The organism is Okeania sp. (genome assembly GCF_035285525.1).
GTDB lineage: Bacteria > Cyanobacteriota > Cyanobacteriia > Cyanobacteriales > Microcoleaceae > Trichodesmium.
Window position 1 is genome coordinate 1 of the sequence record NZ_JAYKGW010000071.1, and the last position, 57,671, is coordinate 57,671.

Consider the following 57,671-nt stretch of genomic DNA (forward strand, 5'->3'; position numbering starts at 1 on the left):
TTCTGGGTCAATTGATTGCAGTAATGTGGCCACTAATTTTGATGATGATATTTTTGGCGTCATGGGTAATATTTTACCATACTAGCTGCACTTTTTCTCTTCTTACCCCAATTTATTGAGCGGATACAATATTTAGTCGATCAAGTAATATGAATAATTTCCAACCTTGGGCTTTCCTGTTAGGCAGAATATTCCTCTGGTATCCTTTGTCTAAACCCAAGCATGTTTTTAAGTCATATTACTTCTTCCTTCTTACTTCTTCCTTCTTCCTTCCTAACTTAATCTACTAAAAAAATATGAAAACACAATGGGAAAATTTTATCCAAAATCTTGGTGAATGGCACGGTTCATTTACTAAAATTTCTGCCACAGGAGAAATACTAAAAGACACACCTAGTATTCTGATTTTAGAAAGTCTTGATGACCAGAATAAAACAGTACGTTTAACACTAAGTCGTTATAACTCTTTCACCAAAACTCCGGAGTCAAAAGTTGATGAATTAGTAACAGAATATCAGACTCTAGGTAGAAATCTTTTATTTTTTGAAAGTGGCGCTTTTTCTAAAGGAACAATACAAATAGCACCTTTTTCAATTAATGGTGCTGAGTTTGGTTTAGTTACTAAAAATCGTCGTCTACGTTTAGTCGAATTATTTAACAAAGATGGTGATTTTGATTCATTAACATTAATTCGAGAAAAACAAGCTGGAATAGACACTCCTGAAAATCCTCCTTTAACAGTAGATGCTTTATTAGGAAAATGGCAGGGAGAAGCTATTACTATGTATCCCGATCTGCGAGAACCGAATATTTATCCAACTCAAATGGAATTAAATATTGATAATACAGGTCGATTAGTTCAGGAAATTAATTTTGGTAATACTAATCCAAAAACTTTCACTTCTAGCGCTAAAATTGAAGGTTCAATTTTACACTTTGACCAAAGTTCTCAACCCGTAAAAGTCTTGTTACTTCCTGGTGGTGCATCTGCTACTTTTCCTGTCAAAATTGAGTTGAGAAAATCTTTATTTTTTGAACTTGGTTGGTTAGTTGAACCGGAACTTCGTCAACGAATTATTCGTAGTTATAATGACAAAGGAGAATGGGAAAGTTCAACCTTAGTTACTGAGCATAAAATTAGATAGATAATTTCTATAGCGCTGCACGCAGGGAACAGGGAACACAGAAGGTGGGAACAGGGAGACTGAATGGCCGATAATATAAGGTTTTAGCTATTGGACAGCTCCTGCAATTTGTAAATATACCAGCGCTCATTGCTATATTTTTTCAACTACTTCCTCTGTAACTCTCCTAAATCCTTACTCTTAACTACTCCCTACTCCCTAATTCATAGTTTGTAGAGGGTTTGAAGACCAAACCCCTAGGATATTGAATCATATTAATACTATTGGATTTGATATTACAACCTATTTAGGATTGCTATAGGTCTTTTTTTGAGGTAGGAAATAGGTAGTAGGAAGTAGTTAAAAATCAAGATGAATAGACAATTGTAGAAGAGAGAATTGTTGATAATAACCCCCCTTGATTTTTTTACCATTTTCACCTTTAAATACTCACTTTTTTTGCCTAAAAACCCTATTTTTTTTTTATTGATAAATCATTTTAAATTTAATCAGCAAATCTAACTAATTTAACGAAGTTTAAAATTATTTTTCATAATTTAACTATGATAAAAAAAATTATTATCACCGCTAACTTCACTTACTATAACAACTACATTTGATACATTTAATTTATCAGGTTAAAACATCTATAAAAGTTATAAACATTATGAATGCGAGCAAAATAAGGAGAAATAAAAATGAAGAAAAGTCATCTGATTACCACTTTAATTTTAGGATGTGTGTTAGCTATTACAGGAATTGAACAAGCTAATAGTCAGACATCACGATTGCCCTACTGTTCCGCTGCTTCTAACCAAGGAGGTGCTTGGTGGACTTGGACTCAATCTAGTATTCCAGAATCTTGCTATACTGCTTACTCTAAGTTAATTGGTTGGAACCAAAAAATTGATTGGCATTATAAAGGATATTACCGCTCTAATGGTTTAAATAAAGGAAAAATTTTGTGTAATCAAGGTAAGAGCGAAAAAAAGGTGATTGGTACTGGAAAAGACATCTTTGAAAATGGAATTAATATGGGTAATCAATTAGGATGGAAAGGATGTGTAATTATTGTTGAATAATAACTACATTAGCTGTGTCGGTCTAGTAATAGAATTAGGACAAGGAAACCTGGTTTATAGGAAAAAACCGGGTTTCTGAGTTCAGTAAAGAAGCAGCTATTATTTATCTATAGGAATACTAAAAATGTCATTATCTATCAGAATAATTCTGATAATTACTACAACACTATATCAAGCGATCGCTGTCCAGATTGAAAATCAAAAACAACCCCCTGGTCAACTATTTGATATTGGCGGTTATCGTCTACATTTGTACACTGTAGGAGAAGGTAATCCCACAATTATTTTAGACCATAGTTTAGGTGGAATAGAAGGGTATTTCCTAGTAGAAAAACTGGCAAAATTTGGGCGAGTATGTATTTATGATCGAGCTGGATATGGATGGAGTGAGCATAGTCCTCATCCTAGAACTAGCAGTCAAATTGTAGAAGAATTAGATACCCTACTTACTCAAGCTGAAATTAAACCACCTTACATCTTAGTAGGAAATTCCTTTGGTAGTTATAATGTTAGATTATATGCTCATTATTTCCCTGAAAAAATTATGGGAATGGTACTCACAGATGGACTCCATGAGACAGGAATGCTGAAAATGCCTATTCAATTACAAGCTTTGAAACTATTCTTTATGTCGGGCTTTGTTATGTCTACTTTCGGCTCAATATTAGGAATTATTCAGCTATTAAGAAAATGTGGAATATTTGAATTGATTAAACCTGAATTACGAGATTTTTCTCAAGAGTCTAGAAATTTAGTAAAACGTTCTTTTTGTCGTTCTAAACACTGGATTACAATGTGTCGAGAAATGCTAAATCTAAATAATAGTGGAAATCAGGTTACTATTGCTAATCAATTTGGTTCAATGCCAATAGTTAGTATCAAAGCTAATTCTTTTTTTCAACCTTCTTGGTGGAGTTTTTTAACTCCTCTAAAAGCAGCTAACAACTTACGGGAGCAAATGCACAAAAATTTCTCTAATCTATCAACAAATTTTGTTCAACTTCAAGCTGATAAAAGTGGTCATTTTGTCTGGATAGACCAACCTGATGTAATTGTTGATGCTGTAAAAATTGTATTAGATAAATTATGTAATGAAGTCAGAAGTTAGAAGTTATTTTTGTAACGGGAATCTCTGAAGTCCGCAGTTAAATTATTACTTTGTGGTTATGATAAAATTAGAAAAAATATTTAACTGATAACTTACCTACTCGCTCTTAAATTAAAGTGCATCTACGACTTAATGCCAATTTCAAAAGTGCTTTATATTTTTTATCCGTGATACTATAAGCTCCAAATCTTTCCAGATGGGGATTATTCATCTGAGCATCAAAAAAAACAAACTCTCGTTCTCGGAGTCGCTCCACCAACTTTACCATCGCTACCTTCGAGCCTTCTGGAATATTGTAAAACATTGACTCCCCAATAAAACCCCCACCAATCACAATACCTAAAATTCCACCAGCAAGATCATCTCCTTGCCAAGTCTCAAAACTATAAGCATATCCTACTTCATATAAAGCTTTATAAATTTGCTTCAGTTCCTGAGATATCCAAGTTGTTTCTCGATCTGCACAACCCTCAACCACAGCTTCAAAAGCTCGATTAATAGCAACGGTAAAACGATTTTGATTAATTACACGACGCAACGACCGTGGATAACGAAATCTTTCATCTAAAGGAATCAATGCCCGCTTACGACTACCGTACCACCCCAAACTATTTTTCCCATCATTGGCCATGAGAAAGTAGCCTTGAGCATATCCTTGTATGATTGACTTAATATCATATTCTGTCATGGGACTACCACTAACAATTTTTAATATAAACTTTAGAATTATGGCTAAACCAATCCAAGCAATTACTTTACCAACAGCACAAAATCCCCAAGAAGAGGGCCAATGGTTGCAAGCTTCTCTACATAAATGGCTTAATCAAGAGTTTCTTCCCGAAAGAGTGAATGAAGATATTGCCAATAGGGCAGCCCAAATTTTTGTTCGCCATCGCATGGAAGGAGAAAATGATTTAGGCTCATTAGTAATTGCCATTGTTACAGAAATGCAGGCTTTTGACTTTTCCCAGAGCTTTTATGGAGAGTTTGCGATCGCCAATGCGGTTAGTGACTTACTATTAGATAGTCTGGGAATAGAGCGTTGTTGTGGACAATAGATATCTCTGGAAAAGAGGGAGTAGGGAGTAGAGAGTAGAAATAAAAAAGAGAAAGAATTGATGATTTTTGTGGTGTGGCTAATGTTACTTTAAATAGGACTTACACCGGAGAAACCCGGTTTCTAGGAGAAATCGTTGTTTTGAACAGTAATAATCTACGATCAACCGGGTTTCTGAGTTCGCCTGGCTTTAGTCCTGTTTAATTATTAGTAAGTAGTTTCTTTCTACCCTTCCCACACTTCTAACCCTTCTCCCCCACTGCCTACTCCCCAACTCCCCACATTTCTCCTCTACCAGCTAGACTTCACAACTCCTGGCAATAAACCTTCATGGGCCATTTCTCGGATAACATTACGAGATAGTCCAAAATCCCGATAATACCCTCTAGGCCGTCCAGTTAACCAACAACGATTCCTCACACGGTTAGGAGCGCTATTACGAGGTAATCTCTGAAGTTTACGATGGAGTTCTATTTTCTCCTCTAAATCTTCTGCCTCCATGAATTGCTGTTTTAGTTCTTCACGTTTTTCAGCATATTTTTCTACTAATCTTTTGCGTTTTTTCTCACGCTCGATCATGCTTTTTTTAGCCATGATTAATTATTTTATTCCTCCAAAGTAGATAAATATAGCAGTTCTTTAAATCAATCAGGTACTGTTTTATATCCCCTCTCTCTGCCCCCTTTGTCAGGAGGGGAAGCCTTGAAAACCCATCTTTCTCAGTGGAAAGCCTTCAAAGTCTCCCTGAGAAAGGGATACTATAAATACACTTCATAACTGTGGGAATTGCTATAGTTGGTATCTTTAATTTTAAGTTATTTGACCAATCTCATAGGATACCACAAATCTCAATATAAATCAAACTTTTATCAACTATAGGAATTACACAAAACCGGGTTAATCGACGAAATTTCCTGGTTTAAACAATAATATTAGGTCAATAAACCCAGTTTCTTGGTCGCGCGTGCGTAAGTCCTGAATCATTTATTGATAATTAAATATAGTTTTCATTATCAATTATCCATTATCCATTAATAAATTTGCTACAGAAGGACATAAATCACTCAATAGACATTTATCACAAGCAGGATTTTTAGCTTTACAGATTGCCCGACCATGATAAATTAATCTAATAGACCAATTTTCCCAATCAGGCTGAGGTATCAATTGCATTAAATCTTGCTCAATTTTAATTGGGTCAGAATGTTGGGTTAAACCCAACCTTTGACTCAACCTTTTAACGTGGGTATCTACCGTCACCCCAACAATAATTCCGTAGGCATGAGCTAAGACAACATTAGCTGTTTTTCTTGCTACTCCAGGTAATTTCACAAGTTCTTCCATTTGCTTGGGAACTTGAGAATTGAACTTATCAATAATCATTTGGCAAGCAGCTTTTATATTTTTAGCTTTATTGCGGTAAAATCCTGTGGAACGGACTAAATTTTCTAGTTCTTCAATATCTACATTTGCCAGCGCTAAAGCATTCGGGAATTTTGCAAATAGAGCGGGTGTTACTTTATTGACTCGTTCATCAGTACATTGAGCAGAAAGAATAGTAGCTACAAGTAATTGAACGGGGGTTTCATAAGTCAGAGTACAAGTAGCATCTGGATAGAGATACTTCAGACGCAGAAGTAACTCTCGCGATCGCTGTCGCGTCAGTGAAAATTTACGAGTTATCACCATTTTTAAGAAAGAAGAAAGAAGAAGGAAGAAGGAACACTTAGGGGCGGGTTTATGTACACCTTAGAGTAACCATGAAAATTTCTGCTCAAACCTGCCCCTACCCCATGCACCATTTTTTGTAGGGGCGGGTTTCATTATTAAGTTAACGAGTCTTCACCGATAACTAGGCTAAACCCGCCCCCTATAATACCACGCACTCTCTAACGGGGCGGGTTTATGTACACCTTAGAGTAACCATGGAAATTTCTGCTCAAACCTGCCCCTACCCTATGCACCATTTTTTGTAGGGGCGGGTTACGGTTCCCGAAAAATCATAACGAAAGTTAAGGAGTATTCACCGATAAGTAGGTTAAACTCTCCCCCATAATACCACTCACCCTCTAACGGGGCAGGTTGATAATAATTAACAATTAATAATTAATAATTACCTCTAGTTACAACTAAGAGATAGTAGACAAGGAGTGGAAATTTGATTTCATTACTCATTATTCATTAATTTCTAACCCGCCCCGCACCATTTAAGGTGTGTCGGTCTACTACAGTTATTTCAGTTATCAGTAAAAATTACTTTTGACTGTTGAATGCATGACTTTTGACTTGAAGTTTCCCAACTTATCTCTGAAAAATAGAACGCACCCCTTCCAAATTAGCGGTATCCCGAATAATCAGGAACACCCCTAAACCTAATAACAATACCAAACCTGTCTGCATGACATTTTCTTGAACCCGAAGTGGTAATGGTTTACCCCTAACACCCTCGATCGCTAAAAATGCTAACTGACCACCATCTAAAGCGGGCAATGGCAAAATATTAATCACTGCCAAATTAATACTAATTAATGCAGCAAACCTAAATAGTTCAGTCACATTATTCTCAGCAATTTTTGCTCCCATGTCTACAATAGCTACAGGTCCTGCTAATTTCCCTGCGGTCTGACCGAAATTAGTAATAAGCTGCCAAAAACCCTGAAGTGTTAAGAAAACAATTTTTTGAAATTCTTCAGCACCAATACTCAAAGCTTCAAATATATTACTAGGACGATTTATGACTACTTCTCCATTGGAAATTAATTGCACACCGATGCGACCTTTGCCATCATCTCCTAATTCTGGTGTTACTTCCAGAAATAAATTTCTCCCATCACGCTGAATTTTCATGCTCAAAGTTTTATTAGCATTATTTTGAATGGTTGTGACTAAAGTGCTAATAGCTTCTTGGTTAGCGCCTAATTGTTTGTTTCCCACCGACAAAATAATATCATTGGCTTTAATACCTGCTTCAGCAGCAGCAGAACTAACATTTGTCGCAACTTCTGGAACTTTGATACCAGGAGCGTAGTTAAAATCTGCTACACCAACAATACCTACTTGAGCAACTAACAAAAAATAAGCAAAGATGAGGTTCGCAATGACTCCAGCACTGAGAACGATCGCTCGGTCTAGAATGGGGCGGTTCCGTAATAGATCTGGATCGTTTTTAGGAATTGTGCTATCTGGGTCATCATCAGGAAAACCGACAAAACCCCCCAAGGGAAAACCTCGAAGTGCATATTCAGTTTGTGGCCCTTGGTATTTCCAAATTATCGGGCCAAAGCCGATGGAAAAACGGTTCACATGGATATTTTGGAGTCGAGCTGCCATAAAGTGGCCTAACTCGTGAACTACAATCAACATACCTAAAACTGCGATCGCTAAAAATACGGACATAAGTTGTTCCTATTAAATTTCCTATTATAAACAGTCAAATTTCTATTATAAATCAATTTTTATCAAATATAGCAATTCTATTTGATTCGTGTTAGGTATGGAGGGAATAGGGAACAGGGAACAGGGAACAGGTTTAGGCGCATCATTGAGCAAAAAAATTACTCCCCTACTCCCCTACTCCTTTTTTGACCTAACAATAATGAACCTGGCATTGCTTTTTTAATCCAATCTGTAATTAAGATTTGTTCGCGATCGCATGACTCAACTACTTCACCATTTAAGTTCCGAAATACTATTTCTGTTGGAATTTCTATTTCTTCCCCAGTGGGTACAATAATTTTCTCTATTTGAGCAATGGTAAAAGGTCGCAAACTTTGAAATACAACATAATTTCCACTTTCTCCAGCTAAAACCTCAGCTAAACCTATTTCTTGTCGATATGCAGCTAACTTATGTTTAGACTTCATTCGAGAAAATATAGAGGTAGTGCGGTTAGCATTGAAAAAAGGTGATCGTGTTGGTCTCGCCCAGTTTTTCCGCAAAGAAACAGGGTCAGTTAAAATTTGAGAACAAATTTTGTCAATATCTACTGCCACATCACCATCTTTTCCCAAATGTCGTAAGTCTAAACAGACTGTATCTAAACCAGCCCTTTGTAAACCTTCCAGTTTATCCAAAATAAATTGATCTTTATCCAAAAACATAAATGTTCCGTGCGCTGTTTCCCAAGTTGGGAAAGGTCGGTTATTGCTATCCTCCGATGACACAGTAGTTTGCAAAGGAAATTTTGCTTCTGAATCAGAGTCTAATAAATGTGGAGACAATAGGGAACGTGGGGAATAAAACAACAAAATTTGCCCTACTCCCAAAACTTCGCAAGCAACAGGAAGTGTTTGACAATATTCAATTAATTTTTGTTCTGGCAGTTCGATAGATAAAATCAAACGTTCCAAAGAATCAGCAAAAATCTCACACCAACCCCGCAACCCTTCTATATTGTGATTACCTGTTTCTACAATTAACTGTAGTGGTATATGAGGATGATGAATTTTCAACCACCAAGCTGCTCCTGGGTCAGCAACTCGCACTGCTGCAAATTTGCTCATATCCCACTGAGTCAGTTGTTCACAAATTTGGTTCATAACTTGTTCTGGCATCAAAATATCCCACACTAAGACTGGACGCAAACCATATTCTGTGGCGGTTGATGCTAATGAGTGTGTTTGTGGTGGCGAGAGTTGTCCTTGTTTGGCAAGGAGAGTTGGTTGTACTAAAACTTCTTGTAAGTTAGGAGCGCTGACGCACCTGTTTAAATCATTGATGGATGAGACAAAAGTGTTAAATTGCATTATATCCTAACTACTGCGTAAGTCCTGATTTTATCTCTTTACCAAGACTTACGCAGGGGAACCCAGAAAGTCGGTTTTTTTTTGCGTAAGTCCCGATCTATATATTATATAGATTTTCTCCTCTTTCTGAAATTGTACCTCCGTAAAATAAATTGGTTGGTCAATATCTTGAGGTAAAAATACCCCATCTATTCTAAAGGCGGTCTGTTTTAATTCTACCGAATCAAAAGGATAATCATTGAGTTTTTTTTGGTACTTCTCCCCACAAAGAAAAGAAGGTTTCGGGTAAGTCTTGGAAAATTCGAGCAAATATATGGTCGGTTTTCATTTGATCTAAGGATTAATTATTAACCTCTATTTCTTCATTTCTTCATCAAGATGCAAGGGGTTTTATAATGATAACAACTGAGCTTGTTGAATCCATTTTTGCACTAAATCTACTGTCGGACAAAGGTCACGACGTTGCATAGTTGATACCTGTAATTTTAGTATTTGTTGGTGTAATCTATGAACAGGTATTTGAGATAATTGAGAAACTGAAGCAATACCACCATGAAGCAGAAGTCCACAGTATTCATAACCAACGGTAGGAATTCTCGCTAAGTCTGCTAATGCTACCCATTTTTTGATATATTGAGGATGAATTTTTAATTTACTTGCTAATATTAATTTTTGTTGGGAAGTATGGGTAATTTCCAAAATTTTTCTAGTAGAAGTAATGCCATATTTTGTTAGTAATTCTTGATGTTCTTTGCTTAAACCAGGCAATTTATCAATAGACCAGTTTTGAGATTTTATTGATGAAATTTTTGTAATTTTTTTCATGGTTTTATTTAGTAATAAGTGGTAACACAACCTTCCAGGTTGTTACAGCCTCGAAGGCTGTGTTACAAATTACTATGTAACATAACCTTCCAGGTTGTTACAGCCTCGAAGGCTTACAAATCACTATGTAACACAACCTTCCAGGTTGTTACAGCCTTGAAAGCTGTGTTACAAATTACTTAACACAACCTTCCAGGTTGTTACAGCTACCGAAGGCCGTATTATAAATTAATATGTAACACAAGCATCTTGCTTGTTACAGCCTAGACTGCGATATTACAAATTATTATGTAACACAAACATTCTACTTGTTAAATCCTAGAAGGATGTGTTACAAGCACTATGTAACACAAGTATCCTGATTATTACAGCCTCGAAGGCTGTGTTTCAATTGATAGAAACAAGGTTCCTGATTATTACAGCCTCGAAGGCTGTGTTTCAATTGATAGAAACAAGGTTCCTGATTATTACAGCCTCGAAAGCTGTGTTACAATGGATAGAAACAAGTATCCTGCTTATTACAGCCTCGAAGGCTGTGTTTCAATTGATAGAAACAAGGTTCCTGATTATTACAGCCTCGAAAGCTGTATTACAATGGATAGAAACAAGGTTCCTGATTATTACAGCCTCGAAGGCTGTGTTTCAATTGATAGAAACAAGGTTCCTGATTATTACAGCCTCGAAAGCTGTATTACAATGGATAGAAACAAGGTTCCTGCTTATTACAGCCTCGAAAGCTGTGTTTCAATTGATAGAAACAAGGTTCCTGATTATTACAGCCTCGAAAGCTGTGTTACAATGGATAGAAACAAGGTTCCTGCTTATTACAGCCTCGAAAGCTGTGTTACAATGGATAGAAACAAGTATCCTGCTTATTACAGCCTCGAAAGCTGTGTTACAATGGATAGAAATTAATCTTCATCTGCACTATCCAAAATTATTAATTATTAATTATTAATTATCTTTGCTACTTTAACGTAAAATTCCTATCTTTTTCAGTCGCTCATCTAATTGTCTCAAAAACTTTAAATCTATCTTTGGTAAATACCCCTTATTGTCTTTTTCTAAAAAACTAAAAGCTTGTCTAAACTCATTACCACTTGCCTGAATAGGTACATCAAAATGACAGGAAATAACTTGCTGAAAATTCCAACTTGCCACCTTTTCAACCCACTCCATGACCTGGTGGGGATCGCGATTTAAAATCAGAGTTTGCAGTATAGGCGCTACTAACAACCGACCATCCTGGCGTAATTCTGTAAAAGCACGCTGCCAGTCTGAGTTCCATCGCCACGGTAAGAGACCAAAATATGCACGCTTTGAGCGATCGCTTGCTTTCCCAACATTCTTAAACATTTCCCCAGTCGGAACTACATCTAAAGCATCCACCTGAAAATATAATGCAAACAAACATATTTTTTGCCACCCTATACACCTATTTCCTGGAGTATCTTCTACCACATCAAACACATTATCTTTGGCATGAAATAATAATGGATAAGGGTCTAAATTTAAAATCTCCGGCGGTTCAGCAGGAAGAGATAACACAGTGTCAACCGCCAGTAAAGTTTTGGATACACTATGCCAAAATGCCACTTCCGCAAAAGGTCGAAAACCAATATCAAGAGGTCCCAAGGTTGCGTAGTCAAATTCCGCTGCAAAAGGTGCATCGCCACTATTCACAGGAAGTAAGTAAGTACGGTTTCTGGGCAAACCCAACCAACTCAAGGGTAAATTTAGAGGAAAACTCCATTGGTTGGGGGTGACAAAAACTTCCGCTGTGGGAAATTTTCTGGCAAATGGTCCTACATATACTTTATGTTCTAAACCAGAAATAGTTGGTAAAATAATGTAGCGAACTTCTCCATATTTTTCTACCAATTCATTCACCAGGCGAACACATTCCCACGTTGGTGCTATGGGAGCGTAGACAAATAAACCCCCTCCTATCATTCTCACTACTGTCATTCTAATTGGTACAGTAACATAAAAGATACCCTGGAGTTGGTCAAAAGTCCAGATTGTATCTTTAACTATTTCTTTTCTTAATGTCCGCCGTTGACCATAAGGATATAGGGGTAAAATTGGCCATAGTGGCCATGACCAATCCCTAGAATTAAAATTTGGTTGTTGTTTTTGTTTCCCTGAAAGCACCTTTAATGCAGTTATTGACTACAATTATTAATTTATCAGAAAGTTGCCAGAAGACCCCACCATAATTTTAAATTTGGTCTTGCAGAGTAAGGTTGGGAGAATTTCAAAATATGAAGTATTGACTTAATTACAATTACACATACTACATATTCCTCAAAAACTTGGAAGAGTTTTGGTTATTTCACAAGTCATTTTCTAATGATTATTTTTCACTAACTGTTCCTGAAATTTTTAAATCATTTAAGGTGGCATTCCAGAAAACCAAATTAAGTTTAGTTAAATTAGATGGTAATTTAAAAGTAACATTACCATCTCTTGCATTGATAAATTTATTCCCCAAATTACGAGTAATACTATTAGAATTTTCTTCCGGTTCTAAAGGTCGATCATTTGCTTCAAGACGAAACATTTTATCATTATCAAAAGTAGAATTTCCTGAACCTTCGATAGTTAAAGTTAAATTTTTTCCAGCAAAAGGAAGTATATTTCCGCCTATTTCTCCCGTAACGTAACCGGCTGCTTTTGGAAAAGTGCCATTGAGAATAATATATTGTTCCTCTTGATTTTTTGTGACTTTTATCCTCATTTCTGACTCATTTTCTATCTGATTATCGTATTTATACCAACCTCCTGCTGCAATCAGAAAAGGATTTACTTTATTCACAGGCGTAGGTTTAAATTTAGATTCGTTAAGTTCGGAATTATAATTTTCATTTTTACCTTCATCAAGATTTCTTTGAAATTGTATGCCACCCCAAAAAACAGACGACAGCAATATTAATGCAACAATAATAGGATGACTTCCCATTACATATAATAAGCGTTTAAAAAAAGTTTTTAAGCTTTGAAAAAAATTTGTGTTAGGATGGCTTGGTTGATTACTCATAACAAATACCTCAACTTTTAACTACTAACTAATAATTCTCGCTTGCTGATTAAATCTCAAAGCATTGACAAATAGGTTTTAGCTTTTTTGGATATTTTAAAAAGTGCTAGATTTTCGATATCTAGAGGTAAAAAAGGTTAGCATTTTGGGTAAGACAAGGGCAGAAGAATCTTGATCGGCAGTTTCTGACTCACTCCTCTTCCCAGTTTTTTCAGACTCTGCTTTTTCCAGCTAACCCTAATTCATTACCTCTATTATACTTATCAATAACTTTCACTGCTATTTAACGATACAATTCTTTTAAATTGGCAACTCGACTGTAAAAGTTGTCCAACCATTACTGCTAGTAGCAATCATATTACCATTTAACTGTTCTACTAATTTTTTGACTAGAGCCAGACCTAAACCTGTTCCCCCTTGTTTCCAAGGGTCTGCATTAGGAACTCGATAAAATTTATCAAATATTTTAGGTAATTCTGATTCGGGAATTTCTGATGGGTTACTAACTATAAATTGAATAAAATAAGGAATTTCTGAGGAATTTTTTTTATGGTTATATTCAATTGCAAACATGATTTCTCCACCATCTTTAGTATACTTACAAGCATTATTTAGAAGTTCTGCTAAAATCCTGCCCAAATTATTAGGATTAGAACGAATTATCGGCAATTCTTCAGGATATTTATTGTTGAGAATTTGTTGCCTTTCTTTCACCCTGGAGTTAAAAGGTTCTATGATATTAGGCAACCAATTTGTTAATTCTATTACCTCTAAATTAATAGATTCTCTACCTGCTTCTAAACGTTGTAAATCTAATAAATCGCTGATTAATTCAATTTCTCTTTTACACTCTGTATCTAAAATTTTTAAATATTGTTGAACCTTTTCTGGAATCGGATATACTTTCAACATATGAATAGCCATTTTCATATTTGATAGAGGTGTTCTTAATTCATGGGAAACAGTGCTTAAAAAATCATCTTTGAGAATATTAAGTTGTTCTAATTCTTGCACTTTTTGTTCTAATTGCGCAGTGCGCTCTTTTACTTGTTTTTCTAAGTCCGTATTGAGAGTTTGTACTTGTTGATAAAGTTGAGCTTGTTGAATAGCGATCGCTAACTGAGTAGCTAATTGTTGCAATAAATCAATTTCCGATGGTTGCCACTCTCGAATCCCTGAATATTCTTGGGTACACATAATTCCCCATAATTGCCGACCTTGAGACATGGGTACTATCAAGAAAGATTTTACCTGCTTTTGTTGCAAACTCGTAATTTGTTCTGTAGTTAAATCTGATTGCTCAATATCTGCAACTGCTTGAATCTGATTTTTCTTGATTTTTAAATTTGACATTAAGCACTCATATAAAGTTTGCTCCTCCATCCAAGAATTGCAATTATCATCTACTGACTCAGCAACTATCTTAGTTAATTTGGAAGATTTTACTTGAAATAAAACTACTCGATCTGCCTTCAAAAATTGCTGCACTTCTGTAACTGCTGCATTAATTATTTCATTGATATTCAGAGACTGATGAATCCTCAGAGCAATTTGAGCCAGGAGGCGATCGCGTTCCAACTGTGCCTGTATTTCTGCGGTTCGTGCTTGAACTTCTTTTTCTAATTCTGCATTTCGAGTCCGTAATAACTCAAATTTTTCTGCTTGTAATTGACTCACATCAGCTCGTAATTTTCTAACCAAACTAAACATAACTGTTGGGTCTAATACTTGCAATAAACTTGTCTGATTCACTGTTCCTATTAACTCTCCTTGCTTACCAGATACTATCAAAAGTTGCACCTGTTCCTGCAACATTTTTCTATGAGCATCCCATAAAGAATTGTTTGCTTTCAGACAATTTATTTGAGTTTTCATTACTGTATTTACAGGTATTTTTGCGAAATCTAAATTCAGAAAATATGCTTGGGCAATCTCTTTATTAGAAATTATGCCAATTGGTTTTTCGATACTTTGGGTTTTAACTTTTTTATTCTGTGTAACAATGACACTATTCACTTTATTTTCTACCATTAATTGACTTACTTTCAACAATGATGCTGTTCCTGAAATTGTCACTGTCATATTATCATTTTTGACTTCATTTACTCGTCTTAACCTCAGAATATTAGAAGGTTGCAATACTTGACAAATTTTTTCTGGTGTCATCACACCAACTATTTTACCTTGATTATTTAGCACTGGTAGATGGCTAATTCTATGTTTTCGGAATAAAGACAAAGCTGTAAATAAATCTTGTTCGTCTGATTCTCGCAGAGTAATAACATTAGATGTCATTACATCCCTAATCAGTAAATCTTCTGATAAATTTTGGAGATTCTTAATTTTATCGTTAGCTATTAATTTAACAATATCAGTAGCAGTAAATATTCCTAATAAGGAAGATTGTGCACTATCTTTTTGTTCTGGTTCTATAGGGATATTTTGAACTATTAAAACACTTGTATCTTTTTGGTGGTTTGATATTTTTGATTCCTCAACCTGTTCATTTTCAGAGATATTTACATTAGGTAAAGCACTACTATTATTTGACTGACTCATTAATTTGAGAACATCTACCAGAGGAGTTTCTGGACTCACAGTTAAAGGATGACGGTCAATAGCTTGTTGTAGAGGTGATGAATAACTAAATTGAGCAACCATAATCATATTTCCTCATTTTGCTAGATTAGAAAGAAGGGAGAAGTCAAAGGAAAGAAGAGAAAAACACCCTGAAAGAGAGAAAGCTTTTTGATTACCGATTATTTATATTGAAATTGTGCTATACGGATGTTTTTTGTTAGCCATAATCCTAATTCCAGGTGTGACAGGCTAGGTCATGTTTAGCAAGTATTATTTTTTGCTAATTATTCCAGTGCAGTTCAGTTTTAAATCTTAGTAACATAAAACAAACAATTAGAAATTATCAATACGTTATAGCAGATTATGGGCAACGATATCTTCCCATCTCCCCATCTCCCCATCCCCTACTTAATTTTATAAATCCGGTTAGGAGTTCTATATATATCATAGTACTTTTCCGTAAGTCCTGTAAACCTGATTTTGGCTAAACATTATGTTCGGAGAATAAGAATCTGATCAAAAAACTTTCTCCTTTCTCACCTTTTTTTCCTTCTGTCTTCTAGTTTTTGCCTTTCTTCCTCCTAAATCTTAGTAGAACTTACCCATAGACCATAGATATAGCGCTCAAAACTATAGTCCTATAGTTTTTTAAGTCTATATTATATAGTACCTTTGCTTAAGTTCAACTGGACATGATATAACATCCTAATGATAGAATTATCTATTGTATTATTAAGTAATAATACCATTATTGAAGAAAATCTATGAACTTAGGGATTAAATTAAAGCACCAATATCTTCGTTTTTTCACTTTAGCCATACTATTGTTTGTAACTGCTTGTAAAGGTGGAGAAATAAAAACAGAATCTACTGAGACTCCCTCCGCAGTAGCAACTCCAGAAGAAGAAGAAGCGAGAAATTATATTCTAGTTGATGGTTCCAGTACCATTTTTCCTATCTCAGACACAATAGCTCAAAGTTTTATGGAGGATAATCCTAATATTCAGGTAATTGTAGGAATATCTAGTTCTGGTGCTGGACTGAAAAAGTTTTGTATTGGGGATATAGATATAGGAAATGCTTCCCGTGCTATGAAAAAGTCTGAGATCGATCTTTGTCAGAAAAACGAAATAGAGTTTGTGGAAATTCCCATTGCCTTTGATGCTATTGCCGTCCTTGGCCACATTTATAATGAATGGTCAGACTGTCTAACTCTAGAAGAACTAAAAAAAATCTGGCAGCCTAATGATGATGCTGCTGAAAATATCACTCAATGGAAACAAATTCGTGAAGACTTTCCTGAACAACCCCTGAATCTTTATGCTCCCAACACTGACTCTGGTACTTATGATTACTTTACTGATGCTGTTCTGGGAACACCAGGTAAAAGCCGAAAGGACTTCAAGAGTAGTGATGATGATAATATCATTATTCAGGACATCGAATCTGACCAAGGTAGTTTGGGTTTCCTGAGTTTTGCCTACTACCAACAAAATAAGGATTTTTTGAAGTTAATTGCTATTGATAATGGTAGTGGTCAATGTATCGAACCAAGTCAGGAGATAGTCGCCAACGGTAATTATAGTCCTCTATCTCGTCCATTATTTTTATATGTAAATAAAAATTCCCTAGAAAAAATGCCTGCTGTTAAAGCTCTTGTTGATTACCAAATGGATGCGACTAATAAAAAGGTAATTTCTGAAGCAGGTTATGTTCCTATTTCAGGTGCATTAGAAGTCAAGTTAAAAGAGCGCGTTCAAGAATTGACTACTGGCTCAGTTTTTGAAGGAGAATCTGCCGTTGGCGTTAAGCTCATTGATAAATATTTTTCTGAAAAAGAAAGAAAGAAGATGGGTGATAGTTAAAAAAACAGGACTTACCCATGAACCCTGTTGGTAGGGTGCGTTAGCGGTAGCGTAACGCACCGATACTCCATATCTAGTGCCTTTCCGTAAGTCCTAGTCAAAAGTCAAGGATTTTTTGGGGATTGATCAACTAAATTTCCTGGTTTAAACAACAATATCATAATAAACCGGGTTGATTGGTTGCTTGGCGTCAGTCCTGATCTAATTAGGGTTTGTTGAATAAATATAAAAGTGTTTGCTGGTAAAGATTTCACCATTTGCAGAAAAAGGCTAAAATTTTTACCTATCAAAGTATTGATATTAGGACTTACCCATGAACGCTATCTGTAGTAAGGTGCGTTTTGCGTTCCGCAAAGCTCCGCTTTATATGTCGGCTCAAGCGCCGAAACGCTACGCGACATGTAAAGCACACAACGCACAACGCACCAATACCCTATATCTACTGCCTTTGCGTAAGTCCTGGATATATAAAAATTATCAAATTTTTAGGTCGGGAAAAAGTACCAGGTTTTTGGTTGACTTTGGCAGAAAAATTAAGGGATAATTATTCCTACTGTCTTCTGTAAATTCCTGTAGGGACGCCCTTATGCAACGTTCCTACATCTCCTGACTCCTCCCCCCACCTATCAGACTTTTTCAGTAAGCCCTAATTATCCATTATTAATCCACCCTTTCATTTTCCCAGGATTTAATAATCCATAAGGATCTACTTTTTGTTTAAATTCTAATTGTTCAATATCTGTAGTTTTCATGCCTCCATCTTCCAAAATATAGGTATGAGGATTAAAAATATTTACTCCATTTTTTTCGTGATCTTCAATAATTTCATTCAGTCGTTCTTCTGAAGAATAACGGACGATTTGTAATCCCACCGGTGTAGTTGTACCATTCATTCGGACAAATTCTAAGTGCATAATTACTTCATCACCAAAATACCGATACATTTTTTCTACAAGTGCTAAATTTCTATCAGTTGGAAAACCACTTTGTAAATAAGTTAAGTTTGTATCTACACTCCGAGCGTGTAAGGTTGTATGATTCCAAGTAAACTCATATATTGGTGTACTTTTACTTGCCTCTTGAGCAGTTTTTTCATAACAAATTTCACCATTAAATTCTTTAACTAAATCTTGAAAAGATGCCAAACTATATTCAGATATCATCAAAAAAGCACAATGTTTTCCTTCAATAATTGAACTTTTTAAACCAACAAAAAAACTAGGTATCGGCCAAGCAAAAATTGTTATTAATTTTTTGACAATTCCATCACTATCTCCCAATGCTTGAGCAAATTTAGCACAGGTCATAAAATCATCAAAAGCTACTATTAATTCTGCCCAAGGATAAGTAGGAGCTAAAGGTATTTCTAATTGAGTAATAATCCCATTAGTTCCATAAGCATGATTAACTTTTTGTACCTCATCACCCCGCAATTCTAAAACTCTTGGTTCGTCTTCCATTGTCACAACTCGGACAGCAGAAACATTACCACGATCTCTCAATCCACCATAATTAATTGAGCCTATTCCACTACTACCACCACCGATAAATCCGCCAATTGTTGCAGTGCGATAAGTTGAGGGAAACATTCTGATTTCCCAACCAATTTCTCTGGCTTTTTTATCTAAGTTTACTAATTTTACTCCTGGTTCCACGCAAGATAAACCAGGTTTAATCCAGTTAATATTATTCATTTTTGTAGTGTCGAGAACTACTCCTCCTGCTAAAGGAATACATTGCCCATAATTACCAGTTCCCGCACCTCTAATTGTTAAAGGTGCTTGATATTTAACGCAGGTTTGAGCTATTTGTAAAACTTCTGCTTCGTTGCTGGGGCGAACAATTAAATTAGCTTTTTTATCTTTTAATTTAGATTCTAAAATAGGGCTAAAATGATAATAGTCTAAAGAGAGTTTAATGACTTGATTTGGCTCGGTAATAATTTCGATATTTGTGAGTTCTGATGTTAGAGCATCCCAATTTATTTCTTTGGTATTAGTTGTTGTCATTGGTATTTTGAGTAAAAAGTTATTTTAACATTTTTTTATTCAATCAGATTCTATATGATAACCAAAAAACTTGCTAGGGACGTTGCATAAGGGCGTCCCTACTGTGGCGAAATGAAAATCGCTGTAATATCCAAAAAGTAAAACAAAAAAAACAGGCAGATATAACTACCTGTTTTTTTCATTTATTAAAGGCGATCGCTAATTAACTTCATATTGTTTTCTACCACCAGCAAAGTAACCCAAAAGTTCTGAACAATTGCTTGATTTAACAATTATTCATAAATTAACCAGGACTTTAATCTACAACTTTCTTGAATAATCTTTTATATTAGCATAGTAATGGTAGAAAAAAAGAATAGCTGGAGCAGGAGCAAGATGCTGTCACTGCTATAATCCCTAACCAACAAAATTTATAAGCCAAATCAATTACATATAGAGTCTTGCTCAGTTACTCTACCGCTAACACACCCTGCTGGACTGTTTCACCTAAAATAGTGCATTAGGGAGTAGTGGAGTAGGGGAGAAAAGATTTTTGTTCTTGTTTCGTACCTCAACCCAACCTACATCTATTGCATCATTTAAGATGAAATAGTTCACTACCAATAGCGTTTATGCGTAAGTCTTACTCTTTTCTCTCTCAACTGGATCAGGACTTACCCACCCGCGACCAATAAAGGGGGTTTATTACTGCGATCTTGTTGTTCAAACCAGGAAATTTTTTTGATAAACCCCATTTCTGCGTAAGTCCTTTTCATAATTGATTTTGTTTTTGATGATGGGAAATTTCTCAATACTAATTAGCGATCGCATGGCTTCCCTATAACTTAAAAAATACTAAATAAATTTAATTAATAGTTTTAGTCCCTAATTCTAGCATTCATTAAAAATAGGGCAATTCCTATCTATATCCCTCTTTTTTTACTCTATTCTGTTGGACATTAAAAAACCATTTATTCTTAAGAAAAAATAAAAAAAACAATTTGTACAAAACAAATTAATAATCAAGAAAGATTTTCAAGTCAATAATTTAATCAAAACTGGGGAACTAACAGAAACTTTAATTTAGCTAAGAGAAGTTCAAGTAGCGATCGCGTGGTGCAGTTACAGACAAACTAAGAGGTCTTGTAATTTTCTATCAAAACCAAATGCCAACTAATCAAATCAAACACCTTAACTTTTCTAGTGGGTACATAGACGCTAAGTATGTGGAGAATGTGGAAAATTATCATATTCAAAACCGTACTATTGTGGTCAACCCCGAAGATTCAGAAGCTTTCCTAGATGAAACTAATCGCAGCATTATTCCAGCTTTTTCATCGACTATCCTCAGTGATACAGTCGTAAAAGAAGCAAAATCCTTAATTTTCCTGGAGGTTGTAGAAACCAAAAACATTGGTAAGATTATTTTTGAGAGTGGGTGGGATATATTAGGAAACTTAATTGACTTTCCTAAAGATGTACCCCTCTGGAAATCTCCTCAAGATGAAGCAGCCATCATAAAAGTCGATCCATATTTTATGGCAAGACAATCAACAACACCTAATCAGCAAGAAAAATTTGCTCTCAAGGTCAACCTCTGGTATGCTCCTTCCCATACTGATTGTGCAATCAATAATGAACATGACTTTTTAGAGATTCATACCCAAGTCTTTGGACAAGGACGAATGCAAAAATTCAAAGCCGAAAATTTTGATACTCTCTATGAAGATTTGATTATGGCAGAGGGATATACTCAGATTGTTCCTTTCTGTCAAGTAAATGAAAATCAGAAATATACTTATCCGTGGCATCAGTATTGCTCTGACACAGATTGCATCTGGATGGCAATAGAATATCACCCGAAAAAAAATTCTAACTACGGAGAATAGCTAAATTATGTCTAGCGAAATTTATAAGTGCGATCGCGCTTATAAATTTCTCAAAGTAGAAGAATAGAGTTGTTGGGAAATAACTTAGGTTAGGGAAAATGAAAACTTAAACCTAGGAATTTTGGGAGCGTGACTTTGCTATTTATGCTACCATCAGGTACAAGTTCCATAACCCAGTTGCTGTTAACATTAATTTATCATCAAAATCATTCTTGTGATTACAGTAAATCTGATTGACAGCACCATAACGTTTGACGCCCGCACAGGCGTTTTCGCATATCACCCTAGATTGACTTAATTTTCGATTTTCGTGATGCTGCTGTTCAGTTAATTCTCGGCCTTTTGGTTTTTTATGGGGTACCTGAATAAAGGTTGAGAGCAAGGATTGAAATGCTTTATGATTTAAGGAATGTTAATGCTATGAGTAACCTATCTTGTTTTAAAGCCCGTTTAATATTTAGCATTCAAGTTGGTCAATTTTTTCTTAACTTATTTTACCTTATTTCCCAACAACTCTATTGTCTTTGATGGGATACCAGAGCAAGTCACCAGCGACAAATGCATTAGACATCTCCTCCAAATGAGGGAACAGGGAAAACTAGATATGTGGGAACAGGAAGAAATAATTGATAATTTATGGATAAGAATTGATTTAATTTTTTATTTTTGGAGATGTCTATTAGGAACTTCAGCAAATAAAATTTCCAGGTTTTCTTTTATAGTGACGATCCAGCAAAACTGTTTTGTATTATCTGCCATTGGTTGACCATCGCTATCTGGGTGAATAATTTCTGGTTTTGTATCAGTAGTTAATTCTTTTACCATATTATATTATTTCTAATTCAAAATAATCAGTGGACTGTAGGTTGGGTTGAGGCGCGAAACCCAACAACAAATATAGACATCTGTTGGATTCAAGATACGCTTAACCCAACCTACATTTGTCATCTAATTCACAATAATCAGGTAAAGTTGTATTAATAACTCTGCCATTTATTAATACTACTCTATCATATTGAGACTGTAATCAAAGTTCGCTAAAATTCCTACCTTTAAATAGAATTAAATCCCTAGGAATCTGAGAATTGTAGGTTGGGTTTCGTACCTCAACCCAAAAACTATAAATATAACCATCTGTTGGGTTCGCTATCGCTTTTTCCTACCGAATGCTACACAAACATGTTCGTAGCAAAACCCAACCTACATCTTATCATCTAATTCATAATTGTAGGTTGGGTTTCGTGCCTCAACCCAACAACCACAAATATAAGCATCTGTTGGCTTCGCTATCGCTTTTCATGTTGCGTAGCAAAACCCAACCTACATCTATCATCTAATTCACAATAATCAGGTAAAGTTGTATCAATAACTCGACCATTTCTTAATACTATTCTATCATGTTGAGACCGTGATAAAAGTTCACTAAAATTCCTACCTTTAAACAGAATTAAATCGGCAGGTAATCCAACTCTAATTCTACCAATATTAGGCAAACCAATTAAATCCCCAGGAGTTTTCGTCACAGCACCAGGCCAATCTCCATAAGGCATATCTAAATGAGCAATTCTCACTGACATATTAAACACTTCTAAAACATCATGGTCGCCAAATCCAAAAAACGGGTCGCGACAATTATCACTAGCGATCGCTACAGAAATCCCCTGTTTTTTCAACTCATGTAATAAAGTCACACCCCGCCATCTTGGAGTATAATTATCTTGCCGATTTTGGAGATAAAGATTACACATTGGTAGACTGACAATACTAATACCAGATTCCTGAACTAATTTCAGAGTTTCTGTTACTTTGTCCGGAGTTTGTACAGCCAAACTACAACAATGTCCGCAGATAATTTTGCCAGTAAATTGATGATTAATTGCCTGCTCTGCAACCTTATGTAAAACCCTAGAATTAGGGTCTCCATTTTCATCAATATGTAAGTCTAAATCTAATTGACGTTCTTTTGCCAAACTAAATAATTTATCTAACTGATTATCCACATCTGAACTCATAAAAGGAACAGCTCCTAATATGCCACCAATATCAGCTATTTTATCAGCTAATTTTTCTCCAGCTTGAGTCAGAAAATAATCTCCAGTCACCAAAGAAACAGGTTGTAATATTAATCTATCTTCCCACTCTTTTTGTAATGTTTGAAATACCTGCAAACTAATATTTTCCTGTTCTCCAAAACAGTCAATATGAGTTCTAATAGCTTTTGTTCCATGAGCATAACTACATTTGAGACCAAACTCCATTCGACGGTAAACATCTTCAGCATTCCAATATTTTTCCGCATCCCTAGCGCCCGCATCCAAAGCGCCATTAAAACTACCATCTGGGTTAGGCGATCGCTCCCAAATATGTCCTTTATCTAGATGGGTGTGCATATCTACAAAACATGGCCACACCATTCCACCTTTGAGGTCAATAGTAGGAATATCTTCAGTTGTCAGAGAAGGCAAATCTGCTGAGGAATGGATAATTTGGGTGATGATTCCCTGTTTAATTTCTATATTTATTAATGACAAACTTTCCTTAGTTTGACTTGGTATTTCGGAGTCAGTTTCTATCAGACAGACAGGTACATGAGCATTTTTTAACCAATAGTTAGAAGTATTAGAGATGACTGAAAATTGTTGATTATTCATAATTATAGATATATAGCCATAAGAGGGGGCAGGTTTATTAGACGATAACTGACATCATTGGGGGCGGGTTTAGTTAACTTAATAGGTACTCGTTAACTAACTTATGAAACCCGCTCCTACAGTTGATGAAAAATAGTGTAGGGGCGGGTTTGACCAGAGATTTTTATGGTTCACCTCAAATTTATATAAACCCGCCCCATTAGACGATACCTGACATCATTGGGGGCGGGTTTAAGGGGCGGGTTTGACCAGAGATTTTCATGGTTCACCTCAAATTTATGTAAACCCGCCCCGTTATAGGTACTCGTTAACTTTCCTGATGATTTTTCGGGAACTGTAACCCGCTCCTACAGTTGATGAAAAATAGTGTAGGGGCGGGTTTGACCAGAGATTTTCATGGTTCACCTCAAATTTATATAAACCCGCCCCGTTAGACGATACCTGACATCATTGGGGGCGGGTTTAGTTGACTTAATAGGTACTCCTTAACTAACTTATGAAACCCGCCCCTACTAAAATTAAAAAATCTAAAGATTAATTATTTCTATCTCCTCTAAATCATCAGCAAGTGTAAATCCAAATACACGAGAATAAAAATAAAATTCTCCATCCAAAGCGCGTTTAATATTTTCCGAACGGCGAAAACCATGTTGTTCTCCTGGAAAAGCAACATAAGCTACTGGTAATCCTTTTTCTTGCAAAACTTCTACCATTTTTTCAGCTTGATTTGGGGGAACAATTTGATCTTCTAAACCTTGGAAAAAAATTACCGGGCAAGACAAACTTTCTTTAAAATTAATCGGCGATCGCTGTTGATAAATTTCTTTTTCTTCAGGATAAAGTCCGATTAATCCATCTAAATAACGAGATTCAAATTTATGAGTATCTGTTGCTAAAGCCTCCAAATCGCTAACTCCATAATAACTTGCTCCAGCTTTAAATACATCCTTAAAAGTTAAAGCACATAAAGTTGTATAACCTCCCGCACTACCACCAGAAATAGTCATCCGATTACCATCTACTAATCCCTGTTCAGCTAAATATTGAGCGCCATTTACACAATCATCAACATCAACAATACCCCAATTATTTTTGAGTCTTTGCTGATACTCTCTTCCATAGCCAGTGCTACCTCCATAATTAACATCAAGTAAAGCAAAACCCCGACTCGTCCAATATTGAATTTTTAAATTTAAACTACTAGAAGTTGCTGCCGTCGGACCTCCATGACTCTTCACTAAAAGAGGTGGTTTTTCTCCTACAGGTGCAGTGTAATCTTTATTAGTTGGCGGGTAAAAGAAACCATAAGCAGTCTGACCATTTTCTGTGGGAAATTCTATAGTTTGAGGAATAGATAAATAACCAGAATCAATTTCTAAATCTGTAGAACGTTTTAAAACATTAATATCACCTGTAGACAGATTTATTTTAATAACTGAACTAGGTTCCGTAGGAGAACTTCCCAGAAAACAAATTTGGTTTTCTTTTGCTTTTAAACAACTAATAGAAGTATAAGGCATTTCTATTTCCTGTAAATGTTTTTTCGTAGTATTAAGAGTTGCTAAATGCCAAATTCCATTCTGAGAAAAAGTGCAGAGAATTTTGTTAGCTGCGGTGAAACCATAAGTAGACATTCCAAACACCCATTGTGGCATTCCAAACTCAGCATCCAAAGGATACAATGGGTCTACATTTTCCGCCTTAGTAACTCCAGGCACCCGATAAAGATTCCACCATTTAGAGCGATCGCTGACAAAACATAACATTCCATTTGGAGACCACTGGGGTTGAAAAATTGATTCTGCTTTCCCTCCAGCAACCAACTTCATTTCACCCAATGAACCATCCGTATTCACCTGAGCTACCCACAACTCCGTACCATCCCAAGGCATATTTGGATGATTCCAACTAATCCAGCAAAGTTGGGAACCATCGTGACTGAGAGTCAGTGAAGCATAAAAATCATAACCCTCTGCTAATATCTGGATATCCTCTCCATTTTTGAAATTGATGCTAACTATCCTATTAACAGGTTCCCCACCTCCAGTATGATCTTCCTGAATACAAATCAAGCGATCGCGCAATTTATCTATTACACCATCAGCATAACGTAGATTTGCCTCCGGAGTTAAAGGTAGGGGTTCCGTACCTGGTGTTTGACTGTAGAGACGTTGATCTGCAAAATTAGAAAAATATATTGTACCATTCGCTACCAAAAAAGCTGCACCGCCGTATTCATGGACACGGGTGCGTACATTAAAAGGAGGAGGGGTAATGTCAGTAGTCTGTCCATCGGGAGTGTGACGGACAATTACATTTCGTCCACCTTCCGAAGGTCGTCCTTCAATCCAGTAGACATCATCACCATCAATGGTAATACTACTGAGTCCAATTGTTCCGGCCACAATTAAATCGGTAGTTATAGGGGATTTCCAAGAACCTAATGGTGCTATTTGTGTCATAATTTTAGATTGATAGATAGAATAATGTTTACTATTTAATTTTGTTATTGTCAATTCCGAAATTCTGAATATTCTGTTTGATATTTTTAATATAAACTATAAAAAAAGATTGTAGTTAATTAATGAATAATGAATCATTAAGTAGTAGGTTGGATTTCGTTCTGATACCCAACAAAAATATTTCTCCCGTAAAGACGTTGCATGGGTACGGACGTTATCAAGGAAAAGCTTGAAACTTCTAGGAATTAATGATCAATTATCAATTGCTAAAATGAATAATGAATAATTAAGTAGTAGGTTGGGTTGAGGAACGAAGCAAAGGCAAAAATCTTTCTCAAGACGTTCCATGGGTATGGACGTTATCAAGGAAAAGCTTTAAACTTGTAGGAATTAATGATCAATTATCAATTGCTAAAATGAATAATGAATAATTAAGTAGTAGGTTGGGTTTCGTTCTGATACCCAACAAAAATCTTTCTCAAGACGTTCCATGGGTATGGACGTTATCAAGGAGGAATTAAGGAATTAATTATCAATTACTAAAAAGAGAAAAATTATGTCAATTATCAAATTAGTCGATGACCTACCCACAGATGGGATTACAGTTTCTGCATTACGCGCCTTAGATTTCGTAGTTCCCGGTGAATGGAATAATTTAGTAGGTTTTAAAAAGACGGTTCGTGAAATTACTGGGGAATCAGAATCTGAAAAAATCCAACACATTAGCGAACGTGCTTTGTGGATATATAACGACCAATCTCAAGGATATCAGGATGCTATCTGGGTTTACCAAAGTCTAGACAAAGCTGATGTTGCTTTAGGTGCAGCAGCAATGGCAAATAAAGTTGGTGAAAAAATCTCTTTCTTGGGTTTCTTCAATAAGTTGACTCCATCAGCAGATACAACTCAAGCATTAGATTTATCCATCAAAATAGTAGCAGAGTTAGTTGCTTTCTGTAAATTGAACGGAATGCCAACTATGGATAGTTTAGGGGATTTTTCCGCAGCGTTAGCAGAAGAATATAGTGGTCCAGCTTTAATGCGCATGGTTGCCTTAGTCTGTTTCGATGGATTGATTCCCCTCGGACCTGATTTTCTCGATCGCGTCGGCGATATTATTGGGGGAATGAGTTCTGCTGGTTTGGCACGAAATCCATTATTTCAAAAGGTAAATGATTTGATTCCTGGTGATGGTACTCAGGGTAAACTTGATTTTATTGGTAATAGTTTTGATTCAGTTCGGGGGTGGATGAGCGATTTAGTTTCATCACGAGGATTAGATCCTGAAATGATTACTAATAGTTTGCAAAATTTTGTAGATATTGCTGACGATAAGTTAGATTATTTAGCAGCATTTATTGATATGACGACTAATTATTTTGAACATACTGGGATTCAAACTGTAGCTCGTCGTCTAATTTTGCAAGCAGCAGAAGAAGTTTAAAGGAAATTATGAATTTAGGTTGGGTTGTGCTGGATATTTTCATGTTTGGGAGCAAAACTCAACCTAAAATATGAAGTTACGCGATCGCGTAACTTTTGTATTCTAATGAGTCTATTAATTCGTCACTTGATGGTAGGTCGAGTAATTGATTTTAGTTTACCATAATAATTTGATTGTGACATTTGAACTGTTTAATTTTAGCAAATGAATGATATAGTAGGAAATAGCTAACTTAAAAACAAAAAAACTATGATTACTATTAATTTAAAACCAGAAATTGAAGCTCAGATTCGAGAAAAAGCTAAATTATTAGACTTATCAATTGAACAATATATTGAAAATTTAATATAAATAACAGGTAAGCATTCAGCCGTCAGCTATCAGCTATCAGAAGAGTGATTTTAATCTTTGATAAAAGCTTTATTAATTGAGCCAAAAAAATCTTACTAAAAAAGTCATTCCACTTGATATTAGAGTCTATATTCGTTGAAATAATCTCCTTAAAAACAGGATTTCTTTGCTGTTAACGAAGTTCCGACCCAGGAGACTGGCTGAGGTGCTAATAGCTGAATGCTTACAATAACAGCTTTTAGATTTTATAGTAAATTGGTATGGGGGAAATTTCAGTAAAGTAAGCAAACATCAACCTAATTAGGAGTTTAATTTATGAATTATATTGACAAGACTACACAAATATATCGGACAAATGAAATGACTAATCTTTATGAAACTGATTTTGTGGAGTGGACTGTTCAACAAGTTCAAGCATTAAATAATCGTAATCTAAAAGCACTTGATTGGAATAATTTAAAGGAGGAAATAGAAGACTTGGGAAAAGAACAAATTCATGCTGTTAGTAGTTTTATCAAAAGGTTAATTGAATACAAACTTAAACTAGACTATTCCTCCGATATTTATCCTCGCAACCACTGGTAAATTGAAGTTAATAATTTTCAAGATGAAATTGAGAGAAGACTAACTAAAACTTTGTTAAATAAGGTGGATATAAATAAAGAATATGAAAGAGCTAAAAGATTAGTTTTCAGTGAATCTAAAATTAGACCTTCCTGATAAATGTCCTTATAGTTTTGCTGATTTAATGGAAAGATTACTATAAAATTGACCCAAATTTCTACAAACTTCGATTCTGTGCATAATTTATATTTTTTGGGTTAGTTCATTTTTTTTGTCTGAGGTACGACATAATATTTACCTGATTTTCAAAGTTTTCTGCAAACTGCCATTCTGTGCATAATTTATATGTTTGGATTAGTTCATTTGTTTGTCCGAGATATGACATAATATTTACCTGATTTTCAAGGCTTTCAATTTGAATTAATTATGCAAGATTTATGAATAATTTATGCAGGCTAACCCAGAAACCTGGTTTCTGATGGATGTTTATTCTTGAAAACAATCATTTCTCCTATAAACCGGGTTTTTTTGTCTAATTATTGTTATTATAAAAATTGTTAAAACTAATTTCTGATTGCTATAATAAAAAAATTTAATAAATAACTACACAGGAGTTATGCAAAGTAACTAAGAAACCGGGTTTATTGCCACGATATTGTTGTTCAAACCAAGATATTTCATCAACCCGATTTCTGCGTAAGTTCTACTAAAAGTAACTAAGAAACCGGGTTTATTGCCACGATATTGTTGTTCAAACCAAGATATTTCATAAACCCGGTTTCTGTGTAAGTCCTATTAGATTAATGTTAGTTAGATAAGGGTGTATGGATGGAAAAAAGCGACTTAACGCTGGAAGATTTACAGAATGCTAATAATTTAGAGGGAATAGGAAATGTTTTTCGGAAACTTGGCTACAACACAACTGTAGAACTACTTAAGTCTAGAAGAGTTGGAGTTACCAACTAAAAGTTTTGAAGCTGTGATAGATGCTTATATTATTGCAGATATAGGTAGTGGAAATTTACAAATATTGTTATTTCAGTTAACAGCTCAAGAGTTGAGTTCTGAGAATACAGCTAAGAGTAAAATGAAGGCGATCGCTGAAAGTTTATGTCAACGTCCTTCTAAATTTTTATGACTGGCAACTAAAGATTATCAACAACTTTTATTAGGCAGTCCTCAGCAAACTTTAGATGATAATTAGAAGCTAAAAGTTAATATCAAGTTTTGTTATATAGACTTTACTAATCCTAATTTTCAGCAACTAAAGACATTCAAAAAAATTGCACTTTTTCACCAAGAAACGAAAACTCTTCATCAAAATCAGTACCAAGCTTTAGATGATATTAAGCTTTTTCAACCAACAGGTAAAAATAATAAAAAGGAAGTCGTGAAAGAATTAGGCAAATTCAGGCAAAAGCTCTGAGGAAACTGATCTATAAAAATTTTGAAAGCTTTTTTGTAAATTATCTTTGCTCTAAAGAAGTTAATATTAATCCGGAAAAACATTTGATATTTGAACATCTTTATCTTCAAGCTATTAAAAAAAGTGTTAATTTTAATGTTCAACCTGTACCCAATAATAATCTTGAAAAAATCAACTCAAAAAGAGGTTTAGATGATACTATTTTTAATGTTTTAGAAAGAGCAGTATAGAATTTACTTAAAGATTTTAAACGGCAGCAAACTAGCAGTAAATTTAGACCTAAACTAAATAAATTATAGCAGAAAATTTACTTGTTTTTGGAACAGCAAACTAAGGATGTATTAGACTTAGAATATCGAGAGACTATCGAACGGGTTCTGGAAGTAATTGCTACAGAAAATCTGCGGAGTATTGAAAGAGAAATTAAGCAAATATGGCAGCAATATATTGATATTAATAGTTTCGTCTCTGACTTACATGAAATTTTTGTTGATGCAGAACTTTATTATCAACTTGAAGAGGAGAAAAAATCAAACCCATTAGACATGATAAAAGCTGAAGATATTCAATGAATTTGTTATCAGTTGTTTAAACCTTTTCACGGAATTAAAAAGCAAGATTTTATCACCTCCAAACTTTAACCCTATATTCAGCAATTAATAATTAATAATTACCCCTTCTTTAAAGAAGGGGATTGACTAATCATGAAGATTTATCCCCAATCCTTGGGTAGGCTTCCATGTGTGAATTCTTGAATGAATAATTATTGACTATCAACTCTTAATTATTAATTATTAACTATTAGACATCTCCAAAAATAAAAAATTAAATCAATTATCGGACAGAAATCATCTATTCTTTTCCCCTACTCCCTACTCCCTCTTTTCTGAAGAAACCGGGTTTCTAGGGTGTGTCATCAATTAGATGTTAGAAGCTTGATCAACAAAAGTAGTGGACTGACAAAGCTCAAACTGTTCATTACATCATTGGGGGGGTGGGTTTATCTAACTCACTTTGAAAATTGTTCATTGCACGGACGTTGCATGCAACGTCCCTACAGAGGAACCCGCCCCTACCGACCGCACAATTTCAGGTATGCGCTCGCTGTATCTGAACCTACCCAACTGCGATCGCCATTTTTACATAACAGAGAATAGCTTTTTTGTCAACTTATTTAATTGATGACACGCCCTAAGATAAATCGTTATTTTTATAACAGATATCTAGAAAAAAACCGGTTTCTGGGTTTGTCTGCGTAAGTCCAGTTAATGTCACAAAGATTTATCACGGTTAGCATTAGTTCGCCAAATCTATTGTAAAATCACGGAATTAGTCAATCAAATTTCACAAAATCTCATTGAGAATGGAACCAAATCATAAATCAACAGTAATAATCACAGGTGCATCCTCCGGGGTGGGTTTATATGCTGCGAAAGCTCTAGCTAAAACAGGTCAATGGTATGTGGTGATGGCCTGTCGAGACTTGGTAAAAGCTGAAAAAGCTGCCCAAGAAGTGGGAATGGCACAAGAGAGTTACACTGTTATGGAGCTAGACTTGGCCAGTCTAGAGAAGGTTAAAAGGTTTGTCAATACTTTCAGAGAAAGTCGTCGCTCTTTGGATGCTTTAGTCTGCAATGCTGCGGTATATTTGCCATTGTTAAAAGAACCGATGCGGAGTGCAGATGGTTATGAATTAAGTGTGGCTACAAATCATCTTGGACATTTTCTGCTCTGTAACCTCATGTTAGAGGATTTGAAACAGTCTCCTGCTCAGGATAAAAGATTAGTGATTTTAGGAACTGTAACAGCTAATCCGAAAGAGTTGGGAGGAAAAATTCCCATTCCAGCACCTCCAGATTTAGGAGATTTGCAGGGTTTTGAACAAGGTTTTAAAGCTCCTATTTCTATGATTAATGGTAAGAAATTTAAGTCTGGTAAAGCTTATAAAGATAGCAAACTTTGTAATGTTTTGACCATGCGAGAGTTGCATCGACGTTATCACGAATCTACAGGAATTATTTTTAGTTCTCTGTATCCTGGATGTGTGGCAGATACACCTTTATTTAGAAATCATTTTCCTTTATTCCAGAAAATTTTTCCCCTATTTCAAAAGAACATTACTGGAGGATATGTTTCTCAAGATTTGGCAGGGGAAAGGGTTGCTGCTCTGGTTAAAGATTCTGAATATAAAGAGTCGGGAATGTATTGGAGTTGGGGAAATCGCCAAAAGAAAGATCGTAAGTCTTTTGTGCAAGAGGTTTCTGATGAAGCAAGTGATAATGATAAGGCAATTAAACTTTGGGAACTAAGTTCAAAGTTAGTAGGGTTGAGTTAATTAGTTTTTTTGAGAATACTCTCACATAGATAGCACTTACCCATCAACCCTATTAAATGGTGCAATAGGAAATGGGGTGATGGGTTGATGGGGTTATGGGGTTATGAAAAAAGCTAATGTAGCTATTGGTAGGGTGCGTTAGCGCTAGCGTAACGCACCAATACTATATATATAGTGCCTTGGCGTAAGTCCTGTTCATTATTCATTAATTTCCCACCCGCCCCTATGATATAACCAACCGTCCTAGAGGGCGGGTTTCTATAAATCTTGGAGTCACCATCAAAATTCTGGCTCAAACCCGCCCCTACTAATGTACTATTTTATTTAGGTGAAACAATCCAGTAGTAAACCGTTTCATCTAAAATGGTGCCATAGGAAATGGGGTTATGGGGTTATGAAAAAAGCTAATGTAGTATTTTAGATGAAACAATCCAGTAGGCTGTGTTTTCGGCGCTTGAGCCGACATGTTTGCGTAGCAGTCCCTATACGATAACGCTACGCGACATCAATGCCCTTCCATGACCTGAGTCTCCTAACGCACCAAGACTCTATATATAGTGGGTTTGTAAGTCCTAATATAATCTGGCTCTAAACAATCATCTCTATCAACAATAGGAAGCAATCTCAGAGTTTTAGGAGATTGTTTCCTTGTAAAAAAAAGTTAACTAATAGCTGCCTTCAAACTCCGACAAAATTCCCCAATCGCTTCCAACCCTTCATCCGGATTTCCCTGAGCTAACCTCTTTACCACCGCACTACCAACAATAACCCCATCACTACCCCAATTTTTTACCTGCAAAGCGTGTTCCGGTTGAGAAATACCAAAACCTACACCAATGGGTTTATCAGTCACTGCCCGCATTTGTGCTAATAAATTTTCTACCCCCGTTTGTACTTGAGTACGCATTCCCGTCACCCCAGTCACACTCACTAAATATATAAATCCTTGAGACTGACGAGCGATCGCTTCTATTCTCTCCTTTGGGCTAGTGGGAGCTACTAATAAAGTCAATTCTATGCCAATATCTTTGGCTGGTTTCAATAAAATATCCGCCTCTTCTAAAGGCAAGTCTGGTACCACCAAACCCCTAGCACCCACATCATAAATTTTTTTCAGAAAATTCTCTACCCCTCGGTATAAAATCGGGTTGTAATAAGTAAATAAAATTATCGGCGATCGCAACTTCGGACTAACTGTCTGGACTACCTCCAATACGGACTCCAAAGTAGTCCCCCGACTCAAAGAACGAGTTGCAGCAGCCTGAATTACTGGGCCATCAGCCAGAGGGTCAGAATAAGGTACGCCCAACTCTATCAAGTCAGCTCCACTATTATCTAACACCTCCAAAGCCTTGGCCGTAGTTTCCAAATCTGGGTCTCCTGCCGTAATGAAGGGAATTAAAGCACACTGGGGACTATTTTTTGAATTTCGTAGAGATTCAAAACAATGAGAAACTGAAATCATATTTATATAGATAATTTAAGTAGTAAATTAATTTCCTAGTTGAGAGAGGGAAAAGGGAATAGGGAACAGGGAACAGACAGAAAGAAAAAATTGATAATTTATTAGACAGGAAACAGGTATGGAGGGAACAGGGAACAGACAGAAAGAATTGATAATTTCTTCATTAAATTGGAGATGTCTGATAGTAATGTGTAATTAATTTTATATAAACACTTATTCTTATTTGTCTGTCCGATCGGCCTTTTCCTGTTCAATTTCAGCCTGCAACTGAGCCAACTCCTCTGGAGTCATCTCTGCCAAACGCTTTTGCAGCACTGCCTCTTCATAATCATTCAACTGCTGGTTATAGGTCATATTGCTACTCATAACCCTAAATAGATAGGTCAGTAGCCAGACAACTAAGCCACCGACCAAAACTGCTTGTGTCCAAATACCAGCATCTGTACCGTCTATTCCTACTACTTGTAATACTAAGTAAATAAGACCACCAGCAGCAAAAACACCGATAGTTATTCCAATGGCATCAATTCGTCGCATTAACCTTCAATCTGTCGCTTTCTAGGGCGAAAATTTAAAAATGGGGACAAAACCAACATACCAGGGAAGAAGAAGAACATCAAGAAGTACATAAAGACCCGTTCAATGGAGCTAGCAACATACCAACGGATATTGAGATAAGCATAAACTATGGCTGGCATTACTAGAAGGTAGGCTCCGGCCAGAGCTGCATAAATAATTAAGATTATTAGGTTCGTGTCCAAGTCCAAGTTCATAAACTAAAGATGGAGAATTTACAATAATTAATTGTATTTTGTTTGATACATTATTGTCTTAGCGAATGTTTTTCTAGTCAAGCTCTAAATTATTCCATATTTTTTCTGTCCAGGAGAAAGGTACTAATGTCCTTGTTTAAAGTCCTTAACAATTTTTTTATATTAATTTCTGGAAAATACTTGCTAAAATAACGTTGTGCTTTAACTTCCCTGGCGGGAAGTCCTGCGCTCTCACGCAGGGGAGCGTCGGGATGAAAGCCAGGGCCAGGATTCGGATACCTTCATAAGCTAAATGTTCATAACCCCTTGACAAGCTAGAAGGATTTTGTTATTGTAAAGTTTAACACAGGGGGAGGACATCACCTCTGTCTAAACAGCGGTCAGGGTTTCCCAGACTGAAGAGTCCCGCGTCGTCCCGTAAGGGCAACGTCGGGAGTATGTCAATAAAAGAATGAGCTTTTTTAGCTCATTTAATTATCTCAAATATATGGGGGTGTGGCGGAATGGTAGACGCTACGGACTTAAAATCCGTTGACCCTAAACGGTCGTGTGGGTTCAAGTCCCACCACCCCCATTTTAAAACCTTTATATAGGTTAGTTGCCAGAAAATGGGACAAATACAAGAATCAAGTAAAAGTGCAAAAAATGGAGAAAAAGTTGCTTTTTCTTGCTCTTTCAAATGATTTTAGGACTAAAGCTATAGGAATAGGAACTCAGAAACCCGGTTTCTTTTAGACATTGACAGTTGAAAACAACGATTTGCGGTAGAAACCGGGTTTCTTTGAATAAGTCCTAATAATCCTGTTACCAAAAGACTTAGGGTTTATTTTTTCTCGATGATACCAAGCGCTATAGCTTTTTTCAGCAATCGAAATAATTTTGATTTCTGAAAAAGTGCTATCGCTCATTTTTGTGAAGTCTTCGTTGGATATTTCTACAGGAAAAGCTAAATAGTCGCAGTTGCGCCATAAAAGTAGGGGAATAACTGGGGGCAAATCTTTTGGCTCTGGAAATTCTCTAAAGAAACGATATGCTACTTCTTTATCCAGCAATTTTAGATTTAAAATTCCTCGTTTATCAATTAAATTTTCTAATGCCTGTTGATAAGTAATTTCACGGTTTCTTAATAGTTGCCAAGCTGATAAAACAGAAGTTGATGTAGTCATAGTTACAATTAAAATGAATAATGGATAGTGAGTAATGAATAATGAAAACTATAGCAATTTGTACTGATGTTGTCACAATTCAAAAACTAAAAATAAACTCCTAAATTTTTACCCATTAAACATTGTATCCTTTTAGGGAAAAGGGAATAAGGAATAGGAAATAAAGTATTTTGGCAAATATCTTAGATGTAACCAACTATTCTCAAAAAGTAGCAAGATTTTTGACACAAACAAATAAAATAGGCAGGACTTACACAAAGTGAACAAGAAACCGGGTTTATTGCCATAATATTGTTGTTGAAACCACGAAATTTATTTCATAAACCCGGTTTCTGCATAGTTTCTGCGTAGAAAGTTTTTGACCATTGATTATCCGGAAATGATATAATATAATGTCCGGTTGAGTAATTAGATTTTCGTGGAAGAAAGGCAGCTATGCTGAAGGCTGAGGGCAAAAGCTTTTATACCATTTTTACCTTGATTTTATACAGGCACGGTGCCCGAAAAATCCGATGCTACCGGACATGATATAAAACCTTTATCTCTCAGTTCTTTTAGATTGAATCAGCAAGTCTTAATTATCAATTATTAATAATTAATTAACTCCTGCCATTTCCACCAATTCTACACAAACTTGATTCAAAAACTCCTGCTCAACTTTTTCTGGCAATTCTGTTTTCACCTCCTTAATTTCGGCAAATAAATCATCAGCTAATTTTTTCACTTCCTCATAATCAACATCCCCATTTCTAATAGATAACAAATATTCTGCATCACCAGCTTTTTTTCGATTCACATACAAAACCCCATCCCGTAAAATTTCAATTCCCATTCTTAACAACCGAATACAATGACTTGTATGTTTAGCATCATATCCACACTTTCTTTCCAACTCTTTTCGTTGCAAATTTCTCCCTTGATTCCAACTACAATAAGCTTCCCATTGACTAAGAGCTTGCCGATAAGCTTGAGTCAAATGTAACAAACGCACAAAATCGTTTTGTGCTCTCGTATATTCTTGCACTTTCGGTAATAATTCTTCAGGCATTTGATGTTGTTTTAGAATCGCTTTATAATCAATTTTTTCTAACAGCAAATCTCTCAATTTTTGAGCAGGTTCTAAAAATTCTATGCAGTCTCTAACCAACATATAGAGAAATTCCATAAAAGCATTAATTTCAGATTTAGTTAAAGGTCGATAACTATCTTCATCTAACCCAAAATCTTGAGGTACTGGCTTTTTTTCCGGAGGATTTAATAACCATTTTCTATGAGTTTCAACTCGTTTAATTTGAGAATAAGCATAACCTGCAAAAGACGCTCTTATTTTCTGAGAAATAAATGCTTGACGATAGGAAATTAGCTTTTTTCCTACTGGGGATAAATGCAAGTAAAAATTATCATCTAACCAAAGAAGTTCTAAGATATTCGGATTGTTGTTATGGACGAGAATAAGAAATTTTCTTAACTCATAAATTACGCAATCTTTAACATTATCTAATACCGGAAATAAACCTGTTCCTGGTTCATCCCAACCTCGGTCTTTTTGTTCAACAGATTTAAACCCTAAATAATAATCTTGAGGAGCAATAAAAATCCCTTTATAGTCACAGTCAGATGTGGGTATGGCAGTTCCGTAAGCTTGGGAACCTGTCAGAGCAAGTAATATTAATCCTGATTCTACTGTTTTTCTATCCATTCTTTTCAGTTATCAGTTATTAATACCATTGTAGAAGATGAAAGATACATTTGTGTTACAAAGATAAATTATTGCTATTACGAGTTGATTTATAAATAAAATCTAAAGAAAGTTGGAGCCTCAGTGAATATGGTGTTATTTTTTGCTACAGTTAATTCATCTTAATAACTAATAAGTTGTTTACCTGCGATCGCCAACCCTCAACATCAACCATACCCAAGTGATATGAGTAACTCGTATGGGGGAAATACTCAAGCCTCTAGTACCATTACCCAAGGGGGATATGTTGGCGTAGCATTCCGTAGGAAAAAGCGTATCTCGTAACGCACAAAAACTCTACATATAGTGACTTTGCCTAATTCCTGTATTAAAACTTTACATTTAGATTGAACCTATTGAGATACAATATGCAGCGAAATAGAGAATAATTTTCATTGTATAAGTTGTATATCATAAAACCAAATAATAGAAAAAAAATGAAACGCAGAAAACTAATTAATCACATGGCAACTGCTACAGGCGTCGCAACTTTAGCAGCTTGTACTCAAACCACGACTGAAACTACTGCTACTGATACTAATAACTTGCCCTCCGTAGAATGGAAAATGACTACCAGTTGGCCTCGCTCCCTAGATACAATTTTTGGTGGGGCACAAATGGTGTGCGATCGCGTGGCAGCGATGACTAATGGTAAATTTACTATTACTCCCTATCAAGCTGGAGAAATAGTGGGAGGTTTAGAAGTTTTGGATGCTGTCCAACAAGGAACCGTACAATGTGGCCATACCGCTAGTTACTATTATGTGGGTAAAAATGCAGCTCTCGCCTTTGGTACTTCTGTTCCCTTTGGTTTAACTGCCCAACAACAGAATGCTTGGTATTATCATGGTGGCGGATTAGAAATCATGCACAAGTTGTACTCTGACTTTAATATTATTAATTTTCCGGCTGGTAATAGTGGAGTGCAAATGGGAGGTTGGTTTAAACGAGAGATTAATACAGTTGCCGATCTAAATGGTTTAAGTATGCGCATCCCTGGTTTCGGTGGAGAAGTAATGAAAAAATTAGGAGTAAATACTCAAGTATTACCCGGTGGTGAAATTTATCTAGCTTTGGAAAGAGGTGCTATTGATGCTGCGGAGTGGGTAGGTCCTTATGATGACCAAAAATTAGGTTTACAGAAAGCTGCGAAATACTATTATTATCCTGGTTGGTGGGAACCAGGTCCGACTTTTGAAGTGCAAATTAATCTGGATGAATGGAATAAGTTACCAAAAGAATATCAGGAAATCTTGAAGAGTTCTGCATATCAAGCCAATATAAATATGTTAGCCCGATATGATGCTTTAAATGGAGTAGCATTAGCTGAACTGATAGCAGGTGGTACAGAGTTACGCCCCTACAGTCAAGAAATTTTGGAAGCAGCACAGAAAGCAGCTGTTGAATTTTATGAAGAGAAAGCTGGTGAGGATGCAAGTTTTAAAGAAGTTTATGAACAGTGGAAAAATTTCCGAGAACAAGTTTATAAATGGAATGCTATTAATGAATTGAGTTTTGCTCAGTTTACTTTCAATAATCCTCTATAGTGAAGTCATTTCAGTTATCAGTTATCGGCATTTACTGCTCAATAAACGCGCGAGTAGAGACGTTGTCTGCAAGGTCTCTACTGGGTTATCATTTTATAATGTGGTTGATTAACCTGAAAACTGTTATAACAACCCTGATAGATGTAGGTTGGGTTGAGAGACCGAAACCCAACAAATTTAGTAAACCCTGATAGATGTAGGTTGGGTTGAGAGACCAAAACCCAACAAATTTAGTAAACCCTGATAGATGTAGGTTGGGTTGAGAGACCAAAACCCAACAAATTTAGTAAACCCTGATAGATATAGGTTGGGTTGAGAGACCAAAACCCAACAAATTTAGTAAACCCTAAATATATAAATCAATGAAACGTCGCCATCTAATTAGTTATACTACTATTGCTGCTACAAGTGCAGTTGCTTTACCAGCATTGAGTCAAACTGAAACCCAAGAAATAAAATGGAGAATGACGACCAGTTGGCCGAAATCTCTAGATACTTTGTTTGGTGGATCCCAGAGGATTTGCGATCGCGTCGCAGATTTGAGCAATGGCAAATTTACTATTACTCCTTATCAAGCTGGTGAAATAGTGGGAGGTTTGGAAGTTTTAGATGCTGTTCAACAAGGTACTGTAGAATGTGGTCATACTTCCAGTTATTATTACAGAGGCAAAAATCCGGCTTTGGTATTTGCAACTTCTGTTCCCTTTGGTTTGACTGCTCAACAACAAAATGCGTGGTTATATCATGGAGGAGGTTTAGAAACTATCCAAAAAATTTATGCTGATTTTAATATAATTAACTTCCCAGCGGGTAACACAGGGGCGCAAATGGGTGGTTGGTTTAGAGAAGAAATTAGAAGTTTGGCCGATCTCAATGGTTTAAAAATGCGCATCCCTGGTATCGGAGGGGATGTGATGAGTAAGTTGGGAGTAAATGTGCAGGTGTTACCTAGTGGGGAAATTTATTTGGCTTTAGAAAGAGGTACTATTGATGCTGCTGAGTTGTCTGGTCCCTATGATGATGAGAAGTTAGGTTTCTATAAAGCTGCTAAATATTATTATTATCCTGGTTGGTGGGAACCAGGTCCGACTATAGATGCATTGGTCAATTTAGATACCTGGAATAAGTTACCACAAGAATATCAGGAAATTTTTCAGACTGCTGCTACGGAAGTTAACTTGAATATGTTGGCTCAATATGATACTTTGAATAGTGAAGCGTTGCCAAGGTTGATAGAAAAAGGTGTTCAGTTGAAGGCTTTTACTCCAGAAATAATGGAAGTTGCCCAAAAATTTACTTTGGAAATTTTGGAGGAAAATGCCAGTAAAGATCAAGGTTTTAAAGAAGTTTATGAACAGTGGCAAAAATTCCGAGAGCAAGTTTTTAATTGGAATAAAGTTAATGAGTTAAGTTTTGCTCAGTTTTCTTTTGTGTAGAGAATTTTATGCCGATTTTAGTCACAGCAATAATTTAATTTCTGAGTTTTAATATCAAATCTCCTTGCTTTGGAAAATAAGGTTTGCCATCAGTATTGCCGAAAACTCCTAGTTGGTAGAGGGTACGGTTCCCGAAAAATTGGAGACCCAACCCCTACGGAGAGCGAATTTTACTGATACTACCGAATTTGATGTAACTTCAGCTATAGTTTCCGGTTCAGTAACATACAACATGAATTATAAATTTATATAGCAATCCCAAATAGGTTAGGACATTTTATCGTAGGGGTTTGGTCTCCCAACCCAATCTAATGATGTTGAGAAATTAAACCCCTACTTTTTTTCACAAACCATTTAGGATTCTGATAAAATTAAATTTACAAATTATCAACTATGGAAACATACGCATATAATCAAACTGCTGTAATTTGGGAAAAATCTAATAACATTGAACAACCAGATTGTTCTCCGTGCGATCACATTATGGAATTGTTAGATTTTGGATGGAAAATGATGTTTACACCAGAATGGCTGGAAATTGCTAACAGTGTTCAAACAGACTAATATTACGCAAAGGCACTATATATAGATTTAGATTATTGGTGCGTTGTGCGTTCTTCGCTTTTCATGTCGCGCAGCGTTTCGGCGCTTGAGCCGACATATAAAGCGGAGCTTTGCGGAAGGCAAAACGCAACCTACGAATAGCGTTCGTGCGTAAGCCCTATAATTGATACATTAGGGAATAAGACTCTGTACGGGTAGGTTAAGGTTGATATCATGCACCGTCTAACGGGGCAGGTTTATGTAAATCTGAGAGTAAGCATGGAAATTTCTGGAGAAACCCGTCCCCCATGATATCATGCACCGTCTAACGGGGCGGGTTTATGTAAATCTGAGAGTAAGCATGGAAATTTCTGGAGAAACCCGTCCCTACCCCATGCACTATTTTAAGAGCGGTTGATATTAGTTAGGAAATTTTCTTTCTTTAACTTCCACACTATATTCCTGAACTGCTTGAGTAATACTCTCTCGTAAATTAACATAAGATTTGGCAAAAGGTGGCTGCCTATCAGAAATTCCTAAAATATCATTAATCACTAATATCTGACCATCACAATAAGCACCAGCACCAATACCAATAGTGGGAATAGAAACTTTTTCCGTAATTTCTTTTGCTAAATCTACTCCAATATGTTCTAAAATAATCGCAAAAGCACCTGCTTGTTCTAAAGCTACAGCTCCTGCTAAAATACGCGCACTAGCATCAGGGGTTTTACCTTGTTGACGATAACCACCAAATTGATGTACTGACTGGGGAGTGAGACCGATATGTCCCATAACCGGAATGCCTACGGATGTTAGTTTATCGACAGTTTGAGCGATCGCTTCATTGCCACCTTCTAATTTTACAGCTTGAGCACCTGTTTCTTTAAGTATTTTCCCTGCTGAATGTATAGCTTGTTGAGTGCTTTCTTGATAAGTTAAAAATGGCAAGTCTACCACAAGCAAAGCTTGCTTTACACCACGTCGCACTGCTTTAGCATGATGAATCATTTCTTCCAGAGTTACTGGTAAAGTTGTTTCATAACCTAATGTTACCATTCCCAGAGAATCTCCAACTAAGATTAAATCTACTCCAGCATTGTCTAAAATTTGAGCGATTGTGTAATCATAAGCTGTCAGAGCTACTATGGGGCGACCTTTTTGTTTCCATTGAATTAATTGTCTAGTTGTAATTGCCATTTTTAGTTGTGGGAAAGTCTTTTCAGTTATCAGTTATCAGTTATCAGTACCTCACAACTTTTGCCAGAGGTTAGAAATACTGAATCAATTTTTTTTCATCCCCTTAAAAGGGGAAACTTGAGACCTTATTTATTGGTCAAAAGTAAGAATTTAATCAAGAATATCTCTGATTTTTTCTAATAGACATCTCCTGTGGGAAAGTCAAAAGTCAAAATTCCAAAGTAAGAATTTAATCAAGAATATCTCTGATTTTTTCTAAAATACATCTCCAATAATCAAAAATAAAATTAATTATCCCACATAAATTATCAATTATTCCTGCTATTTCCTACTCCATTTATTTTCAAAATCTAGCCTTTTCCTAGCCAAGCAAAAGCTCGAATTCCCCAGTCAAAATTCCCAAGTAAGAATTTCACTGGGAAAGTCAAAATTCCAAAATTCAGAATTTAATATCGCATATAAATCATCAATTGTTTCACCTTATTCCCTAATCTATTTATTTTCAAAATTTAGCCTTTTCCTAGCCAAGTAAAAGCTCGAATTAATTCAGCTTTACCATTTTCCTTATAGCATTTGCCATGAGACAAAATAATTTTTTCAGTTTCCCATTTTAACATTTTTTGTAAACAGGAACTAGCTGTATCTTTTCTTCCCCAAAATGTCATTTGTAAATCCAGTGGTGCTTTACCATTTGGAGCATTACAACCAGCTAATTTTATTAATAAATGAAGTTTTTTACTAATTTTATTAAGTTCAAAATTTTCAATTAAATCTGCCAGAATAACTGTGGAACTTTGGCGATGAAAAAATACTACTTCATCCATAAATCTACTACCTCGGAAAACTAATTGCTCGATATCTTCTGACCAGTCAATGGGGGCTTCATCATCAAGAAAAGCATCAAAATTTACTTCAATTTTTTGTTTTGCTGCACGTTCTACAACTCCTGGAGAACCCCAGGCAATAGCTTCGGGATAAGCTTTTGCCCAACTGTTAATATGAGCATAATGGATTTTGTTAGGTGAAATTAAGTGACGCACCGAACCCAAAGCATCAATTTTAGCTTTTAATTCTGGAACTAATTCTATGGGAGAATGACACCATAACTTATTATTTTTTAATCGGACAATAGTCATGCGTGTAGGAAATGGAATAAATGTTCCATACATTGCCATTCTCACAATCGGACCATCAACAATCCAAATATTTTCATCTATTGGTTTAAGAACATTCAGTGGTTCATATAATTCAATCATATTTTGGCTAATAGAAACTTGACAGTCTAATTCAATTTTAAAGCACTAACAGGCACTTCATTCCAAGATTCAACAGTTCGTAATCTAGCTTTCCATCCCTCTTCTTTTTGAGTATCAGTTAAATTATTTTTAAAAGATTCATGGCATTCTTGGGCTTGTTGTTCGTTGCAACAGGCAATACAGGAGTAGATAATACCGGATGGATCTATCTGTTCATTTACCCAAATTTTCATAGTTAATAACCTCAGTATGTATTTTAGGACTTAGGAAAAGAAACCCAGTTAATATGATAAACCTTTTATTTGAACAATAGACATTTATGAAACAACCAGGTTTCTTGGTTCTCGTATGGATAATGGTACTTTGTAATTTTTGTGGTTACATAGCACTACGCAAATATTGCTATATTTGCATAGCACTATAATAATATATTTGTGCCCTAATTTATGAGGCCAATAATTGGTTGGAAATTGAAAATTCCAGAAAAAAGGCAAATATAGTCCCACAAATCTCAAGTTAATTAATGCTCAAAAATATCTTTATATTGCCATAAATCTAATCCCACAAATACGGGTAAACATTCAAAACACTTTTGTGCTAATTCCCATCTTTCTTCTCGTTTCAATATATTAGTTAATTTCTCCCGAACACTCAATAAATATCGCACATCATTAGCAGCATAACTTAATTGTTTCTCAGTTAAATTTTCTGCATTTCCCCAATCAGAACTTTGGGCAGATTTATCTAATTCTACTTTTTCTAAATCCATTACCAAGTCTTTTAAACCATGTTTATTTGTATAAGTTCGTGCTAGTTTACTAGCAATTTTGGTACAGAAAATTGGAGAAACTTGAATATCTAAATAATGCTGTAACATTGTTATATCAAATCTGGCAAAATGAAATACTTTAACTATAGTATTTGCCTCCATTAATTGTTTTAAATTCGGTGCTTCTTTTTGCCCTTTTTCAATCCGAATAGCTGTTACTTTGCCTTGAGTATCGCATAACTGAACTAAACATAAGCGATCGCGACTAGGCAATAACCCCATTGTTTCTGTATCTACTGCAATACTATCAGATTGCCAATAATCAGATAAAGTAGTTTCCGTTAAATCGCGATCGCATACTTGAAAATCACTCATTATTCACCTAATAATTACTAATATTTTCAGACTTAGCAATTATAGCAAATTATTTAGATAAAAAACTTTGTACCTTCTCACTTGATTTTTTCTCTTCTGCTCCCCCTTTTTAAGCTATGCTTTACAAGCATCTTGCTTAAAATAAAACTTGACAAATCCTCTCCTCACACCTCCCATTGAGAAATGGTGTTATTCTATTTCAGTTGGTGGTACTTCTGTTTGATTTCTTTTAGTCAACTTACGATGCAAAGTTTTTACTCCTGACCATAATAACCAAATTACTATAAAAACTATTATTGCTGCTAATACTGGTACAGAGATTGCCAACATTGACAACATTGTGGAACTTAATAACTCCATTGTGGAAACTCCAGGATTAGCTAAACCTCCTGTTAGAGATGTGGAAGCTAGTCTGGTGACATCTGTTAAACCTTGGACAGTTCCTGCTGAATCACCACCAACTATTATAGCGATAGTCCATTGTAACATTGGACTCATTTCGCTCACAAATGAGCTTGTAATCATAGTACCCGCAACAACTGCTGTTGGGGTAGCAAGAATATCTAGTAGCTCATCTACCCAAGGAATGTAATAAGCGGCAACTTCTATGAATGCACCTACTCCAAAAGTGACTGTTGCTTCCGGAGTTCCTATCCATGCAAAGTCATTAGATAGTTGCAAATGTCCTGATTGTGATGCAATGCTCATTATCAGTGGAGGCACAAATATCCGAAATCCACAAGCTGCACTTAATCCTACTCCTAGACAAATACCTAATAGAGTTTCCATTTTTTTATCCTCATAAAAACTGTTAATTTTTTGCTCTAATTCTATCGGTTACCTAATGATTATTAGAACTAAAATATAGTACGCATTCAGCTATTAGCTATCAGCTACTCCGAAGACAATGCTGACAAGAAATTAAAAATTATCAACCGGATTTATTGCCCTAATTATTGTTTTTTAAATCACGAAATTTTCTTAATGGCTCCGGTTTTTGTGTAAGTTTTACAAACGTTACATCGAAGGTCCCTGCTTTTTACTTCAGGCAAAAAATTTTCCATAAGCTAACCCTCAATAAAAATAAATTCTAATTGTAATTATTGACATAATGCAATAAATGTGGTACAAGATAATGTACAGATTCTGAAGCATAGCAGTAAAAACATCTTGCTCCGGTGCTAGGTATTCCTTTTTTTTCCATAATTATGACTATTAGGACTAAAGTTATGGGAACCTAGAAATCCGGTTTCTCTTAGAAGTTTACAGTTCAAAACAAGGATTTGCCCAAGAAACCGGGTTCCTCCCGTGTAAGTCCTAACTGTGTAAGACAACCTATCTATCCTCTCAAAATACATACAATAAGGAAACACAAAAAAATGCTTCTTATACATTTGCTTACCTTGAAGAAAAAATAGACAAAATAATTCTCTAAATTGTCATAAATAAGGATTAAAAATATGGCAGCAGATTTCATCAAGTTTTGGCTACAGCTATTACAGGCAAAATGCCTGTTTTATAGATACTGGGAATCTGCTGTCAGATAAATTAATAGTGGAGACGGATGATAATGATAGGGCATTTATTAGAACTAGACGATTTAAAAAAAGTTAGTAGCCCGCAAAAAATAGTAGCTTTGTTTGAAAAACTTGGCTACACTTTCTATCTAAAAAATTTAGATATTGAACAACTAGATTTACCAGACTATTGCAGTGAAATTATTGATAATGCTTACATAATTTCCAGCCCGAAACAAGAGGAATTACAAGTATTTTTAGTGGAGTTAAGACTAGGAAAATTTCCAACCAACTGTAAAGAACAAGAAAAAATAATAACTATTTATCGAACTATCTCGAAAAGCAAAAATAATTTTTTATTAATTGGCACAAATAACTACGATAAGTTAATAATAATTGCGCCTAGAAACAGAAAAAATATAAATATTCAAAATCAAATCAAATGGTGGTTAATTGACTGTAAAAATCCTAGCCATTATGATACTTATTGGCTAGAAAGTGTAACTATAAATTATTGGGAATCTACAGGAAAATTCACCAATAATAAAAACCATACCGAAAATAGCTATGACCCCGATCTAGAACCACCGACTGCAACATTTACTGAAGATTCAACCCAACTTTATCAACAACAAATTAATAATATATCCCGCTTACATCCGGAAGAAGAAATTCATTTAGCACATCAAATTGATGAATTATTATCTTTAAAGCAAACTTATCAAGAATTAGAGGAAAAACTCAAGCGATCGCCTAAGGAACAAGAATGGGCAACAGCAGTAGAAATAAGTCTATTAGAGTTACGCGATCGCCTCCAACAAGGTAGACAAGCTCAAAATAAAATGGTGAAAGCTAATCTCAGACTGGTGGTTTCAATAGCTAAACGATATCAAAACCGTGGGTTAGACTTACAAGACCTAATTCAAGAAGGAAGTATAGGATTAATTCGTGCCACCGAAAAATTTGACCACACAAAAGGTTATAAGTTTTCTACATACGGTATTTGGTGGATTCGACAAGCTATTACCAGAGCTATTTGTGATCATTCTCGGACGATCCGGTTGCCAGTTTATCTCTATGAAACTGTCTCCCAAATGAAAAAAATAGTTAAACAAATGTCAATAGAATGTTTTCCTCTAACAGCAGAAGAAGTAGCGACACGGATGGAGATGACCACAGAGAAATTGCGATTTATTGTAGAATGCGCTCAAGAAACTCTATCTCTAGAGGAAGTACTTATTAGTCAAGAAGAAAATATTATCTATCAGAAAGCGATCAAGTTTGATGGGAAAACACCAGCAAAATATGTCTTTGAAAGTTGCCTGGAAGAAGATGTAGAAACTGTTCTCAAAACTTTAACTGAACGTGAAAGAAGTGTATTGCAAATGCGATTTGGTTTTGATGATGGTCAAGAAAAGACTCTGAAAGAAATTGGCGAGCTATTTAATTTAACGCGGGAAAGAATTAGGCAAATAGAAGCTAAAGCATTGAAAAAATTGGCAGATCCTAGACGGAACCGTATTGTCAGAGAATATATTCGCTAGAAAATGATATGGTGAAAAAGTATTTTTAAGGGGATGGGGGGATGGGGAGTATTTTTTTTTCCCAACTCTTACCTCTTGCCCAAAATACGCTGGTTGAAGAGATAGTCGGAAGAACCTTGATTTTTCTCCCCTTGTCTGGTTCAATTTAGGAAGTAGTTAAGATTGAATAATTCATAATTAATCAAGACTTACGCACTCGCAACGTATTTTTGTCATTGATCGCAAGGATCGTTGGCGAAGCAGTCCATCAGGATAGCAATCTCAAACCTTGAAGTTGCGTTTCTAATGCGTAAGTCTTATAATAATTATCTCTTCTTATAAAGAAGAGGAACAGAGAAGCTATAAAATAGACATCTCCAATAATAAAAATAAAATTAATTATTGCACAGAAATTATCAATTATTTCCCCCTATTTTCTACTCTCTATTCCCTAATTATAGCAGTCGAATATTGGGCGCGGACATCTCTAAATCCTGAATTTTTGAGAACCTCCTGTTCCCTGTTCCCTGTTCCCTGTTCCCTGTTCCCTAGCGCTATAATAAAAAAACCTATGTATTGTGATTACCTAGTACAAATTCTCACCGCCCGCGTCTACGATGTAGCTCAAGAATCACCACTTGAACCTGCTCCCAACCTGTCAACTCGCCTAAATAATAACCTCTTACTTAAACGAGAAGATATGCAGTCAGTCTTCTCCTTCAAACTCCGGGGAGCTTACAACAAAATGGCTCAACTCCCCTCCGAAATTCTTTCCCGTGGAGTTATAGCAGCTTCCGCAGGCAACCACGCTCAAGGAGTAGCTCTCGCTGCAACTCACCTCAATACCAAAGCCATAATTATAATGCCAGTAACTACCCCCCAACTAAAAGTTGATGCTGTCAGAGCTAGAGGAGGAGAAGTTGTTTTGCATGGGGAAACTTTCGATGAAGCTTATAAATACGCTCGGCAACTGGAAGCAGAAAAAGGTTTAACCTTTATTCATCCTTTTGACGACCCCTACGTGATCGCCGGACAAGGTACAATAGGTATGGAAATTCTCCGCCAATGCCAAAAACCTATCCATGCAATATTTGTTGCCATCGGTGGTGGTGGTTTAATTTCCGGTATTGCAGCTTATGTCAAACGGTTGCGCCCCGAAATCAAAATTATTGGTGTTGAACCTGTGGATGCTGATGCTATGTCACAGTCTTTAAAAGCTGGACACCGAGTTCGTTTACCCCAGGTAGGATTATTTGCTGATGGCGTAGCAGTACGAGAAGTAGGAGAAGAAACATTTCGTCTTTGTCAACAATATGTAGATGAAATTATTCTCGTAGAAACTGATGATACTTGTGCTGCTATTAAAGATGTTTTTGAAGATACCCGTTCCATTGTTGAACCCGCTGGCGCCTTAGCGATCGCCGGAGCCAAAGCTTACGTCGAACAAAAACAAATTCAAGGAGAAACTCTCATAGCTGTCGCCTGCGGAGCAAATATGAATTTTGACCGTCTCCGGTTTGTCGCCGAACGTGCCGAACTAGGAGAACGTCGAGAAGCTATCTTTGCTGTTACCATTCCGGAAACTCCAGGTAGTCTCCGCAAATTTTGTGACTGTCTTGGTAAACGTAATATTACCGAGTTTAACTATCGCATTGCCCACGAAAAAGAAGCACATATTTTTGTGGGAGTGCAAATAAAAGACCGTGCTGATGCTGCCAGAATATTAGAAACATTTGAAACCCAAGGTATGAAAACCATAGATTTAACAGATGACGAACTGACAAAATTACACCTGCGTCATCTCGTCGGGGGTCGTTCTCCCCTCGCCCACCATGAACTACTTTACCGTTTTGAGTTTCCCGAACGCCCAGGGGCATTAATGAAATTCGTCGCCTCCATGAGTCCCAACTGGAATATTAGTTTATTCCATTATAGAAATAATGGGGCAGATTATGGACGTATTGTGGTAGGAATCCAAGTCCCCCCCTACGAGGTGGCCGAATGGCAAGCTTTTCTCCAGAGCTTAGATTATCCCTATTGGGATGAAAGCAAAAATCCAGCTTATAAATTATTCTTGGCCTAGTTCAAAATAATTTTTATGCTCAACTACTCCCTGATTATGCTATGGTATATACTGTTTCATCTCCTACTAGCTACCTGGTAGTCTTGTAGAAGTAGTTGTTTCAAGTCGTTTTCATACTAATTCACTCTAAGGATGTCACAAATCTCTATTAAGAGAGCAGAACTAGAGGTAATTAAATTAATGGAAACTTAACTTGACCTGTATGTGTGAAAGATGAAATATTGGTCATACTAGATAAACTGAAAAATTTGGTGCAATTAAAAACTGTTCTTGCTCAAGCAACTGACGTAAACTTAACTGATTCAAAAATAAAGTTACCCTTTACTCTCCAAGAAGTCAAAGCAGCTATTCCTCCCCATTGTTTTGAACCTTCCCTCTGGAGGTCTCTCAGCTACTTCTTTCTAGATATTGGGATTATCGCAGGTCTATATGCCATTGCCTATAATTTAGATTCATGGTTCTTTTTTCCCCTCTTCTGGTTAATGCAAGGAACCATGTTTTGGGCATTATTTGTAGTTGGACATGACTGCGGTCATGGTTCCTTCTCCAAATCCAAATGGGTTAATAATTTAATTGGGCATTTGTGCCATATTCCCATTCTCGTGCCATACCACGGTTGGCGCATTAGTCACAGAACTCACCATGCCAATACTGGAAATATAGACACTGATGAAAGTTGGTATCCAGTGTCTGAGAGTAAGTACAATAATATGTCTTGGCCTGAAAAGATAGGTCGCTTTTATATAGTATTACTTGCTTATCCATTCTATCTATTTAAGCGATCGCCTAACCGCGAAGGTTCCCATTTTATGCCTGAGAGTCCCTTATTCCGTCCTAATGAAAAATGGGATGTGTTAACCAGTTCTGCACTCTGGATGTTAATGGTAGGATGCCTCGGTTGGCTAACTTATCAATTTGGTTGGGTCTTCCTGGTAAAATATTACCTAGTTCCTTATATCATATTTGTCATCTGGCTAGATTTAGTCACTTTCCTACACCACACAGAACCAGACATTCCTTGGTATCGTGGAGACGACTGGTATTTTCTCAAAGGTGCATTATCAAGTATTGACCGCGACTATGGTTTCATTAATTCTATTCATCACGATATTGGTACTCATGTCGCCCATCATATCTTTTTGAATATGCCTCATTATCACTTGAAAACAGCAACTGAGGCAATCAAACCTATCCTGGGTAAATATTATCGCCAGTCAAGTGAACCAATATGGAAGAGTTTTATCAACTCTTACCTGAATTGTCATTTTGTCTCAGACGCAGGTTCCCCAGTATATTATCAATCAGATTGGAAAAAACCCTCCTAATTAGGGTTTGCGATTGGAAGTCTGATGGTGAAAGTAGGGAGTAGGGAATAGTTAGGGGTGGCTAATTAAATATCAAAGGTTTTCCTGGTAAAAAAAATTTTAGCCTTTTTAAGCCTTGAAATAGTTAGGCTACAAAATTACTCCCTATTCCCCCATCACCCCATTACTTTATCTCCTGAAAAATACTTTTTCAGCAAACCCTAGTGTTAGATTACTTCCCCATCAAACAGACTAATCCAAAATCTCTGCATACCCGACGTACCAGTACAGAATAGCAATTTACCTAATAATTCTAAACCTAATTGATTTAACTTTTCCTCGGAATTGTAGGCCATGACACCAGAACGCCGAGGGTTCATACGACTACGAAAATGCGCTCTAAACTGTTGCAAATAAAAGGATAATTGTAAATGACTTTCTAATGGTAACTGTTTTTGGCTTAACTGTTGATAATCAAATAAAAGTTTCCGAACTGGAGCGGTTAAACGTCTGGCCAAGTGACCGATAATAATTACGAGGGCCTTAGCTTCGGTCAATGTTAAGGGACGGCGTTGACTATTTTGACGTAGGGGATTTGTACTACGCAATCGCCACAAAAAAACACGATTAGGAATAATCTCTTCTAGTTCTAAGTCTTTGACAACCTTCAGCATTATTTCAGCTCCTCCAAGTTGTAAAGCTTCAATGGCCAAAAGCATTAAATCAATTTGGGTTCTAGTTCTTCGGGGACACCCACCATCAGGGAGAGGTATATCTGGTAAATTATTCAATATCAATGTTTTAGATGGACTGAGAGAAGTTTTTAATTCCATTACTTTATGTAGCAATATTCTCTGTTTTTATAGAAAGAAATATAGTTCGATTACTGAATTTTGTTTCAATGATACAATTTCTTGCTCCAAATCTGATATATTTTTAACTTTGACTTTTAACTTAAAATTATAATGGAACTAAAAAATTTAATTCGTGATATACCAGATTTTCCTAAAGAGGGAATTTTATTCCGGGATATTACTACTCTTCTCAGCGCTCCGGATGGTTTACGTTACACTATTGACATTTTGACCGAAAAATGCTTAGAATTTGAACCAGATTATATAGTAGGCATTGAATCTAGGGGCTTTATTTTTGGTGTGCCTTTAGCCTATAAGTTGAAGATCGGTTTTATACCAGTCCGTAAACCAGGAAAGTTACCCGCAAAAGTTTACTCAGTTTCTTATGATTTGGAGTATGGCCAAGATAGTTTGGAAATGCACCAAGATGCAATGGCATCAGGTAGTCGAGTTTTAGTAATTGATGATTTATTGGCAACGGGTGGTACTGCGGGAGCTGTAGCTCAATTAATAGAAAAAGCAAATTGTAATTTAGTAGGTTTTGGTTTTGTGATTGAGTTAAAAGATTTAGGTGGGCGTCAAAAATTGCCAGAAGTGCCAATAGTGAGTTTGATTGAATACTAAAAATAGGGAGTAGGGAGTAGGGAGTAGGAAGTAGGAAGTAGTATTTAGGATGAATATTTATAATTTATATGTAGCTAGTAGCTATCAGAAATGATTGGTGAAAAAAGCTGTAGGGGTTTAGTTTCCCAGTCCCATTTTCCTGGAAGTTTGGAGATAAAAACCAAAGGATAAAATATCACATATTAGGGAGTAGGGAGTAGTTCAGAAGTAGTATTTAGGATGAATTTTTATATATAAAATATAGAGTAGGGAATAGCTATCAGAAATGATTGGTGAAAAAAGCTGTAGGGGTTTAGTTTCCAAATCCCATTTTCCTGGAAGTTTGGAGATAAAAACCAAAGGATAAAATATTACATATTAGGGAGTAGGGAGTAGGGAGTAGGGAGTAGTTCAGAAGTAGTATTTAGGATGAATCTTTATATAAAATAGAGAGTAAAAAGTAGTATTTAGGATGAATATCTATGGCAGTAGCTACCAGAAATGATTGCTAAAAAAACTGATTTATCCGGAACCGTAATTCTTATCTATTCCCTGTTCCCTGTTTCCTTATAGTTAATTTAATTAGTGGAGAGAAAATTGAACTTATTAAACAAGCTAAAACAACTAATTGTCAATGAAACTGTTGCTTATATATTCAAGAGATTATTACAAGCAATATTAACTTTATTCCTAGCATCAGCTCTGTGTTTTGCTGTGATTCAATTAGCTCCAGGTAGTTACTTAGATACTTTAAGTCAAAATCCCCAAATTTCTCAAGAAACTATTGAACAACTTAAACAACAATTTGGGTTAGATAAGTCTCCTTTAGAACAATATTTGCGTTGGTTAAACAGAATTATTACCAATGGAAATTTTGGTAAAAGTTTTGTGTTTCAACAACCAGTAGCAGATTTATTATGGGAGCGAATACCTGCTACCTTACTTTTGTCTATTTCTTCCTTAATAATGACCTGGGCGATCGCCATTCCTCTGGGTATTATTGCGGGAGTTAATCAAAACCGTTTTTTAGACCGTTTTCTCCAATTAATTAGTTACACTGGTCAAGGTTTTCCTAGTTTTATTACTGCTCTATCTTTATTATTTTTAGCTCAAAATCTTTCTCCTTTATTACCTGTGGGAGGAATGCAAAGTATCGACTATGATGACTTCTCTTTGATCGGTAAAGCTTTAGATATGGGTTGGCACATGATTTTACCAACTATTGCTTTAAGTATTACCAGTTTTGCAGGTTTACAAAGGTTAATGCGGGGGCAATTATTAGATGTTTTGCGACAAAATTATATTCAAACAGCAAGAGCAAAAGGTCTACCTGAGAATCGAGTAATTTATGTTCATGCCTTGAGAAATGCTATTAACCCGATAGTAACTTTATTAGGATTTGAATTTGCTACATTATTAAGTGGTTCTTTTATTGCTGAATATTTCTTTAATTGGCCTGGGTTAGGTAGTCTGATTTTGGAAGCAGTAAGAAACCAGGATTTATATTTAGTAATGGCAAGTTTAATGATGGGTGCTTTAATGTTAATTATTGGTAATTTGTTAGCTGATTTATTGTTGAAAGCTGTAGATCCTAGGATTAAATTGGAAAGTCTGAAATAGTTATTTAGTTATCAGTTATCAGCAGATTCTAAGTATATGAAGCACAAATATTAATAATTAGGGCTTGCTGAATAAAGTCTTTTTGTAGAGGTAGGGAGTAGTTAAGAATTAAGAGTTGGAGGAAATTGTAGAAGAGATAGTTGTTCATAATAGCCTCTTAATTTTTTTCCCTCGCGTTACTCTAAAATACTCACTCTTTGATTTTTCGGGAACCGTGCTTGTTCAACCTAAAAACAGGTACTTTTTTCCTACCTAAAAATCCTAAAATCTTTATCTGTGAATGTTTTGATAAATAATTCAGCAAACCCTAATTAGAACACTTTCTGTTGTTATGAGGTACATCTATCACGGGCAAGAGTTGGAAAAAAATTACTGCCCTATTCCCTAGCTTATCTACTTCTTCAAAAAGTGTTTTTCAGCCAACCTTAATTATTTTCCTCTCCTGCTACAATTAAAACTTCTGTGTAAAGTTGATTACTGACTCGAAATTTAGCCTGTTTAATTAAAGCGTTAATTATTGGTCTAATTTTTGTTACTAAACCTCGTTGCTTTGCTACAAGTAGAATGCCTAATAATCCAGTAATATTTAGCCCTAAATTAGTTGCTTTTCTACGCCCTAAACGTTCATCAATTAGCAATTCGTCTGCTTTAATTTCTAAGGCCAAAGCAATTGCTTCAGACTCACCACGATCCAGATTACAATTACTTTGTAATGTTTCAATTAGTTGAATATTAGTTGGTTGACAAACCTCTATCCAATCAAGGGATAAAATTTGCTTGATTTGCAAGTTATCTTTACCGGCCTGCATAAGTTCATTGGCCACCCCAGGAGGAATAAATACCTGTCCATAAATTTGTTGGAGCAAAGGTAGATGTTCTACAATTGCTAATCCATTGAGAGGAGATGTATCACTGACAACAATCATAACCACCCTTTAGCCTGGAAATGCTGAATATCTTCCTGCAATTCTGCCACATCATAATGAATACAGATACCACGCTCTGCTATCAACCTTTGAAAACGAATCTGTGACATATTTAATAATTCTGCTGCCTTTCCCAAGCTAATTTTTTCTTGCTGAAAGAGTAACAGAATAATCTCAACTAACAGTTCATCTTCTGATAAACCACTAGCTTTTATAATTTCATTAGAAATAATTAAACTCACTTTTTTTAACGTCCTTTATTAATGGATAATGAATAATAATTAAAACTATCTTTATTAATTATTAATTTCTTTGTGCTTGGTTAATTCTGAAAAACGTTGTAATAACCAACTTCCTACCTGTGCTTGGTCTTCCGTGCGACTGCGACTTAAAGCACTTTCCAATATAGCAATATTCAGACCTGATAAAACTAAGGATTCTTTAATTCGCTGACTACCATTATTGTCGATAATAGCAAAAGCAATAATTTCAGCTTTTTGTACATCCACTACCCAATATTCTGCTACTTGTATTTCCTCATAAAGCAACCTTTTTTGACCAATATCATCAGCTAAAGTAGAATCAGCAATTTCTATGACTAAATCTGGTGGTGGTGTGGAATCAAGATTTGTAATAGCTGTTCCCTTCGGTGCTAAGTTCGCACGTTCCCCAATATAATAAGATATATCTGGTTGACATTCTCTGATACCTACCATCCGATAACTACAGTTATCCAAACTATTGAAAGCCAGACCTTTGATAGTGCAAAACAGATTTATGGCAAATAGAATAGTAGCATTATCTCTAGAATGGTTCGGTCCTATTGGCATGGTTTCAATTCTAATATATTCATTGTGGTAATAGCATTTAGCTTTTTGATAAGCAGGGTTTTCCGTCATCTGGATAAATTCATCCCAGGTAGCGATTACCCATTTATCTGTTGGTAGTTGTGTTCCTATCATATTCATTAAAATTATATTTGTATCTCATAAATATCAATAACTTATCTTGACAAGTCAATATTATCTAAAGGTAATAACCGTTCATCCACGTCTGGAAAATCTTCATCTAAGAGTTCGAGAGTAGAAAGAGTTTGCAGGAGAGATTTTTTCTGGAAAGGAGGAATAATAGCTAAGGGAATACCATTTTGGATGATAGTTAGGGGTTCCCCTGTTTTTTGGGTTTGGTTAATTAAGTTTTGAACTGGTTCGGGAAATTCTGCCAGGGGTATTTGTTTCATGTTTAGTTCTGGAGTTAGGGATTTTAGTCCATAATAACAGCTAAATGTAGTGGACTGTTTCACCTAAAACTGTGCATAATTATTTGTCATTGCGAACGAATGTGTTTGCGTAGCATTCCGGACCGAAAGCAATCTCAGGCCAACTTCCTATTGCACCATTTAAGATGAAACGGTTCAGTAGATTGTGATAAAATCAGTTTATACAACTGTACCAAATCAAGAAGTTGTAGGGAGAAAAATTTATAAATTTATATCTGTTTTCTGTTGCTTAAAAAGGAGAAAAATTATGATTGCTGAAGGTCAAAATTATCAAAAAATGAGTCCGGAAGAATATCTCGAATGGGAAGCAACACAGGAACTTCGTTATGAATATATTGATGGTGAAATTGTTGCCATGACTGGGGGAACTATTCCTCATACTAAAATTTACCTCAATTTCTACAGAGCTTTGTATACTCACCTAAGTCAAAGAGGTTGTGAAGCTTATGTTGCAGATGTGAAAGTTCAGGCGAATGAAAACAGTTCTTATTTCTATCCCGATCTGGTGGTTACTTGCGATCCTGACGATCTAAAGGCCCGTGACTTTATCCAACATCCGAAAGTTATTGTTGAGGTATTTTCCCCAAGTACAGTAAGTTACGATCGCGGTGATAAGTTTAAATATTATCGTTAAATTCCTAGTTTGCAAGAATATGTATTGGTAGACTCGGAATCAACTTTGGTAGAAATTTATCGTCGAGGAGAGGGGAAAATGTGGCTTTGCAATTTTTATGAAGCAGGGGAAGCGATCGCTTTTTCAAAGTCAAAATTCAAAAGTTAGAAATTTGTAGTGGACTGTTTCATCTGAAATGATGCAATAGATTTTTGTTGGGTTGAGGTACGAAACCCAACAAAAATCTTTTCTCCCCTACTCCCTTACTCCCCTGCTACCCTACTCCCTAATGCACTATTTTAGGTGAAACAGTCCAGTAGGGTGCGTTACGCTGCGCTCCAGTTCCATGTCCTGGTACATTTCTATAGAATACTCTGACAATACTAGGTTCTAGTCTAGAACCTATTTATTTTGAGGACAAAAAACAATTTGCCAGAGTTATTGTCAGGATTAGTACTAGGAGAGCTAAACCAAGGAAGCGACGTAGATGTTTCATCTGTTTTAGTAGTTCGGAAATTATATTTTTCTTGATTTTAGCTAGAAAT

Annotated in this window: 52 protein-coding genes, 1 tRNA gene and 2 pseudogenes; 25 read left to right on the plus strand and 30 right to left on the minus strand. The window is 35.8% G+C overall.

Going from position 1 to position 57,671, the window contains the following annotated elements:
• The first annotated feature begins 296 nt into the window (after window positions 1-296).
• The 3 genes from VKJ25_RS07180 to VKJ25_RS07190 all read left to right on the plus strand — a co-directional run bounded on the left by VKJ25_RS07180 (window position 297) and on the right by VKJ25_RS07190 (window position 3,314).
• On the plus strand, window positions 297-1,145 hold the full coding sequence (locus VKJ25_RS07180; RefSeq protein WP_324235939.1) for a DUF3598 family protein: 849 nt from the start codon (window positions 297-299) through the stop codon (window positions 1,143-1,145).
• Between the two features lie 677 nt (window positions 1,146-1,822).
• The gene (locus VKJ25_RS07185; RefSeq protein ID WP_324235940.1) at window positions 1,823-2,206 is read left to right on the plus strand and encodes a hypothetical protein; all 384 of its coding nucleotides are present in this window, start codon (window positions 1,823-1,825) and stop codon (window positions 2,204-2,206) included.
• A 124-nt stretch (window positions 2,207-2,330) separates the two neighbouring features.
• A complete protein-coding gene (locus VKJ25_RS07190; protein WP_324235941.1) occupies window positions 2,331-3,314 on the plus strand; it encodes an alpha/beta fold hydrolase in 984 nt (327 codons plus the stop codon).
• A 106-nt stretch (window positions 3,315-3,420) separates the two neighbouring features.
• Here VKJ25_RS07190 and aat read toward each other — a convergent pair whose 3' ends face one another.
• Window positions 3,421-4,002 carry a leucyl/phenylalanyl-tRNA--protein transferase gene (aat, locus tag VKJ25_RS07195; RefSeq protein WP_324235942.1) on the minus strand — a complete coding sequence of 194 codons (582 nt, stop codon included), beginning with the start codon at window positions 4,000-4,002 and terminating at the stop codon, window positions 3,421-3,423.
• A 40-nt stretch (window positions 4,003-4,042) separates the two neighbouring features.
• On the opposite strand from aat, the gene VKJ25_RS07200 reads away from it, so the two are divergent.
• The gene (locus VKJ25_RS07200; RefSeq protein WP_324235943.1) at window positions 4,043-4,372 is read left to right on the plus strand and encodes a hypothetical protein; all 330 of its coding nucleotides are present in this window, start codon (window positions 4,043-4,045) and stop codon (window positions 4,370-4,372) included.
• A gap of 290 nt (window positions 4,373-4,662) precedes the next feature.
• On the opposite strand, the gene rpsN is transcribed toward VKJ25_RS07200, so the two are convergent.
• The 6 genes and pseudogenes from rpsN to VKJ25_RS07225 all read right to left on the minus strand — a co-directional run bounded on the left by rpsN (window position 4,663) and on the right by VKJ25_RS07225 (window position 9,941).
• A complete protein-coding gene (gene rpsN / locus VKJ25_RS07205; protein ID WP_324235944.1) occupies window positions 4,663-4,965 on the minus strand; it encodes a 30S ribosomal protein S14 in 303 nt (100 codons plus the stop codon).
• 423 nt (window positions 4,966-5,388) lie between these two features.
• Window positions 5,389-6,060: an endonuclease III gene (gene nth, locus VKJ25_RS07210; protein ID WP_324235945.1), complete on the minus strand. Its 672-nt coding sequence runs from the start codon at window positions 6,058-6,060 to the stop codon at window positions 5,389-5,391.
• A 612-nt stretch (window positions 6,061-6,672) separates the two neighbouring features.
• Window positions 6,673-7,767, minus strand: a complete 1,095-nt coding sequence (gene rseP, locus VKJ25_RS07215) for an RIP metalloprotease RseP (RefSeq protein ID WP_324235946.1) — start codon at window positions 7,765-7,767, stop codon at window positions 6,673-6,675.
• Between the two features lie 158 nt (window positions 7,768-7,925).
• A complete protein-coding gene (locus VKJ25_RS07220; RefSeq protein WP_324235947.1) occupies window positions 7,926-9,116 on the minus strand; it encodes a U32 family peptidase in 1,191 nt (396 codons plus the stop codon).
• Between the two features lie 48 nt (window positions 9,117-9,164).
• A pseudogene (locus VKJ25_RS24515) lies at window positions 9,165-9,311 on the minus strand (DUF2887 domain-containing protein); the annotation flags it as partial.
• Between the two features lie 195 nt (window positions 9,312-9,506).
• Window positions 9,507-9,941, minus strand: coding sequence for a DUF4332 domain-containing protein (locus VKJ25_RS07225; protein WP_324235948.1), 435 nt, complete (start codon window positions 9,939-9,941; stop codon window positions 9,507-9,509).
• Between the two features lie 492 nt (window positions 9,942-10,433).
• Between VKJ25_RS07225 and VKJ25_RS07230 the strand changes: the two genes are divergently transcribed.
• Window positions 10,434-10,856, plus strand: a complete 423-nt coding sequence (locus tag VKJ25_RS07230; protein WP_324235949.1) for a hypothetical protein — start codon at window positions 10,434-10,436, stop codon at window positions 10,854-10,856.
• Window positions 10,857-10,913: 57 nt separating this feature from the next.
• Here VKJ25_RS07230 and VKJ25_RS07235 read toward each other — a convergent pair whose 3' ends face one another.
• The 3 genes from VKJ25_RS07235 to VKJ25_RS07245 all read right to left on the minus strand — a co-directional run bounded on the left by VKJ25_RS07235 (window position 10,914) and on the right by VKJ25_RS07245 (window position 15,642).
• Window positions 10,914-12,095, minus strand: coding sequence for a DUF4336 domain-containing protein (locus VKJ25_RS07235; RefSeq protein ID WP_324235950.1), 1,182 nt, complete (start codon window positions 12,093-12,095; stop codon window positions 10,914-10,916).
• Between the two features lie 202 nt (window positions 12,096-12,297).
• Entirely contained in the window at window positions 12,298-12,981 is a 684-nt protein-coding gene (locus VKJ25_RS07240) for a hypothetical protein (RefSeq protein WP_324235951.1), read from the minus strand.
• A 300-nt stretch (window positions 12,982-13,281) separates the two neighbouring features.
• Window positions 13,282-15,642: a CBS domain-containing protein gene (locus VKJ25_RS07245; RefSeq protein WP_324235952.1), complete on the minus strand. Its 2,361-nt coding sequence runs from the start codon at window positions 15,640-15,642 to the stop codon at window positions 13,282-13,284.
• Window positions 15,643-16,325: 683 nt separating this feature from the next.
• Here VKJ25_RS07245 and VKJ25_RS07250 point away from each other — a divergent pair.
• A complete protein-coding gene (locus tag VKJ25_RS07250; protein WP_324235953.1) occupies window positions 16,326-17,426 on the plus strand; it encodes a PstS family phosphate ABC transporter substrate-binding protein in 1,101 nt (366 codons plus the stop codon).
• Window positions 17,427-18,076: 650 nt separating this feature from the next.
• On the opposite strand, the gene VKJ25_RS07255 is transcribed toward VKJ25_RS07250, so the two are convergent.
• Complete coding sequence (locus VKJ25_RS07255) at window positions 18,077-19,435, minus strand: FAD-binding oxidoreductase (RefSeq protein WP_324235954.1); 1,359 nt, start codon at window positions 19,433-19,435, stop codon at window positions 18,077-18,079.
• A gap of 1,145 nt (window positions 19,436-20,580) precedes the next feature.
• Between VKJ25_RS07255 and VKJ25_RS07260 the strand changes: the two genes are divergently transcribed.
• Window positions 20,581-21,303, plus strand: a complete 723-nt coding sequence (locus VKJ25_RS07260) for a hypothetical protein (protein ID WP_324235955.1) — start codon at window positions 20,581-20,583, stop codon at window positions 21,301-21,303.
• 142 nt (window positions 21,304-21,445) lie between these two features.
• Here VKJ25_RS07260 and VKJ25_RS07265 read toward each other — a convergent pair whose 3' ends face one another.
• The 4 genes and pseudogenes from VKJ25_RS07265 to VKJ25_RS07280 all read right to left on the minus strand — a co-directional run bounded on the left by VKJ25_RS07265 (window position 21,446) and on the right by VKJ25_RS07280 (window position 26,416).
• Window positions 21,446-21,685: a transposase family protein gene (locus VKJ25_RS07265; protein ID WP_324235956.1), complete on the minus strand. Its 240-nt coding sequence runs from the start codon at window positions 21,683-21,685 to the stop codon at window positions 21,446-21,448.
• Between the two features lie 302 nt (window positions 21,686-21,987).
• Window positions 21,988-22,128 (minus strand): annotated as a pseudogene (locus VKJ25_RS07270) (Uma2 family endonuclease); the annotation flags it as partial.
• A gap of 461 nt (window positions 22,129-22,589) precedes the next feature.
• On the minus strand, window positions 22,590-23,954 hold the full coding sequence (locus VKJ25_RS07275) for a cytosine deaminase (protein ID WP_324235957.1): 1,365 nt from the start codon (window positions 23,952-23,954) through the stop codon (window positions 22,590-22,592).
• A gap of 527 nt (window positions 23,955-24,481) precedes the next feature.
• Window positions 24,482-26,416, minus strand: coding sequence for a S9 family peptidase (locus VKJ25_RS07280; RefSeq protein ID WP_324235958.1), 1,935 nt, complete (start codon window positions 26,414-26,416; stop codon window positions 24,482-24,484).
• Between the two features lie 556 nt (window positions 26,417-26,972).
• On the opposite strand from VKJ25_RS07280, the gene VKJ25_RS07285 reads away from it, so the two are divergent.
• The 7 genes from VKJ25_RS07285 (at window position 26,973) to VKJ25_RS07315 (ending at window position 32,536) form a co-directional block, all read left to right on the plus strand.
• On the plus strand, window positions 26,973-27,860 hold the full coding sequence (locus tag VKJ25_RS07285) for a hypothetical protein (RefSeq protein WP_324235959.1): 888 nt from the start codon (window positions 26,973-26,975) through the stop codon (window positions 27,858-27,860).
• A 666-nt stretch (window positions 27,861-28,526) separates the two neighbouring features.
• On the plus strand, window positions 28,527-28,796 hold the full coding sequence (locus VKJ25_RS07290) for a DUF29 domain-containing protein (RefSeq protein WP_324235960.1): 270 nt from the start codon (window positions 28,527-28,529) through the stop codon (window positions 28,794-28,796).
• An 807-nt stretch (window positions 28,797-29,603) separates the two neighbouring features.
• A complete protein-coding gene (locus VKJ25_RS07295) occupies window positions 29,604-29,741 on the plus strand; it encodes an LOTUS domain-containing protein (RefSeq protein WP_324235961.1) in 138 nt (45 codons plus the stop codon).
• Window positions 29,725-29,913, plus strand: coding sequence for a hypothetical protein (locus VKJ25_RS07300; protein ID WP_324235962.1), 189 nt, complete (start codon window positions 29,725-29,727; stop codon window positions 29,911-29,913). The genes VKJ25_RS07295 and VKJ25_RS07300 overlap by 17 nt, the downstream gene beginning before the upstream one ends.
• A gap of 371 nt (window positions 29,914-30,284) precedes the next feature.
• On the plus strand, window positions 30,285-30,431 hold the full coding sequence (locus VKJ25_RS07305) for a hypothetical protein (RefSeq protein ID WP_324235963.1): 147 nt from the start codon (window positions 30,285-30,287) through the stop codon (window positions 30,429-30,431).
• Between the two features lie 87 nt (window positions 30,432-30,518).
• Complete coding sequence (locus tag VKJ25_RS07310; RefSeq protein WP_324235964.1) at window positions 30,519-30,773, plus strand: hypothetical protein; 255 nt, start codon at window positions 30,519-30,521, stop codon at window positions 30,771-30,773.
• Window positions 30,774-31,564: 791 nt separating this feature from the next.
• Complete coding sequence (locus tag VKJ25_RS07315; protein WP_324235965.1) at window positions 31,565-32,536, plus strand: protochlorophyllide reductase; 972 nt, start codon at window positions 31,565-31,567, stop codon at window positions 32,534-32,536.
• A 661-nt stretch (window positions 32,537-33,197) separates the two neighbouring features.
• Here VKJ25_RS07315 and trpA read toward each other — a convergent pair.
• The 3 genes from trpA to ndhL all read right to left on the minus strand — a co-directional run bounded on the left by trpA (window position 33,198) and on the right by ndhL (window position 34,774).
• Window positions 33,198-34,001, minus strand: coding sequence for a tryptophan synthase subunit alpha (trpA, locus tag VKJ25_RS07320; protein WP_324235966.1), 804 nt, complete (start codon window positions 33,999-34,001; stop codon window positions 33,198-33,200).
• Window positions 34,002-34,220: 219 nt separating this feature from the next.
• Window positions 34,221-34,538, minus strand: coding sequence for a DUF3007 family protein (locus VKJ25_RS07325; RefSeq protein ID WP_324235967.1), 318 nt, complete (start codon window positions 34,536-34,538; stop codon window positions 34,221-34,223).
• The gene (gene ndhL, locus VKJ25_RS07330; protein ID WP_324235968.1) at window positions 34,538-34,774 is read right to left on the minus strand and encodes an NAD(P)H-quinone oxidoreductase subunit L; all 237 of its coding nucleotides are present in this window, start codon (window positions 34,772-34,774) and stop codon (window positions 34,538-34,540) included. The genes VKJ25_RS07325 and ndhL overlap by 1 nt, the downstream gene beginning before the upstream one ends.
• A 489-nt stretch (window positions 34,775-35,263) precedes the next feature.
• Between ndhL and VKJ25_RS07335 the strand changes: the two genes are divergently transcribed.
• Window positions 35,264-35,348, plus strand: a tRNA-Leu gene (locus VKJ25_RS07335).
• Window positions 35,349-35,505: 157 nt separating this feature from the next.
• On the opposite strand, the gene VKJ25_RS07340 is transcribed toward VKJ25_RS07335, so the two are convergent.
• A complete protein-coding gene (locus VKJ25_RS07340; RefSeq protein ID WP_324235969.1) occupies window positions 35,506-35,940 on the minus strand; it encodes a hypothetical protein in 435 nt (144 codons plus the stop codon).
• Window positions 35,941-36,535: 595 nt separating this feature from the next.
• Complete coding sequence (locus tag VKJ25_RS07345; protein ID WP_324235970.1) at window positions 36,536-37,639, minus strand: nucleotidyltransferase domain-containing protein; 1,104 nt, start codon at window positions 37,637-37,639, stop codon at window positions 36,536-36,538.
• A gap of 476 nt (window positions 37,640-38,115) precedes the next feature.
• On the opposite strand from VKJ25_RS07345, the gene VKJ25_RS07350 reads away from it, so the two are divergent.
• The 3 genes from VKJ25_RS07350 (at window position 38,116) to VKJ25_RS07360 (ending at window position 41,225) form a co-directional block, all read left to right on the plus strand.
• Window positions 38,116-39,225 (plus strand): TRAP transporter substrate-binding protein, encoded by a 1,110-nt coding sequence (locus tag VKJ25_RS07350; RefSeq protein WP_324235971.1) that lies wholly within the window; start codon window positions 38,116-38,118, stop codon window positions 39,223-39,225.
• A 362-nt stretch (window positions 39,226-39,587) separates the two neighbouring features.
• Window positions 39,588-40,661 (plus strand): TRAP transporter substrate-binding protein, encoded by a 1,074-nt coding sequence (locus tag VKJ25_RS07355; protein WP_324235972.1) that lies wholly within the window; start codon window positions 39,588-39,590, stop codon window positions 40,659-40,661.
• A gap of 393 nt (window positions 40,662-41,054) precedes the next feature.
• The gene (locus tag VKJ25_RS07360; protein ID WP_324235973.1) at window positions 41,055-41,225 is read left to right on the plus strand and encodes a hypothetical protein; all 171 of its coding nucleotides are present in this window, start codon (window positions 41,055-41,057) and stop codon (window positions 41,223-41,225) included.
• Between the two features lie 399 nt (window positions 41,226-41,624).
• On the opposite strand, the gene panB is transcribed toward VKJ25_RS07360, so the two are convergent.
• From panB to VKJ25_RS07385, 5 genes are all read right to left on the minus strand, one after another.
• Window positions 41,625-42,404: a 3-methyl-2-oxobutanoate hydroxymethyltransferase gene (panB, locus tag VKJ25_RS07365; protein ID WP_324235974.1), complete on the minus strand. Its 780-nt coding sequence runs from the start codon at window positions 42,402-42,404 to the stop codon at window positions 41,625-41,627.
• Between the two features lie 509 nt (window positions 42,405-42,913).
• Window positions 42,914-43,660, minus strand: coding sequence for a DUF4336 domain-containing protein (locus VKJ25_RS07370; protein WP_324235975.1), 747 nt, complete (start codon window positions 43,658-43,660; stop codon window positions 42,914-42,916).
• 26 nt (window positions 43,661-43,686) lie between these two features.
• Window positions 43,687-43,893 carry a glycogen debranching protein gene (locus VKJ25_RS07375; RefSeq protein ID WP_324235976.1) on the minus strand — a complete coding sequence of 69 codons (207 nt, stop codon included), beginning with the start codon at window positions 43,891-43,893 and terminating at the stop codon, window positions 43,687-43,689.
• Window positions 43,894-44,180: 287 nt separating this feature from the next.
• Window positions 44,181-44,804 (minus strand): ribonuclease H-like domain-containing protein, encoded by a 624-nt coding sequence (locus VKJ25_RS07380; protein ID WP_324235977.1) that lies wholly within the window; start codon window positions 44,802-44,804, stop codon window positions 44,181-44,183.
• A gap of 189 nt (window positions 44,805-44,993) precedes the next feature.
• Window positions 44,994-45,593, minus strand: coding sequence for a DUF4126 domain-containing protein (locus tag VKJ25_RS07385; RefSeq protein WP_324235978.1), 600 nt, complete (start codon window positions 45,591-45,593; stop codon window positions 44,994-44,996).
• A 781-nt stretch (window positions 45,594-46,374) separates the two neighbouring features.
• Between VKJ25_RS07385 and VKJ25_RS07390 the strand changes: the two genes are divergently transcribed.
• The 3 genes from VKJ25_RS07390 (at window position 46,375) to VKJ25_RS07400 (ending at window position 51,252) form a co-directional block, all read left to right on the plus strand.
• Window positions 46,375-47,865, plus strand: coding sequence for a sigma-70 family RNA polymerase sigma factor (locus VKJ25_RS07390; RefSeq protein WP_324235979.1), 1,491 nt, complete (start codon window positions 46,375-46,377; stop codon window positions 47,863-47,865).
• Window positions 47,866-48,415: 550 nt separating this feature from the next.
• Window positions 48,416-49,927, plus strand: a complete 1,512-nt coding sequence (ilvA, locus tag VKJ25_RS07395) for a threonine ammonia-lyase, biosynthetic (protein WP_324235980.1) — start codon at window positions 48,416-48,418, stop codon at window positions 49,925-49,927.
• A 251-nt stretch (window positions 49,928-50,178) separates the two neighbouring features.
• Window positions 50,179-51,252, plus strand: coding sequence for a DUF3474 domain-containing protein (locus tag VKJ25_RS07400; protein ID WP_324235981.1), 1,074 nt, complete (start codon window positions 50,179-50,181; stop codon window positions 51,250-51,252).
• Window positions 51,253-51,458: 206 nt separating this feature from the next.
• On the opposite strand, the gene VKJ25_RS07405 is transcribed toward VKJ25_RS07400, so the two are convergent.
• The gene (locus VKJ25_RS07405; RefSeq protein ID WP_324235982.1) at window positions 51,459-52,064 is read right to left on the minus strand and encodes a DUF3038 domain-containing protein; all 606 of its coding nucleotides are present in this window, start codon (window positions 52,062-52,064) and stop codon (window positions 51,459-51,461) included.
• A gap of 132 nt (window positions 52,065-52,196) precedes the next feature.
• Here VKJ25_RS07405 and VKJ25_RS07410 point away from each other — a divergent pair, with 132 nt between their 5' ends.
• Both VKJ25_RS07410 and VKJ25_RS07415 read left to right on the plus strand, forming a co-directional pair.
• Entirely contained in the window at window positions 52,197-52,709 is a 513-nt protein-coding gene (locus VKJ25_RS07410) for an adenine phosphoribosyltransferase (RefSeq protein ID WP_324235983.1), read from the plus strand.
• Between the two features lie 576 nt (window positions 52,710-53,285).
• Window positions 53,286-54,308, plus strand: coding sequence for an ABC transporter permease (locus VKJ25_RS07415; RefSeq protein WP_324235984.1), 1,023 nt, complete (start codon window positions 53,286-53,288; stop codon window positions 54,306-54,308).
• A gap of 425 nt (window positions 54,309-54,733) precedes the next feature.
• Here VKJ25_RS07415 and VKJ25_RS07420 read toward each other — a convergent pair whose 3' ends face one another.
• From VKJ25_RS07420 to VKJ25_RS07435, 4 genes are read right to left on the minus strand one after another with little or no spacing between them, the layout of a single operon-like run.
• On the minus strand, window positions 54,734-55,234 hold the full coding sequence (locus tag VKJ25_RS07420) for a PIN domain-containing protein (protein ID WP_324235985.1): 501 nt from the start codon (window positions 55,232-55,234) through the stop codon (window positions 54,734-54,736).
• Entirely contained in the window at window positions 55,231-55,476 is a 246-nt protein-coding gene (locus VKJ25_RS07425) for a UPF0175 family protein (protein WP_324235986.1), read from the minus strand. The genes VKJ25_RS07420 and VKJ25_RS07425 overlap by 4 nt, the downstream gene beginning before the upstream one ends.
• A gap of 54 nt (window positions 55,477-55,530) precedes the next feature.
• On the minus strand, window positions 55,531-56,202 hold the full coding sequence (locus VKJ25_RS07430; protein WP_324235987.1) for a Uma2 family endonuclease: 672 nt from the start codon (window positions 56,200-56,202) through the stop codon (window positions 55,531-55,533).
• Window positions 56,203-56,237: 35 nt separating this feature from the next.
• Window positions 56,238-56,474 (minus strand): hypothetical protein, encoded by a 237-nt coding sequence (locus VKJ25_RS07435; protein WP_324235988.1) that lies wholly within the window; start codon window positions 56,472-56,474, stop codon window positions 56,238-56,240.
• Between the two features lie 286 nt (window positions 56,475-56,760).
• On the opposite strand from VKJ25_RS07435, the gene VKJ25_RS07440 reads away from it, so the two are divergent.
• The gene (locus VKJ25_RS07440; protein ID WP_324235989.1) at window positions 56,761-57,147 is read left to right on the plus strand and encodes a Uma2 family endonuclease; all 387 of its coding nucleotides are present in this window, start codon (window positions 56,761-56,763) and stop codon (window positions 57,145-57,147) included.
• A gap of 9 nt (window positions 57,148-57,156) precedes the next feature.
• A complete protein-coding gene (locus tag VKJ25_RS07445; RefSeq protein ID WP_324235990.1) occupies window positions 57,157-57,294 on the plus strand; it encodes a hypothetical protein in 138 nt (45 codons plus the stop codon).
• Window positions 57,295-57,671: the final 377 nt, after the last annotated feature.

Excerpts from the sequence above, each read along its gene's own strand:
- VKJ25_RS07180 (WP_324235939.1), top strand. The coding sequence starts at position 297 with ATGAAAACACAATGGGAAAATTTTATCCAAAATCTTGGTGAATGGCAC.
- VKJ25_RS07185 (WP_324235940.1), top strand. The coding sequence starts at position 1,823 with ATGAAGAAAAGTCATCTGATTACCACTTTAATTTTAGGATGTGTGTTA.
- VKJ25_RS07190 (WP_324235941.1), top strand. The coding sequence starts at position 2,331 with ATGTCATTATCTATCAGAATAATTCTGATAATTACTACAACACTATAT.
- aat (WP_324235942.1), bottom strand. The coding sequence starts at position 4,002 with ATGACAGAATATGATATTAAGTCAATCATACAAGGATATGCTCAAGGC.
- VKJ25_RS07200 (WP_324235943.1), top strand. The coding sequence starts at position 4,043 with ATGGCTAAACCAATCCAAGCAATTACTTTACCAACAGCACAAAATCCC.
- rpsN (WP_324235944.1), bottom strand. The coding sequence starts at position 4,965 with ATGGCTAAAAAAAGCATGATCGAGCGTGAGAAAAAACGCAAAAGATTA.
- nth (WP_324235945.1), bottom strand. The coding sequence starts at position 6,060 with ATGGTGATAACTCGTAAATTTTCACTGACGCGACAGCGATCGCGAGAG.
- rseP (WP_324235946.1), bottom strand. The coding sequence starts at position 7,767 with ATGTCCGTATTTTTAGCGATCGCAGTTTTAGGTATGTTGATTGTAGTT.
- VKJ25_RS07220 (WP_324235947.1), bottom strand. The coding sequence starts at position 9,116 with ATGCAATTTAACACTTTTGTCTCATCCATCAATGATTTAAACAGGTGC.
- VKJ25_RS07225 (WP_324235948.1), bottom strand. The coding sequence starts at position 9,941 with ATGAAAAAAATTACAAAAATTTCATCAATAAAATCTCAAAACTGGTCT.
- VKJ25_RS07230 (WP_324235949.1), top strand. The coding sequence starts at position 10,434 with ATGGATAGAAACAAGTATCCTGCTTATTACAGCCTCGAAGGCTGTGTT.
- VKJ25_RS07240 (WP_324235951.1), bottom strand. The coding sequence starts at position 12,981 with ATGAGTAATCAACCAAGCCATCCTAACACAAATTTTTTTCAAAGCTTA.
- VKJ25_RS07245 (WP_324235952.1), bottom strand. The coding sequence starts at position 15,642 with ATGGTTGCTCAATTTAGTTATTCATCACCTCTACAACAAGCTATTGAC.
- VKJ25_RS07250 (WP_324235953.1), top strand. The coding sequence starts at position 16,326 with ATGAACTTAGGGATTAAATTAAAGCACCAATATCTTCGTTTTTTCACT.
- VKJ25_RS07255 (WP_324235954.1), bottom strand. The coding sequence starts at position 19,435 with ATGACAACAACTAATACCAAAGAAATAAATTGGGATGCTCTAACATCA.
- VKJ25_RS07260 (WP_324235955.1), top strand. The coding sequence starts at position 20,581 with ATGCCAACTAATCAAATCAAACACCTTAACTTTTCTAGTGGGTACATA.
- VKJ25_RS07275 (WP_324235957.1), bottom strand. The coding sequence starts at position 23,954 with ATGAATAATCAACAATTTTCAGTCATCTCTAATACTTCTAACTATTGG.
- VKJ25_RS07280 (WP_324235958.1), bottom strand. The coding sequence starts at position 26,416 with ATGACACAAATAGCACCATTAGGTTCTTGGAAATCCCCTATAACTACC.
- VKJ25_RS07285 (WP_324235959.1), top strand. The coding sequence starts at position 26,973 with ATGTCAATTATCAAATTAGTCGATGACCTACCCACAGATGGGATTACA.
- VKJ25_RS07290 (WP_324235960.1), top strand. The coding sequence starts at position 28,527 with ATGAATTATATTGACAAGACTACACAAATATATCGGACAAATGAAATG.
- VKJ25_RS07295 (WP_324235961.1), top strand. The coding sequence starts at position 29,604 with ATGGAAAAAAGCGACTTAACGCTGGAAGATTTACAGAATGCTAATAAT.
- VKJ25_RS07315 (WP_324235965.1), top strand. The coding sequence starts at position 31,565 with ATGGAACCAAATCATAAATCAACAGTAATAATCACAGGTGCATCCTCC.
- trpA (WP_324235966.1), bottom strand. The coding sequence starts at position 34,001 with ATGATTTCAGTTTCTCATTGTTTTGAATCTCTACGAAATTCAAAAAAT.
- VKJ25_RS07325 (WP_324235967.1), bottom strand. The coding sequence starts at position 34,538 with ATGCGACGAATTGATGCCATTGGAATAACTATCGGTGTTTTTGCTGCT.
- ndhL (WP_324235968.1), bottom strand. The coding sequence starts at position 34,774 with ATGAACTTGGACTTGGACACGAACCTAATAATCTTAATTATTTATGCA.
- VKJ25_RS07340 (WP_324235969.1), bottom strand. The coding sequence starts at position 35,940 with ATGACTACATCAACTTCTGTTTTATCAGCTTGGCAACTATTAAGAAAC.
- VKJ25_RS07345 (WP_324235970.1), bottom strand. The coding sequence starts at position 37,639 with ATGGATAGAAAAACAGTAGAATCAGGATTAATATTACTTGCTCTGACA.
- VKJ25_RS07350 (WP_324235971.1), top strand. The coding sequence starts at position 38,116 with ATGAAACGCAGAAAACTAATTAATCACATGGCAACTGCTACAGGCGTC.
- VKJ25_RS07355 (WP_324235972.1), top strand. The coding sequence starts at position 39,588 with ATGAAACGTCGCCATCTAATTAGTTATACTACTATTGCTGCTACAAGT.
- VKJ25_RS07360 (WP_324235973.1), top strand. The coding sequence starts at position 41,055 with ATGGAAACATACGCATATAATCAAACTGCTGTAATTTGGGAAAAATCT.
- panB (WP_324235974.1), bottom strand. The coding sequence starts at position 42,404 with ATGGCAATTACAACTAGACAATTAATTCAATGGAAACAAAAAGGTCGC.
- VKJ25_RS07370 (WP_324235975.1), bottom strand. The coding sequence starts at position 43,660 with ATGATTGAATTATATGAACCACTGAATGTTCTTAAACCAATAGATGAA.
- VKJ25_RS07375 (WP_324235976.1), bottom strand. The coding sequence starts at position 43,893 with ATGAAAATTTGGGTAAATGAACAGATAGATCCATCCGGTATTATCTAC.
- VKJ25_RS07380 (WP_324235977.1), bottom strand. The coding sequence starts at position 44,804 with ATGAGTGATTTTCAAGTATGCGATCGCGATTTAACGGAAACTACTTTA.
- VKJ25_RS07385 (WP_324235978.1), bottom strand. The coding sequence starts at position 45,593 with ATGGAAACTCTATTAGGTATTTGTCTAGGAGTAGGATTAAGTGCAGCT.
- VKJ25_RS07390 (WP_324235979.1), top strand. The coding sequence starts at position 46,375 with ATGATAGGGCATTTATTAGAACTAGACGATTTAAAAAAAGTTAGTAGC.
- ilvA (WP_324235980.1), top strand. The coding sequence starts at position 48,416 with ATGTATTGTGATTACCTAGTACAAATTCTCACCGCCCGCGTCTACGAT.
- VKJ25_RS07405 (WP_324235982.1), bottom strand. The coding sequence starts at position 52,064 with ATGGAATTAAAAACTTCTCTCAGTCCATCTAAAACATTGATATTGAAT.
- VKJ25_RS07410 (WP_324235983.1), top strand. The coding sequence starts at position 52,197 with ATGGAACTAAAAAATTTAATTCGTGATATACCAGATTTTCCTAAAGAG.
- VKJ25_RS07420 (WP_324235985.1), bottom strand. The coding sequence starts at position 55,234 with ATGATTGTTGTCAGTGATACATCTCCTCTCAATGGATTAGCAATTGTA.
- VKJ25_RS07430 (WP_324235987.1), bottom strand. The coding sequence starts at position 56,202 with ATGAATATGATAGGAACACAACTACCAACAGATAAATGGGTAATCGCT.
- VKJ25_RS07435 (WP_324235988.1), bottom strand. The coding sequence starts at position 56,474 with ATGAAACAAATACCCCTGGCAGAATTTCCCGAACCAGTTCAAAACTTA.
- VKJ25_RS07440 (WP_324235989.1), top strand. The coding sequence starts at position 56,761 with ATGATTGCTGAAGGTCAAAATTATCAAAAAATGAGTCCGGAAGAATAT.